This window comes from Streptomyces sp. NPDC057287 (assembly GCF_042667905.1).
Lineage (GTDB): Bacteria > Actinomycetota > Actinomycetes > Streptomycetales > Streptomycetaceae > Streptomyces.
Genome location: NZ_JBHUYV010000024.1, coordinates 57,672 through 113,711, shown reverse-complemented (window position 1 = coordinate 113,711; position 56,040 = coordinate 57,672). Strand labels below are relative to the sequence as shown.

Here is a 56,040-nt window from a genome sequence, read left to right as displayed (position 1 = left end):
GAGCCTGATGTCCTGCTCGGGGATCGGGACCGATCCGCCGGGGACTCGACGTCACCTTGTTGGCCCCAGGTCTGACGGACAGCGCGGGTGACCCCCTCATCTTCCAGCCCCACGATTTCCGCCGGATCTTCATCACGGACTCCATCCTCAACGGCCTGCCCCCTCACATCGCCCAGGTCATCGCTGGTCACGACCACATCGGAACGACGATGGGATACGCCGCGATCTACCCAACTGACGCCATCGAGGCACATCGAGCGTTCATCGCCCGACGCCGGGCACTGCGACCTGCCGATGAATACCGCTCCGTCACTCCTGAGGAATGGGACGAGTTTCTTGGACACTTCGAGCGCCGCAAGCTCGCCCTGGGCGACTGCGGCCGCGCCTACGGAACTGACTGAGCCTTTTCCAACCTGATCGCGATGGCGGGCTGTTGGGGGTCAAGGGCTGTACGCAACGACGAAGCTCCTGGTAGACGGGTTCTCGACCAAGATCACCCGTGTCTGCCAGGAGCTTCGCGTGCTTGTCTACCCGTCCTCGATCGATCTGTCCAGCAGCACTCTGCGGCATCTGACGCGACGGCTCACGGCGAGGCGGCGGGAGCTCGGTACACGGTGGCGGCGACTGTCCGCCGGCCGCCAGGCTCTGCTTGCCCTGGCCCATCTGCGGTGCGGTGGCACCTATGCCCAGCTCGCCGCGGGGTTCGGGATCGGTATCGCGACCGTCTACCGGTACATACGCGAGGCGATCGAAGTCCTTTGCGTCCTCGCACCGTCCCTGGACGAGGCGAGGGAGACGGCCCGGAAGAAGGCGTTCGTGATCCTGGACGGCACCCTGCTGCCGATCGACCGGATCGCCGTCGACACGCCGTACTACTCGGGGAAGCACAAACGCCACGGCATGAATGTGCAGGTCCTCGAAGACCCGTTCGGCCGACTGCTCTGGGCCTCGGCCGCTCTGCCAGGCTCCACCCATGACCTGACGGCCGCCCGAAGTCACGGGATCGTCGACGCGCTCGCCGCCGAGGGACTGAAGTGCTGGGCGGACAAGGCATACCAAGGCGCCGGTTGGCACATCCGAGTCCCCTTCCGGGGCCGCCGGCTGAAGCGATGGAAGCGACGTCACAACAGCAGCCACGCCAAGATCCGGTGCGCGGGCGAGCAGGCCATGGCCGTCCTGAAGGGCTGGCGCCTCCTGCGGAAAATCCGGTGCAGCACCAACCGGATCACCGACATCGTCAAGGCCGTACTCGTCATTCACCACGTCTCAACATGAGGTTGGCAAATGCTCAGTCAGCCAAGACGATGAAACTACAAAGGTGCTAACTGCTTATCTAAGGGAAATTGGATACGGTAGTCCAAATCGGTCAGGTTTCATCGGAGCAACTCACGCGGAAACTAAGATTGCCTTTAAAATGGCGCAGCAGGACGTTGAGAAGGCGACTGTTGTCATCAACAACAATGGCGGCGTATGCACGGTCCAGGATACCTGTAGCGAGCTAGTGAAGGCTATACTCCCAAAGGAAAGCGCGCCCAAGGTTTACCGCGCAGGATCGCGTGAGCCTACTGTACTTGTCGGCGAGGGACCAGAGGGGCCGTAATGATTGTCGAAGTTTGGATCGGTGGCGAGAGAAATCGCGTCTCCGGCCAGAACGAAGTGCGGAAGCTTGTGGAGCGAGTGCTGAACGAGCTCGAGTCGGACAGGCCAGTTCCTATTGGGTTTCACGCAGGTGCAATTGCGTCGTTTCACGTCTTCGACGTTCCAGTGGGGGCAGAGATTCCCAGGTTCGCCGACAATGCTTTGACTGTTGGACTCAACCGTTCCACCGGGTATGGCGGGTTCACTTGGTGGGGCGAGGAGATTGCAGAGAACCCAGATCAGGCACATTGGGTATCTCGAAACCAGGATCCGCCGATCCTCGATCCTCGCGTGACTGCCGACCCCGGCTACCCTTTGTGGTACGACAGGAGAAACGTGATTCCAATGAAGGAAGTGGCTGCAGTGATTGAAGAATTCTGCTTCAATAAAGGGAGGCGGCCACCGCATATTGAATGGGAGCCGGGCACTGTGAACGGCCAGCGCCTGGATTCGTAGACGTTCGCGGCTGAGCCTCCTTCATTCCAAGTGGGAGAATAAATTCAGCTGGACACGCAAAGTCGCGGGCTTTCCTAGCGTAGCGCAGTTGACCTCAAGGGCTCTTTTCAATCTGCGTCCGTGACCGCACGTGGACGCTCCTGTGCCATGACGAAGCTCCTGGTAGGCGAATTATCGAACAAGATAATCAATGAGCCTTTTCCAACCTCATGTTGAGGCGTGGTGAATGACGAGTACGGCCTTGACGATGTCGGTGATCCGGTTGGTGCTGCACCGGATTTTCCGCAGGAGGCGCCAGCCCTTCAGGACGGCCATGGCCTGCTCGCCCGCGCACCGGATCTTGGCGTGGCTGCTGTTGTGACGTCGCTTCCATCGCTTCAGCCGGCGGCCCCGGAAGGGGACTCGGATGTGCCAACCGGCGCCTTGGTATGCCGCCGGGGGAGACTCCACCGTCCTCGCGTACCGGACCGGCCTCGCGTACACCGAGCTCGAGACGCACGACCGCGAGGACACCATGAAGACGACCGCCCGCGTCCAGGCCGCCGTGGGCCGCCGCCCGGGCACCGTGCCGGTCGTCGACTCGATCGGCGTCGGCGGTGGCGTCGTCGACCGCCTCAGGGAGCTCGACGAGCCCGTCCTCGCCTACACCGGAGCAGCGAAGTCCCGGATGCGGTCGAGAGACGGAGAGTGGGGATTCAACAACACCCGCTCCGCCGCCTACTGGCGCACCCGGGAGCTCCTCGACCCCGCTTTCGACCCGACGCTGATGCTCCCGCCGGATGACCTCCTGCTCGCCGACCTGACCGCCCCGACATGGGCGGTCAAGACCGGCCGACCTCCGACGATCCAGATCGAGCCGAAGGACGACCTGATCAAGCGGCTCGGCCGCTCCCCTGACCGTGGGGACGCCGTCGTGATGGGCCTGTACGCCGAGCTGCTCGCCTCGACGACCGTGCAGAACCCGGCCAGGGCCGGCACGGGAGGCACGGCGGCAGCGAGCAGATACGGGCGGACTATCGGAGGGGCGTCCGCAGCACGGAGGCGGTAGCGACACAGGAGTGGGCAGCAGCCGTCAGGCGACCGGCCCGGGTGAAGTCCGGTTGGGGTTCTGGCGTCGGCCTGCGTGCGGCCTGGATCGCGTTGGCCAGATCTGACCGCTCGTCGTTGGTGTAGAGCGCACGGTAGGCGCGCTTTGCGCGCCGGGCGCTCGTTGCGGCCTCCGCGAACGACACGAAGTAGCCTTCGGCGACCAGGGCCACGATTGCAATGGCGGTGACGCGGAAGCAGTCCTTCGCGAGGCCAGGATCCGGACCGGCGTTGGCGGTTCCGATCCAGACCAGCATCTGCAGCTGGCTCTCGAGCAGCCGACCACAGATCCAGAACCAGGCGACGCTAGCCAAGGTGACCGGGGTCAGGCCCGGAACCTTAATCAGTCTTCGCCGCACTACGAGCTCGAGCAGGTCGTCGACGGCGAACTCCTCGCCGCTTCGCGTCCATCAGCGCGGCCCTCTTCGCGAAACGCCATCTCTGCAGCTTGAGCACTGCCTGGTATGCCCTCTGCATCAGCTTCGTGTACTGCACCGAGCCGATCAGCAGAACTGCGCCGTTCAGCGTCGTCAGCACTGCCACGTTGTCGTTACTCATCGCCCAAGCCATGGGCCCCCCAAGTGCACGCTATGTCGTGTGTCGGCTCCATAGGTAGCGGACGGTCGCGCTCGGTATGGCCGGATCGGGAAATCTAGGTCACCGCTTGCTGAGGTCGCCGCTGCGAGCAAGTACGGGCGCACCATCGGATGGACAGCGACGGCGAGCGGCCGGTGACGAGAAGTTGCGAACTGGTCCACCCTCGTCACGCCGCCCTGAGAACATCGATCCGTCCCGACCATTGAAACGAACCGAGGTGCCCGAGATGTGGGACTACGCAGCGCTGACCGCAGAAGCGGCGAAGCTTGGCGGCCCCGCAGCCCTCCGAGCCTTCTACCGGCAGGCGGGCCGCCAACAAGGCTTCATCATGGGTGTGGCCGTGGGTGGCGTGTGCATGGGCGGCGCCATGCTCTACAACATGAAGAGCCCTCGCGTCGTCGTCATCGCCAACGTTGAACCGACGCCCCAGAGCAGCGTAGAAACTCCGGAGCCGGGCGTGGGGATCGCCCCGGCGGGGGCGACCCCGTCGTGATGTGCCTGCACGCCGATCTGCCCGCCTCGGCGACCGTGCAGAACCCAGGCCGGCACGGGCAGCACGGCCGCAGCGAGCAGGTACGGGCGCACCATCGGCGGGGGGACGAGCTCGGCCCGCAGCAGGTAGGTGCTAACCTCGCCCTTTCATGAACTTGGTGGGTCCAGACGTGGTGGGCGTGCCGGAGTGCCCCTGACCTGGCCATTGCTCTCGCAAAAAACTCACGAGCTGATCAGATGTGTTGCACCTGGCAGGTGCAGGGTGCCCTCGTTCCGGCTGATCCGCGAGGAAAGGGGGATGACCAGGAAGGGGCTCTCCTGCAAAGCTGCAGACATGGAGAGCGAGTTGCTGGACGCAGAGGACTACGCTTCGGTTCTTCGGGCCACACAACTACTGTCCAGTCGCTACCTCCACGGCATGACACTGAACGCTCGCATGGAGGCGTGGGCGGAGTTCGTCGCGGACGTGGAAGAGGGCTTCGACACCATGTGGGCTTGGGAGTTCGACAACGACATGGCTCATCGCGACTGGCTCCACGATGCCTGGCCGATCCTGACGGAACGCGTCTGCCAGCTCCGTCAATCCGAGCTGGATGCGCTAGACGAGCGGTTCCGCGTGGCTACGGCACCGATCAAGCCGTTCGGTATGAGCCAGAGCGCGATGTCACAACAAGCGCGGTGGTGGCAGTTCCGCTACCCGCGGCTCGTGACCGGGGATCCGGCCGAGGAACTGCCTGCGACGTGGTCCCCGGTACCCACCTACATCGACTGACGCTGGTCGTGATCCACTGGGTGGTCAGCAAGGCGGAGAGTGCAGTTGACCTGCAATGATGGGACTTGTCTAGGGTCCGGTCAGACGCAAGGAAAGAAGTCCTCTCCCGGTGAAGACTATCGGCTTCTACCCTCCTGTCCGTGTCCAGGGCGACGGGGGTGGGGTGGTCTCGCAGGCCGGCGGGGTGCTGCTGGTGGAAACGGTCCGCAAGACGGGGCTGGACACGGCTATATCGGCGGCGCTGGCGCCGTGGCGCAAGTCCCGGGCGGTGCACGATCCGGGCAAGGTCCTGCTGGACCTTGCTCTGGCGGTGGCGCTGGGCGGTGACTGCCTGTCGGACATCGGCGTGCTGCGGGCCGAACCCGGCCTGTTCGGGTTGGTTGCCTCCGATCCAACGGTGTCGCGGCTGGTGGACATCCTGGCGGGGGCGGGTCCCCGCGCGCTTACCGCGATCCGCCAGGCCAGGGCCGAAGTCCGCGAGCGCGTGTGGACGTTGGCCGGTGCCGATGCCCCCGACGCGCACGGGCACGTGATCGTGGACATCGACGGGGTGCTGGTCCTGGCGCACTCCGACAAGCAGGACGCGACCGCGACGTGGAAGAAGACCTTCGGGCATCATCCGCTGGTCGCGTTCGTCGACCACGGCCCGGCCGGGTCCGGGGAGCCGGTGGCCGCCCTGCTGCGGCCGGGCAATGCGGGCAGCAATACCACAGCAGACCACATCACTGCCACGAAGCTGGCGCTGGCCCAACTGCCCAAGCAGTACCGGCGGGGTCGCTCGACCCTGATCCGAACCGACTCCGCAGGCGGCACCCACGAGTTCCTGGACTGGCTCACCGCGCGCGGCCGGTGGCTGTCCTACTCGGTCGGGATGACCATCACCGACGCCGTCCACCACGCCGTGCTGCAGGTCCCGGACTCAGCCTGGACCCCGGCGGTCGAACCCGACGGCCAGGTCCGCGGCGGCGCCTGGGTCGCCGAGCTGGCCGGCGACGTCCTCAAGGGATGGCCCGCGGGTATGCGACTGATCGTCCGCAAAGAACGCCCGCACCCCGGTGCGCAGCTACGGTTCACCGACGCCGACGGTATGCGCTTGACGTGCTTCGCCACCAACACCACCGGAACCGCGATCGCCGCCCTGGAACTGCGGCAACGCCAACGCGCCCGAGCCGAGGACCGCATCCGAGCCGCCCGCGCCACCGGACTGCGCAACCTCCCTCTTCACCACGCAGCGAGCAACCAGCTCTGGCTGGAGATCATCCAGCTCGCCCTGGACCTCCTCGCCTGGATGCCCATGCTCGCGCTGACCGGCCAAACACGCCGCTGGGAACCCAAAAAGCTCCGCCTCAGACTGTTCTCCGCCGCCGCCCGCCTAGTCACCACCGGCCGCCAACGCATCCTCCGCCTCGACCGCCACTGGCCCTGGACCAAGGCGATCACCAGTGCCTTCACCCGGCTGCAAGCCCTACCGACCCCCGACTGACCAGCAGGATCAACCCGCCTCGACAAGCACCCGAATGCCTCCGGACCCGTGGAACCCGGCGCCCACCCGACACGACAGTCGGGCCGCCGGCCTGCCCGTCCCCAGAACAACCCGAGACCGGCAAGCAAAAAAAGCCCCCGCCAACGTCCAACGAGGGCTCACGCAAGATCGAGGCTAGGTGGCGATGGCGTGCTGACGAGAACGAGTCACGGGTTGTAAGGGTTGAGCGACGCGCGAGAGGTCGCACAGTTATCGCCGAAGGTATCGCGGCAGACGGTCACCGTGAGGGCGACAGCCCCACCGTACAAACTGCCAGGGATGCTCGCCCAGGAAGCTGTGCTGTTACATCCAGCTTTGTTGTGATGGTTGGGGTACTGATGACCTGAGGCCCGGACATAAAAGAATACCGAATGGCCATCGCAAAGAGTGTCTTTGAGGTAGACATTGCGGAGCACGAACGAGTCATAGCCAGTCCAGTCGACCGTCAGTCCGATGGCAGCACCGGCGGTGCTGGTGACGAGCCTGTCGTTGTCGGCTGCATGGGCGACATTGGGTGCAAGTCCGAGTGCTGCCGCCGCTGCGCCTGCGGCGACGAGCCCGATGAAGCGCTTCCTCATAATTCCCCCGTTGGCGTGGGTATGGTCGATTCAGACTCTATGATCCCCTCCATGTAGGGAAGTTATGTTCCAGCCAGATCGAGCAGTAGGAGCAGGAATCGATTAAAAATTCGAATGATGCAAATGGAAGAGATCAGTGAGCCTCTTTCATCCTGCCTCGCGAGGGTGAAGATCCAGAACGTTAGCGCGGGCACGCGTTTCTTGGTTTACCCCGTCCAGGGTGGCCAGGGTGTGGCTCACTCTGGCCACCACGACCACGGACCCCACAGCGCGGGCCTCCTCGACGCGGCGAAAGAGAACCTGGGTCCGGATCCATACGTCCGGATCACCGTGGCCGGTCTTGACCGCCCCTGGACCGATCCCCGTCTCGTCAAGGCCGACCTCCTCAGGCGGGCCGGTCGTCTTGACGCCGCCGCCGATGAACTGCGGGCCCTGGGAACGATTAGGACACGTGAGGAACTGTGCGAGGTCCTGGTCCTGCAGGGGCGGGCGGACGAGGCGATAGCCGTCCACCCCACAGTGGCGGAACAGCGCGTTGCCGAACCGAAGCCCGAGCCCGTCCCTCTCGGCGACAACGGGTACTCCCTGGAGCCACCTTTTTAGGGATTGCCCTTCGTTTCACACCCACATCAGGAGTGAGGCGAGGGTGACTGCTGCTTCGTAGGACTGGGCGGTCTTGTCGTATCGGGTGGCGATCCCGCGCCACTGCTTCAGGCGGTTGAAGCACCGTTCCACGACGTTGCGTCTCTTGTAGACCTGCTTATCGAAAGCGGGCGGGCGGACTCCCCGCCTGCCCCGTCGGTAGCGGTTTCGGGCCTGGTCGGCGCGTTCAGGGATGGTGTGTCCGATGCCGCGCCGTCGGAGCCAGGCTCGGATGGCCTTGGAGCTGTAGCCCTTGTCGCCCAGGACGTGATCGGGCCGGACACGCGGCCGTCCGGGCCCGAGTCGTGGCACACGTATCGCCTCCATCACGGCGGTGAACTGGGTGCAGTCGTTGATATTGCCGCCAGTGACGACCAGGGCGAGCGGGCGGCCGAGACCGTCACGGGCCAGATGAATCTTGCTGGTCAACCCGCCTCGGGAACGGCCCAGCGCCGGGCTGCGATGCCCCCTTTTTTGGGCCCCGGCGGCATGCTGATGGGCCCGGACGATGCTGGAGTCGACCGACACCAGCCAGTCGATGTTCCCGGCAGCATCTGCTCGGGCCTGCGCGTTTTTCAGCATCCGGTCGAACGTGCCGTCCGCCGCCCAGCGGCGGAAGCGGGTGTGCAGGCTGGCCCAGGGTCCGTACCGCTCGGGTACATCTCGCCAGGCCACTCCCGCCCGGAACTTCCACATGATCCCGTTGAGCATCCTCCGGTCATCGAGCCGAGGCCGACCCATCGACTTCCGGGGTAGCAACGGCTGCACGAAGTCCCACTCAGCATCCGTCAGTTCATGGCGACGTGTCACCTGACCATGATCCACCAGCCATGATCACATTGACGACACGGCCTAGCACGGTCGTGTGCGAGGGCTCTTCTGCAGGAAGTGTTGCCGTGTCTTCTGCTCAGGCTCTAGGGCTTCGACCTGGAGCGGAGTGCGCGCAGGGCGGCTCCGCCGGCGAGGAGTACGAGCGCTGTGGTGAGGCCGCCGAGGAACTCGGGCACGGCGGCGTACAGGATTTCGCTCACCGGGCCACCGCCGCCGCGCGCTGGGTCTGGCGGGCGCCGAGGCGGTGGAGCTTGCGGCGTACCCGCTCGCCGTGTGCCGCGGGCAGATTGGCGCTGAGGGCGGATTCGGCCCAGGTGCCGGCGCCCTGCGCCCATCGGGCGGCAACGGCGGCCTCGTCGGGGGTAAGGCCCCGCAGTACCGTACGGACCCGCGCATCGTCGACTTGGTGCTGCAGGGCCAGGTCCTCGGTCGTGCGTTGGTCCGGGAGGACGTCATCGAGGGTGATGCCGTCGGCGATGGTGACGCCGGTCAGTATTACCCGGCCGCCGCCGGTTCTCCGTTCCCAGAAACGATCTGGCCCGGATGCAGGAGGCCGGGACGGTCGTGCGCGGCGAGCTGGGGCACGACGCGGAGGTGACCGAGCTCGACATGGACGCGCAGACGCCGACCGCGGCCCTGTCGGACTGCGTGGACCTGGCGCGCTACGAGACCTACGACAGCAAGGCGCGCAAGGTGATCCCGCTGCCGACCGAGCAGCCACTGCGCTACGTCATGACGGCGTCGGCACAGCGGTGGGACGGCCGGTGGATGGTGACCGGCCTCGACACCCGTGGCGGCCAGACGTGCTGAAGCGGGCGGCGGCGGCCGTGGCGGTCCTGGCCGGCTTCCTCGTCCCAGCCGCGCACGCCGACGGCGGCCCAAGCGGCGGCATCTGCAAGGGCGCGACCATGTTCGTCCAGGTCTGCGCCTAGGACGCGGCAGCACACCCGGGGCGGGCGGCAACGGTGCCCAGGCCGCGCCCGCTGGAGCTTCGGACGCCACCGGATCCTCGACGCCGTCGTGCACGTACACCCGCCTGGATCCGCAGCCCCCCGCCGAGAACATGTTCTGGAAAGGGCACGACCGCTCCGAGCAGGGGGCCGTCTACGGGGTGCATTGCCCGGATCAGCAGGGCGCGCGGACGGTGTGGATCGCGGACTGGAAGGCCCCGGACACCGCGCCGGTCATCGATCCGGAGGCCGTGGCACGCCGGGCGGTGGCCTCGATGCGCCTGGAGGGCCCGACGGTCGCCAGCCCCCGCGCCGCGGGGACGTATGTGGTCGGGATGCCGATGTGGATGTGGGCCACGCCGTCCCGGTCGACGTTCGGTCCGGCGACCGCTTCGGCGACGGCCGGCGGCGTCGCCGTCACCGCCACGGCGAAGGTGACGAGGGTGCGGTGGGCGATGGGTGACGGTACGACCGTCACCTGCCACGGTCCCGGCACCCCGTACAGGAAGTCCCGGGGCAAGGCCGTGTCGCCGGACTGCGGGCACCTCTACGAACGGCCCTCCTCCGAACAGCCCGGCGGCCGGTTCAAGGGCACCGCGACCGCGACCTGGACCATCACCTGGACCGCGCCCGCCCTCAACGACGGCGGCGAGTTCACCGAGACCCGCGCCACAGGGTTCACCGCCGACGTCCACGAGGTTCAGGTCGTCAACTGACGCTGGCAGGGCTCTGACCTGCCATGGGGAGTTTCATGGTGAGTCCGTGCCGCCGTGGTGAGTTTCCGGTCGGCTGCTCTGCGCATGGCGGGGGGACGTCGAACGGTCCGGGCCTGGAACCGCCGCCCGTACGGCGACCGGACCGACCAGGAACTGACCAGGCTCACCACCGGTCCCGTCGACGCGCGGCGCGAGGACAAGGCGGCAGCCGCGGCGGAAGCGACCGAGCGCCCTGCAGGAGCAGATCGCAGCCGACCGAGCCCGCGGGGAGACCCGGGGCCTGCGGGAGGTCGCACCCATCTATCCGCTGCTCGATCGCGCCGACGAGCAGCTGGCCATCGCGCGCACCGAGCAGGCCCGCGAAACGGCGATGGCCGTGCATGCGGCGAAGGCGGACGAGCACCTGCGCATCCTGGCGGCGGCCGAGGGCAAGGGCCGGATCTCGTTGCGTCTGGCGGGCACTTCCCGCAAGGAGCACAAGCATCACCCAGGAGGCCACCGAGCAGCGCGCCGCCGGGTGGCGGGAGGAGGCCGACGCCCGGGTCGCGGCCTCCCGTGCCGCCGAGGCCGCGTGGGAGATCGTGCGCAGCAGCCCGTACGCCGACGTCCTCGGTGCCACCGAGCGCCAGGCCCCGGACGTCGACACCCTCGCGGCCCGGCTCACCGAGATGCGCGAGACCCGGATCCCCACCCGTATCCAGCAGATCGACACCGGCGCCGAGAAGCGCCTCTCCCGCGCCCACGGCCAGGCAGCCAAGGCCCGGGAGAACGCCGCCATGTACCGGGGCATCGCCACCGACGCACGGACCGGGAAGGCCCTGCGCGCGCAGATCGCCGAACAACACCCCAGGCTTCATGAGGCCGAGGTCAAGGCCCGCGTGGATCTACAGAGGACAGAGGAGAGCCGGAGCACCCGGGTCGCGGCGCAGAGCGGCCTTTCGTACCAGCCACCGGCCCAGACCCATGGTCTACGCCGAAACCGCTGACAAGGCGGCCCTCCCAGCAGCAGATCGAGTAGGGAGGGTCGTCCAGCACTGCGGTACATCGGCTCACTGATGGAGAAGGTCATCGAGTCGTGCTCGATGCCGAACTGGAGTGGAGCCCCGGATGACTGACGCCCGGGGCTCCAAAGCCGTCAGAGACCGATCAGGGTGTGCAGGACCGGGATGCTGGCGCCTGCCCCCACGAGCCCGGCCAGTGCCGCCGCTGCGGAGTTACGCGCACTGAGACGGGTCAGCCCGGCAACCACGCAACCGATGACCACAGCCGCGAGAAGGATGAGAGCAGCGTGCGAGGTCAGAAGCGGTCCGGAACCGTCCGTCAACTGGTTCGAGGGAACCGCTTGACGCATATAACTTGACGACGTTGTACCGTCGTGAGGGGTCGGGGTAGTCATTTCACGCCTCGTGAATTCTGTGTTCCGGTCAGGACACGGACCACCACGACCACGAACACCGGGGAGTCCTCCTCGTGCACCAGCCCGCCAAAGCATCGGTGCACACGAGGGCTCCCCGTCGTCGTACCCGGGAGGCCACACCAAGAGCCTACGCAGAACCCGCGAGCCGACCCCAACCGGTGTTCCGTGGGTCACACATACTGTCGCAGCCAAAACCCCTCTGACCTGCGGAGGATGAATATGCGTCAGGTCGACCTGGGGTAGATCGAACCCCACCCCCAGACCTCCACCCCCCGCGCAAAGGTCAGCTCGTCAGATCCGGGCCGAGATCCGCTCCGGCAGCCAGAGCGTCCTCGTGCTCGTACTGCACGAGCGTCTTCTGCAGCCGTACAGCGAGCTCCTGCAAGTACGGTGCGAGGGACCGCTCCATCCTGTTCTCCCCACCCTCCGCGCGAATCCGCGCATCCTCTTCGTCGAGCAGCTCGTCGAGCGACTTCGGATCAGGGTCCAGTCGCACGAGCAGCCAGGCCGACGCGCGCCAGTCGCCCGGCCGCCGGCGGATGCGTCGTTCGTTCCGCGTCTCACCAGTGATGGGGTCGGTCCACGTCCGGTAGGTCTCGGAAACGACCGCGCCGCGGGCTGCCTCCTCGATGCTGCCTGTGGCGCGGACGGCCGCCGCCGCGCGTGCCCGGGTCACTCGGGCGTAGAGGGCAGCGCACGGGTCGGGTGAGTCGACGTCGAGCCTCCCGTCCTGCTTCTCCTCGACAACGTCCTCGCCCACGCGCATCCAGCGCAGGAAGGAGGATCGGCCGACCCCGGCGGCGTCGGCGGCCTGCTTCATCGGCAGGCCCATGGCCGTCGCCCTGGTGAGCAGATCCGTGACGGCCGGGGTGAGGAGCGTAGGGCGGCCCGGCTGACGGCGCGGCTTGCGGCGGGCGGGCTGAGTGCTGTTCGTATGAGTCATGGGCGCGGACCGTACGGGTCTCCGCGGCTACCGTCGCGGGCTCGCGGGACTTCTGGAACCGACCCATCGCGCGCGAGATACAGGATCACGTCGCTTGCGTCTCGGCCTCGCCACCGTCGTGGGAGAAGAAGCCACCCGCCCCGCGCGGGCTCGCTGCCGTTGTTTTCTGCCTAAACAAGGACTCCGGGGGTTACTTGGGAAAGGGATGATCGTTGGGTCAGCATGATCGGAAAGCGAACTATCACGGCTCTGGGGCTCGTCGGCGTGACCGTCGGGACCGGCTTTACCGCGGCACCTCCTGCGACTGCCGGCGGGGTCGGGGACTTCCTCTCACCCGCCTTCGGCACCAGCTGCGCCAACCAAAACACTGGAGCGCGCGCGAACGGGGTCACGCGCCAGGGGACGGGCACGGTAGGCGGGAACCTTGCTGGCCTCCCGGTTGGTTCCGCCCTCAATCAGTGCGGCGGCGCCGATCTGCCCCGGCCCTGCGACATGCCCACAGTTGACCGGGTAGCTGACAGTCTGCCCGTATCCGTCCCGGCCGAAGGCACCCTGCTCGGAAACTCCCTGGCCGACGGGGACCCGACGGCAGTTGTTGCCATCCTCGACGACTCCCGCGTCAACGTCTTTGATCCGAAATACACCTTCTGCTAGGTCATCTCGCGGCACTGCGGCCGGAACCGAGACCACGCATGCCGATAACGAGAGTCGCTCTCAGCCTCCGTCACACGAGTGGATAGCGCTTCCAATCAAGACCAGGGGGCGGAAACGGTCGAGGGCGGTCCTTATTCCGAACCGCCCTCGTGTGCTGTGCGCAGGACGTGGGCTACACCTGCCCGCGCCCGTCCACTGGTGGAGGGGATTCGGCGGCCGGTGGCCTCTTCGCCCAGGCCAGGCCGGACCTGGGTCCACCGCCCGCAGCCCTGTGACTCCGGCAGTAGAGGTGAAGGGGAAGGGTCCCTGTGGTGGCAGCGGGCAAGGGCCGGGAGCAGGGTGGAGGAATGACTGCGCCCGTCACCGAGAACGGGAGGCGCCCGCCGGCACTCGGCAACGGCGAGACGACGGCCGCCACCTGCGCCCGTAGCCAGCGCTTTTGTCCCGGGCCTCGGACGGGCAGCAGTCGGCGTCTTGCTGATCGACACCGAGCTGCTGTCCGAAGCCATTGATATCCGACGCGGGAAACGCCTCCCGAACTGCCAGAGAAGCGCTGCTCCTCGTCATCGACAGAGCCACCAGATCCTCGGCATCGCCTACAGCGACCGCGACGTGGTCGAGCTGCGGCCCCTCTTGGTCCTCGGGGCCACCGCCTGCGGCGCGGCGCGGTCGGCTGCGCAGCGCGCTGGCCGGTGAGAGGCGCGTCGGCCGCAAGGAGGCGCAGCGAGGGCCATGCGCGGCGGCGTGGTCTTGAGGAAGGCGAGCGGTGCTGCGCTTTGCTCTACTCTCCGGCCCCACGCGAGACGTCGGGCCAGTCGCGGGGCGGGCGGGGTGTAGCTGGCCGTACGCGCTGCAGTACCAGCCCAGCCACGGTTGGTTGGGCTTGCCGGTGTGGTGGTTCAGAGGAGGCCGAGGGCTTGAGCGATCTGTTGGCTCGGCCAGAAGAGGAAGGAAGGAGCCCAGAAGAACGGGACGACGACTCCCGAAACCATCGCGAGAACGCACCCAATGAGGAGCACTGCGATGGATCTCTCCGTGGGGAGCGGGGTGGGTAGGCAGTCGATGACCCCACCGAGGAACATCCCCAGGAAGCAGAGCGGCGCCGCCCAGATGAGATCGCGCAAGCGGGACCCGGGATCGGCAACCCCGGCTGCTGCGGTGACTCCAATGACGCCCGTCATGATGAAGGTCCATGCGAGGGCACGCCTATCACGACGTACCGGCCGACGATCCGGGCCGCGGTGTCCTGAGCAGGAGGGGCAGAAGGTGCTGGCGCGGATTGTTCGGCGGGGCGGTCCTTCTTGCCGGGGGTCTTGGCAGCGGTCGGGGAGGTTCGGGCGGGAGTGACGGCACCAGGGATCTTGTCGGGGCCGCTGGAGCCCCGGTCACAGCCGTCTCTTTGAGGCGGGCCGCGCCTTGGGCGAGGATGGCGTCGACGCTGGTGTCCATGAACGACACCGCCGGAGTCGTGCTGTCGAGCAGCTTCGTGTTCTGCGCACGCAGCACACTGACTTCCCGGAGCAGCATGGCTGCTTGTTCGGTCTGCTCGGTGAGTTCGGCTTCAGGCTGCCGGGTGTACTTCTGCGTCTGGCGGAGCTGGTCGCGCTGGCGGGCGGCCAACTCGGCCAGTTCACTTTCCCTGCTTTCCGAGGCCTGGGCTCGCTCACGTGCCTGGAACAACTCCTGAAAGAGGCCGGCGGCCTCTTCTTCGACCGCTGCCAGCCGTCTCCCGCTCAAGTCCTGCGCCTGCTTGAGCTCGGTGAGTTCCTCACGGAGCTGCGCGAGCTGCACCGAGGGCGATCCGCTCGCCCGGTGGGTGTCACCGCACAGTTCGATCAGCCGTTCGCACTCCGCGGCGGTCAGCGGATGGCCCTGGTCGGCGAGGCCTCATGGAGTCGTGCCACGAAGGACCGCTCGGCCAGGCGCTCACCGCTCAAGTGCCGAGACATCGCCGCACGGCACACGTAGCAGTTCGACGCGAGGGCGGCCTGGGTCCGGGCCGCCGTCCCTGCACGGCTTGGGTGCCCCACGAGTGCGGCCGCGTAGACCGTGGCCGCCGATTGTGGCCCCCCGTTCATGCCCCGCCCCGTTCCCCGAGCAAGCGGCGCCCGCGGGGCCGTGCGGAGCAACACGTGTGGCCTGCGGGCACCCCGCGACGAAAGGGCACGCGGCGCGGTCGGCGGCACCGAGAAGGCGCCGGCCGGTGCGTGCGGGGGACGGGTCCCAGCGGGTCGGTTCGTCCCGGGGGAGTCGGGGCGCCCGGCCGACGGTGCTGCCCTGACCGGTATGACCTCAGCCCCCGGGGAAAGGAGACTGACATTCCCCACCCCAGGCAAGAGGAGTCCACCGATGGCAGCCGACGACATGGAGCACCCCGAGGAGGCGTGGTGGCGGTCCGCGGTGGTCTACCAGGTCTATCCGCGCAGCTTCGCCGACTCCGACGGTGACGGCGTCGGCGACCTGGACGGCCTCACCGGACGCCTGGACCATCTGTCCGGGCTCGGCGTCGACGTGCTCTGGCTGTCACCCGTCAACCCGTCCCCGCAGGCCGACAACGGGTACGACATCAGCGACTACCAGGACATCGACCCCGTCTTCGGTGACCTGGCGGCCTTCGACCGGCTGCTGGGCGCCGTGCACGAGCGCGGGATGAAACTCGTCATGGACCTGGTCGTCAACCACACCTCCGACGAGCATCCGTGGTTCCAGGAGTCACGCGACCCGGCGAGCCCGAAGCGCGACTGGTACTGGTGGCGCCCGCCACATGAGGGACGCGAACCCAACAACTGGGGCTCCTTCTTCTCCGGTTCCGCCTGGGAGCTGGACGCGGCGAGCGACGCGTACTACCTCCATCTCTTCTCGCCGAAGCAGCCCGACCTCAACTGGGAGAACCCCCGGATGCGTCGGGCCGTGTACGCGATGATGCGCTGGTGGCTGGACCGGGGAGTGGACGGCTTCCGGATGGACGTCGTCAACCTCATCTCCAAGGACCCCGCCCTGCCCGACGGCGAGGTGCACGGACAGGGGCCGTACGGTGACGGCTCGCCCTACTTCGTCTGCGGACCCCGCATACACGACTACCTCCAGGAGATGCACCGCGAGGTGATCGCCCGCTACCCGGGCCGGCTGCTGACCGTCGGGGAGATGCCCGGGGTGACGGTCGAGCAGGCCCGCCTGTTCACCGACCCGGTGCGTGCCGAGCTCGACATGGTCTTCCAGTTCGAGCACGTGGGGCTCGACCACGGGCGGGGCAAGTTCGATCCCCGCCCGCTGCGGCTCACCGACCTCAAGGCCTCGCTCGGCCGCTGGCAGTCCGGCCTCGCCGACGTCGGGTGGAACAGCCTGTACTGGAACAACCACGACCAGCCCCGGGTGGTCTCCCGGTTCGGTGACGACCGACCGAGCCACCGGACCCGGTCCGCGACGATGCTCGCGACCGTGCTCCACCTGCACCGGGGCACGCCGTACGTCTACCAGGGCGAGGAACTCGGCATGGCCAACGCGCCCTTGCGTACAATCGAGGACTTCAGGGACATCGAGTCCCTGAACCACTACACGGAGGCACTGCGCGCGGGGGCGGAACCCGAAGACGTCCTCCCGGGACTACGGGCGATGGGCCGCGACAACGCCCGTACACCCATGCAGTGGGACGCGTCCCCGCATGCGGGGTTCACCACAGGCACCCCGTGGATCCCCGTCAACCCGGACCACACCGAGGTCAACGCCGAAGCGGCCCTCGCGGATCCCGACTCCGTCTACCACCACTACCGTCGGCTGATCGCCCTCCGGCACCAGGAACCGGCCGTCGTGCACGGCGACTTCACGATGCTGCTGCCGGACGACGAGCGGATCTACGCGTTCACCCGCCGGTACGGCCGCACGGTGCTCCTGGTCGTCGGGAACTTCACCGGCGACACGGCCTCCGCCGTGATGCCCGCCGGATGGGACGGCGCCGAACTCGTCATGGGCAACGGTCCGTCGGTCCCCCCGCGGTCCGGCCGCCTGGTGCTCGCCCCGTGGGAGGCGCGGGTGCACCGGCGCGACGACTGAACCTAGCGGGCGGGGACGGCGACCGATGATCCCTCTTGTGCCGGGTACGCGGATCCCATGACCGTCTATGGATTCCACGCCTCCCATGAACAAGTACCTCCCGCCGACCTGCTGGCAGCCGTCGTGCGCGCGGAAGGCGCGGGCTTCACCGCCGCGATGTGCTCGGACCACTTCTCACCGTGGAGCGTCAGGCAGGGTGAGTCCGGCTTCGCCTGGTCCTGGCTCGGCGCGGCGCTCCAGGCCACCGACAGGATCCCCTTCGGAGTGGTGAACGCCCCGGGCCAGCGCTACCATCCGGCGGTCGTCGCGCAGGCGATCGGCAGCCTCGCCGCGATGTACCCAGGCCGCTTCTGGGCGGCGCTGGGAAGCGGTGAGGCGTCCAACGAGCACATAACCGGCGACCGTTGGCCGCGTAAGGACGTCCGGAACGCGAGGCTGCGCGAGTGCGTCGACATCATCCGGGCGCTGCTGCGCGGCGAGGAGGTGAGCCACGACGGGCTGGTGACCGTGGACCGGGCCAGGTTGTGGACCCGTCCGGAGACGGTGCCACCGTTGGTGGGGGCCGCGTGCAGCGAGGCGACCGCGCGGTGGTGCGCGGAGTGGGCGGACGGCCTGATCACGGTGAACGCGCCGCGCGAGACACTGCGCCGGATCGTGGACGCCTACCGTTCGGCGGGCGGCGTCGGCCGGCTGCACCTCCAGGTGCACCTCAGCTGGGCCGCCGACCTGGAAACCGCCCAGGAACTCGCCCACGACCAGTGGCGTACCAACGTGCACGGGCCGCCGGCTAGCTGGGACCTCGACTCTGCCGAGCTGTTCGACAACGTCAGCGAGCACGTCTCCCCGGACAGGGTCGCGGAGTCCGTCAACATCTCCGACGATCTCGGCCGGCACGCGGCCTGGCTCCAGGACTACGCCGACCTCGGCTTCGACGCCGTCGTGCTGCATCATGTCGGCAAGGAGCAGAGTGCCTTCATCGACGCGTTCGGCGCGAAGGTGCTGCCGCAGCTGGATGTCACCCGGCCCCCGGCCGCGGTCGCGGAGGGTGTTCGATGAGGCTGACCCGCACCTCCGACCTGTGGTGGAAGAACGCGGTCGTCTACTGCCTGGACGTGGAGACGTACCAGGACTCCGACGGCGACGGCACCGGCGACTTCGCGGGCCTGACCCAGCGGATCGACCACCTGGTGCGCCTCGGCGTCACCTGCGTGTGGCTGATGCCGTTCTACCCGACGCGGGAGCGCGACGACGGCTACGACATCACCGACTTCTACGCCGTCGATCCCCGGCTCGGCACGCTGGGCGACTTCACCGAGTTCGTGCGCACCGCCCGCGACCGGGGCATCCGGGTCATCGCCGACCTGGTCGTCAACCACACCTCCGACCACCATCCGTGGTTCCAGGACGCCCGCTCCAGCCGCACGTCGAAGCACCGCGACTGGTACGTCTGGTGCGACAGCCCGCCGGAGGACGGCCCCGAGGGTGTGGTCTTCCCCGACGTCGAGAACAGCGTCTGGGAGTACGACGAGACCACCGAGCAGTACTACCTGCACCGGTTCTACAAGCAGCAGCCCGACCTCAACGTCGCCAACCCGGCGGTCCGTGACGAGATAGCGCGCATCATGGGCTTCTGGACGCAGCTCGGACTGTCGGGGTTCCGGGTCGACGCGGTGCCGTTCCTGCTGGAGACCGACGGCCAGGAGGACGCGGACCAGCTGCCCGACCCGCACGAGTACCTCGCCGACCTGCGGGCCTTCCTCGGACGTCGCAGCGGTGACGCGGTGCTGCTGGGCGAGGTGAACCTGCCCTACCCGGACACCGCGAAGTTCTTCGGCGACTCGGAGTCCTCCCGCGGTGACGAGCTGACCATGTGCTTCGACTTCATCGGTATGCAGCAGATGTACCTGTCGATGGCGCGGGGCGAGGCGGCCCCTCTGGCGGCGGCTCTCCGGGAGCGCCCCGCGGCGCCCCGCGACGCGCACTGGGCGACGTTCGTCCGCAACCACGACGAGCTCACGCTCGACAAACTCGACGACGACGAGCGCGCCGAGGTCTTCGCCGCCTTCGGCCCCGACAAGGACATGCAGCTCTACGACCGGGGCCTGCGCCGCCGCCTGCCGCCGATGGTCGACGGCGACCGGCGGCGCGTGGACCTGGCGTACAGCCTGCTCTTCTCCCTGCCCGGCACACCGGTGCTGTTCTACGGCGAGGAGATCGGCATGGGCGAGAACCTCGCCGCCGAGGGCCGGCAGGCTGTCCGCACCCCGATGCAGTGGACGCCCGACAAGAGTGGCGGTTTCACCGCGGGGGAGGGAGTGGAGCTGCCCAATCCCGTCGTGACGGGTGCGTTCGGCCCGACCAAGGTCAACGCGCACGACCAGGCGCACGACCCGGCTTCGCCGCTGGGACGGATGCGGACGCTGATCGAACGCTACCGGGAGACCCCCGAGCTGGCCTGGGGCGACTACCGGGTCATCGACGCGGACGATCCGGGCGTGCTGGTCCACCTCAGTTCGCTGGAGGGCGGCGCGGTGCTCGTGCTGCACAATTTCTCCGAGCGGTCCGTCACCGCCTCCGTCGAGGTCCCGGGACTGAGGGGCGGCCGGCTGCTCACCGATGTCTTCACCGGTGACACCCTCAAGTCGGCGGCCGCCGGCCTCGTCGATGTCGCGCTGGACCCGTACGGCTACCGGTGGCTGAGGGTCAACACCCCCCTTGACGACCCGGATCGGGCGACAGCGGTGTGATCCGACGCGCGCGAGGTGTCCGGCCGCACGAAGTGGGCCGGACACCTCACGCGCGATGGTCGTCCCGCCGGCTAAGGCGCGTCGACCAGAGTGCGGCCGTCGGCGGGAACGAGCGAGGCGAGGCCACCGGCGTAGGCGGACTCGACGCGGGATCGTTCAGTCGCGTTCGGAACCGCGTTCGTGCAACTGGTGCCCGCGGCCGATCCTGACATCAGCTGGGAGCACGGGCCGGGCTTGGTGTCGGGCAGGCCCAGGCTGTGCCCCATCTCGTGAGTGGCGATGCGGGTCTTGTCATAGCCCTGGGACACCGCCTGGCTGCCGAGTTCGACACGCACCTGGCCACCCGGGCGCACCGGTCCGAGTGTTGCCTGAGGCCAGCCACTGGTGGCGACGATCTGGATTTCTGCCCGGGTGCCGGGTGCGGCTTCGACGAGCCTGACGTTGCTGACGTTCCGGTTCCACGAGGCGACTCCGGCGGCGATCGCCGCTTCCCAGCCGCCTGCGCGGCTGTCGTCGTAGTGGAGTGTCACCACGGCAGCCACGCTTGTTACTGCGGTCAACTCCGGTGCGGGTGCGGCGTGGGCTGCTGTTGCTGTGGCCAGGGCGACCGCGAAGGCGGCGCCGGCCGCCTTCAGCCATGAGGAGTGCGGCATTGCTGTCCCTTCACTCGTGGGGGACTCGGCTCGCTCCGAACCGAGAGCGGAGAGGTGCCGCGACAGGCGGAGTGGCCGGGCGCAGGTTCTCCGGGGGCCTCAGAACTATGCCCATCGCTCCGCACTTATCATGCCCCTGTCATTAAGAGAGGGCCGGAAAGGAGCGGTGCGGACCACTCGCGCTGTGTGAGACGCCGCTCATGACCACACGTGAAGGCGGCCCGTGCGGCCACACGCCCGACGAAGTCCCGACGATGCGGCGTTACCCTGCACGGACGATTCGTTCCGCCTCGCCTGACCCACCGCCTGACCCTGGCCGTAGCCCCACGCCCCGCCCCCTCGGCATGGTCTGCCGAGGGGGCGGGGCGTGACCTGTGCAGGTCTCCTGTGTGGTGGAGGACTACGGTGCGGGCTCGTACGTGACGGTGGTGCCGTTGCAGTTCTCGGCCGGGCCTGTTGTGGTTCGACCGTGAGCGAGGCAGCTCCTGGACGGAGATCGCCCAGTACCTGGGCATCAGTCCAGCAGAAGCGGAAAAGCGCTTCACCGCGAACCTGGACGGCTGGAACGCGGCCTTCGAGGTGCCCTACCAGCTCGACGACACCGGCCGAAGGCGCATACCCCAGCTGCCCACGGCAGCGTATGACCCCGCTTGGGCGTGCGACCGGCTCGACACCTGGGCCGGGAACCGGCTCATTCTCGTCAACGACGAGCGTCCCGTCAGCTCAGGTCTGGTCATGGCTTTGTCAGAGGAGTAACACCCCACCCCCGGTCACCCCGCAGCGTCTTCCTGCCCTACGGGGAGGGCGACGGACGCGTCGAAGGCCACCCACTTCTGGAGGCAGTGCCGGAGCTGGCCGAGCATGCGGTCGAACAGGTGCCGCAGGGCTTGGGCATACCAGTCTCCGGCCTAGTCCTTACGGGGCCCCTTCCCCTCACCCGGGGGCCGTCCGCCCCCCATTCCCTGCCGGGGAGGGGCGCTGCGGCGCTCCTCGACGTCGCGGCGGGCCCATACCCGGAGGCTGTAGACGGTCGTGCCTGCCGGGTGGTAGCCCTGGGTCGCGTAGGCGCGGACGGTGCTCGGCGCGACACCGAGCAGGGCGGCGGCTTCCTCGTCGTTGAGGAGGTCGTCGGGGTGTTCTCCGGGGGGCAGGGCGGGGAGGGGGCGGCCTTCGAGGTGGGATGGGCCTGGGCCTGGGCGAGTGTCCAGCTCATCATCGATATCCTCCATCGACGGCTCCTGGACCACAGACACCAGAGCGACAGGCTCCTCAGAACCGGCGAGCAGCCCAACCCTCTGCTGCAGCTCCTCAATTTCCCGCCGCGCTTGCAGAGCATCCCGTGCCAACGCCTGCTGCGCCTGCTCAGCCGTGTACCGGCGCCGCTTAGCCTTGTCCAGCTCGGTCTCGGTCCGCTCGAGCCGGCGACGCGCCCTCTCCAACTGAACCTGCGCTTCGGCCCGGCGCAGCTCGTGGGCACGCTGCCATTCCGCGGTCAGCGCCTGGACTTTCTCCTGCATCAGTGCCGCCATCGGGATCAGCAGACTGACCAGGTTCGCCGACTTGCTCGCCTTCGCCTGCGCCCGGGCCTGGCCTTCCAGCGCGTTACTCAGTCGACGATGCAGACCAACGAGCTCCCCACCATCCGATGCCGATCGCTCCCGTCGGGCCTCCGCCTCCGCTTCCTTCCACAGCTGTAACGCGTCGACCGTGGCCCTCGCCAGTACTCGACGGTCACTGATCAGCTCCTCGAGCACCTCCCCGAGAAGCTTCCTCGGTATGAGCTTCGAACCGTTCAGGAACAAGGCCCACGTCGAGGCGCTCGCACTGCCCGGGAAACGCTCCGGCCACGTTGCGGTCTTGAGCGCGTTGCGATCACCAAGCGCACACAGGTAACCGGCCAACTCATTGGCCTTCGCCCCGCCCTTGAATTCCCGCTGTCGTCCCGGCCCGCCCATGCTGCCCCCGTTGTCCCGCCCAGACCTGCCTTTGTCCGGGCCTCACGTCCCTCCGCCTGCACCTCTGAGGTGACGCCTCACGGCCAATCAGATCAGTTACAACACTGGGGCCTTCCACCGCTTCACCACATTCACCGGGAGTAGGCCATGCCCCAGTTCGCCCTGTACGACTTCCTGCTCCACAACGTTCTCGGGAACCTCGTTGCCGCACTGGTGCTGGCCGGTGGAGGGGTTCTCGTCAAGAGGATCCGCCACCGCAGCCCGTCCGTAGACGAGGCACCTGCGGCAGAGAGCGCTCAGCCTGACATCTCGCAGGGCTAGTGCCGTCGCCGACACCGCGACGTATGGAGGCTTCGCCAGCCGAGTGGCTCTCCACGTGCGCTCCACTACTCACCACGGTCGGACAGCCGATACCGACGCGAGCCATGCCGAGCCCATCGGTGCCGTCCCTGCCGCCTGAGAGTGTGACGCTGCCCGTCGAGCAGAGGTGTGGCCCCACCCGCCGCGGTACGTATGGATGCGCGGGGACATGGCCGTGGCCGACGTGCCCGCCTTCGGCGGGGGCACCCAGCCGCACATCGGATGCCCCTCGCGGTCGCACATTGCGGGTTACCGCAGACGATGGGGGCTGGTGATCTGACAGGCCTTGATGTCGGGTTCAACCGACGTGACGTCGCAACCCGGAAGAGATGCGCAGGTCGAGGCCGAGGGTCTCGGCCAACCGCAGATCTGTTTTCAGGCAACTTCGTGGAACGGAGTGATGCTGGAGTGACTACTGAGAGTTGCTGTTCATGGCAGTGGGGGAGTGGGACATGTGGAGGATGGGAGTCCCATTTCTGTGGCTGATGGGGTGTCAGTGCCCTGAGTGGACTGCGAGGCGGAAGGCAGCTCATGCCCCTTGCGCATCGTCGAACGGTCACCTCTGTATCTGCTGGCGCGCCTCTTGCGGGCCGCTTGGCTGCTCCTAAGCGGAGCGGTCCGAGGGAGGCGGAAGCCGGTCAGGCCGGCCGCCGGCGGGGCGGGGATTCTGAGGGGGTGGGTTGATCTTTGTCGCGCTGGGATCTTGGGGTCCGGTCACGGAGCGTGTATCGGTTGAGAGCGCCGCGCTCGAACAAACTTTCTGGTGTGGGTGCAGTGCGTTGGCTTACGGTCACGATGCGATTGCGAACGACATCGATATGCACCGGGCTGACTGGCTGGGTGCGATGAGGGGGATCTATGCGTACGTCTCGGATTGCAGCTGTCGCGGTGAGCACCGCGGTCGTCGGAGTGCTGGGAATCGCGCCGGCGTTCGCGCAGGGCGGGTACACCAGCAGCATCAGCGGGTGGCTGCCGGGGAAGGAGTCGAACCACTGGACGGACGGCAACTCGGACAGTGTCTCGACCAGCGTCAAGTTCTCCGGCTGCTCCGTGGACAACGGCCGGTTCACCTACGCGGGGCTCCAGCTGAAGAAGGAGCGCTCCGGCCTGCCCGACACCGTTGTCAACAGGGACAACAACTACTGTGACACGTCGAGCTTCGGCGACAAGGCGGCCGGCAAGTACTACTTCAACTACTCGAGCCTGAACGGGCAGGACTCCGTGTCCGCCTATCTCAGCGTCTCCACGGTCACTGTGCGCTACTGACCGGTTCGCGACGTTGCGGGGTGTGTGGTTGCAACCACACACCCCGCAACGTCGTCTGGGCCTGTAGTCATCACTCACCTGGGGTTTTGCGTGCCACTGCACTACACGGACTGTTCCTTTGCCTACCGGGCCGGCACTCCTGTGCTTGACAGCCTGACGATGGACTTCCCGCAAGGTTGCACTGTCCTCCTCGGTCCGAACGGGGCGGGGAAGTCGACACTGCTCTCGCTGGGGGCGTCTTCCCTGAACCCCGTGTCGGGGCGCGTCACGCTGGGGCGCCTGGACAGCGTCCGGCGGCGGGACCGTCGGGCTTTCCGGCAGAAGGTGGGCTGGCTGCCGCAGGAAGTGAAGGCCATCCCGGCCCTGACGGTGCGTGAGCAGGCAGCGTACGTGGGCTGGCTGAAGGGCCTGTCCAAGCGGGAGGCCTGGGACCGCTCGGCCACCGCGCTGGACAGGGTCCGCCTTACGGAACTGGGCCAGCGCAAGAGCCATGAACTGTCCGGCGGGCAACTTCGCCGCCTGGGTATCGCGCAGACGCTGGTGCACCAGGCCGAGTTGGTTCTCCTGGACGAGCCCACCGCAGGACTCGACCCTGTCCAGCGCGGTGTCTTCCGGGACCTGCTCGCCGGACTGAGCAGCTCGGTGCACTTCATCGTTTCCACGCACCAGACCGAGGACCTCGCCGACATCTACGAGACCGTCATCGTCTTCGACCGGGGCCGGCCAGTGTTCCGAGGGCCGGTGAGTGACTTCTTCTCCACCGCCCCCGCCGGTACCCCGTACGAGCGGCGTGCGGAGAGCGCGTACCGCGGCCTGGTCCGAGGGGAGCTCTGAACCGTGCGTATCTCGACACTTCTGCGCTCGGGCCCCGCAGCATGGGCTGCCCTGGTCCTGGTTCCCGTACTGGTGTGGTTCAGCGCCCAGAACACCGAGTCCACCATCGCCTACTGGCCTTCCATCAGCTCCCAGACCACCATCGTCGTCGGCTTCATCAGCGCCGCGTGCGGGGCGGGAGCGGCATGGGAAGCAGCCCGGCTCAAACAGGGCGGGATCACGGTGCTGGCCCCGGCCCGCGGGTTGCTCAGCGTGGCGGTCCTGCACCTCGGCCCCGTCGCCGTACTCGGCCTGATCGCGATGATCGCCCCCTTCGCCGTCATCGTGACATCGGTGGCCTCCACCCCCGGTTTCCCGAACCCGACGATCCTTGCCGTCTCCTACAGCGTGATCCTGGCCCACATCGCTCTGGGCTGGTTCGCCGGCGCCCGCATGCCGAAACTCCTCGGCGCCGCCACCATGCTGATCCTCGGATACCTCTGGGGATTCTGGCCGGCTGCTCTGGGGGGTCTGCCCTGGCTGCGCCACCTCAACGGACAAGGCGTCACCGAGTGCTGCGGGCTGGACCAGGAACCCTCCATCCGCAGCCTGGCAGCCACCGCCACCTTCTCCCTCGCGATCGTGGCGGCCGTCGTCCTCAGCTCAGCGCTCCGCCACCGCCTCTGGCGCCCCCTGCTGTCCCTGACCGGGTTCACCGTGGCCACCGCTGTGGCGCTCACCCTGGCCGTTCCTCTGGACTTCCAGGGCACCCAGGCCCGCGACACCGCCCTGCGCACCTGTACAGGACAGACACCGCAGATCTGCCTGTGGCCTGAGCAGAACACCCGACGAGCAGACATCAGCCACTGGGCCGAGGAAACCACCGCCCAACTGGCAGCCGTCGGCGTCACCCCAGCCCGGCAGGTCGAGTTCGGAGACCCCCAGCCCGGCAAGACCAATGTCGCCTCGAACATCGCCACAAGCCCACTGCCCAACGAAGCACCCCCGTGCGCCCTTCGCCAAGGCGCCGCCTACCCCGGCGACGAAGCCATGATCGCCATATACGCCTGGCTCTCCCTCACCGGCGGCGTCCCCAAGAGCGACCTTGCCCAGCGCTGGCCCCACGAAGCCATCACCCTCGCCGAACAGATCCGTTCCCTACCCACACAAGCCCAGCACGCCTGGTACGAACGCAACATGCGCTCCGTCCACGACTGCAAAGTCCTGCCCGACCTGGCACCCGCCTCCTACACCAAGGCAGCCACATCGTGAACTGGTGGCACCGCGCACACGCCACACCCCTCACCACAGCAGTGCTCATCGTCACCATGCTGCTGGTACCACTCCTGGGCGGCTCCGCCCTGCCGATCCCCTCCCTGCTTGCCGGGATGAGCGCGGGAATCCCCATCGCCCTCGTACTACCCGCCATCCCCGCAGCCTTCACTCTCTACGCGCTCAACCGGGTTCCACGCCTCTACGACACCACCGCAGTCCGCCCCGTAGCCCGATATCAGGCCGGCGTGCTGACAGCAGCTGCCCTGCTGGCCACCATCCTCGGCCTTGGCGCCGCCTACGCGGCGGACTCACCCATGTCCCTCGCCGCGGCCAGGAATCTCCTCGGATACCTGGGCACCGGGCTCATCGTCCAATATCTCGCCGGCCAAGTGTACGGCCCCCTGACCGTCGCCCTTGTGCCCGTTGTCTGTGCACTCATCGGCCTCGGTCCAGGAGGACGCCCCTTCCCCTGGACCTGGCCACTGCACGAAGCGAGCTCCCCTATCGCCGCCACAGCCTCCCTGCTCCTGCTCACCGCAGGAACCGCGGCAACGACACTTCTTGCGCCTCGACGCGCTGCGTCGCGACCGGCAGCAGCCTGACCGGCCATGCCGCAACAGAGGCGCGAAGAGCCAGCAAGGACGACGCCCGCGGGCTCCATGAAGGAAGCCTGAATACTCAGCGGATAGAACGTCGCGGAGCGCCTGGAGCATCAGACGCTCCACGCCTGATTTCCGCTGCCAGAGCGTCGATGCGCGTCGCGACGGGCGGCCCGGCGCGCTTGAGGCGTTCTTCCTGTGACCTGGATCCGGTATGCGGCCGGCTGCGCGATCCGCGCAATGTCCCCACGGTGCCCTTCAAAGCGCACCGAGTGGGTGCGCACTTTGCGCAGTGCAAGCGGGGAGGTCGGGTGCGCGGCCGGTGATCGTTGGAGTCAGTCGTCGGGGGTGCTGTTGCTGGCGCCGCATGACCAGCAGTCCCATTCGCTGGGTACTTCGTAGTGCGTGGTGGTCCAGAATCCTTTGGGCCGGCCCTGGATGACGTTGGTCTCCCAGCATCTCCAGCAGTTGAACTCGAAGTCCTCCATGAGCCCAGGATGGCTTCCGCAGCAGTGCACCTGGACTCGATTGCCGAACCTGGCGAGAAGACAGCGGCGCGCTCTCAACGGATGCGGGTGGCGGTGCTCCCCCCGGCCCACGGAGGCGCCCTCCTCTCTTCGTGGTGTGAGTCGGTTGCCGGGTTCGGCCTTGGCGGGGGAGCACGGGGTGCTGGCCCGCCAAGGCTGGGGTGTGGTCAGGGGCCGCGGTGGCGGCGGATGAGGTCGATGACTTCGTTCAGGAGGCTGGTCGCGGCGTCTCGGCGGGCCTGGTGGCGGGACCAGACGGCGGGGAGCATGACTCCCAGGTAGATGAGCAGGAAGCGCAGGACATACAGCGCGAGGGCGACGATGCTCGTGATTCCTGCTGTCTCCACTGCGGTTGTGAGTAGCTCGAGCATCGTTTCTCCCGTTTTCGGCTCGGACGGTCTTGTTGGGGAACAGACTGGGCGTTTCCGGGGCCGTGCCGGGAACTGGGTCACCTCAGGTTTTTGCAGGTCAGAGGTGTTCCACGGGGTGGTGCGGGAGATGTTTCAGGGGCTGGGTCACAGGGCCTGGTGCTCGGCGACCGACGGGCAGGTGGGGCGTGGACGAGATTTCTTCGGGGCGGGTGCCGGCGAGACGGATGACGACGGATCTCGTAGGGCAGGGCACTGCTTCGTCAGAGACGGCGGGGGCCGACAGCCTGCCTGGCGGGCTGAAACCGGAGGTGCGGGCCTGGGTCGTGCGTCTGCGGGAACTGGTGGAGAACACGGGGCTGTCCGCCCGTGCCTACTGCAAGCGCCATGACCTGGCGACCTCGACGATGTCCCGCTGGCGCAACGGCCGCACGATGCCCGGCGAACCGGTGGTGAGCACTCTCCTGGAGAACCAGCTCTCACAGCTGGCCCCGGAGCTGACCGCCCACACCTGGGCGCTGTGGGAAGCGGCCCTGCAGGTCTCCAGCCGGCACGAGTACGAGAAGCATCAGCTGCGCAGCTCGGTGAAGGCCGCTAGGCAGAAGATCTCTACTCTCTCCAGCTTCGTGGAGTCGCTCGAGCGTGATGTCCAGGAGCGGGAGCGCGACATCACGGACCTGAACCGGCGGGTCACCGAGTTGGCCGATGCGCTGAGCCATGAGGCGATACAGAACCACAACGAACGCGAGCACCTGCAGGCCGAGATCGCACAGCTGATCAGGGAGCGTGAGGAACTCAAGGCGTCCAACGACACGACGCTGCACAGCCTCAGTGATGCCGAGCGCGCCCGCGACCAAGCTCTCGGCCAGGCCCGCGAAGCCGGGGAGAGACTGCGGATCCTCGAGGAGGAAGCCGTCCTGCAGCTTGAGGCTTCCGACGCGGACGACCAGAACGCGGCCGCGGCAGCGGCTGAGGCCGCGGAGACGATCGAAGAGCTCGAATCCCGCATCACGCTGCTTCTCGCGGAGCGCACCGACAACGGGGTCCTGCGGGATGAGATCGGTAACCTGCAGTGGCGCGTCCGGAGCGCGGACATGCTCACCCAGGAGAGAGCCGAAGCCCTGTCCCGGTTGCAGGACCTCAGCACCGAGCACGTGACGCTCACCTCGCAGCTGTCCGCCCTCAAGCAGAAGCACAGCGTGCTGACCGGCGAGCACTACCTCCTGACGGGGCTCTATGAACAGCGCGCAGCCGAGATGGAGGCTCTGCGCAGTCAGTTGCAGGACCTGGAACACGCCCGTGACCAGACCGATGCGGCGAGTACCGAGCAGCTGGCCGCACATGAGAAGGAACGCACCGAACAAGCTGACAAGCTTGGCGAGCAGGAAAGGCAGATCCAGGAACTCAGCAACCGCAGGCCTCCTCCCCGGACCGCGCTGACCACCCTCCCGATTGTCGTGCTGCCGGCCCTGACGCTCCTCGCGCTTTTTTACAGTCTTGGCGTGGGAGGGGCCTACCTGGAGGCGGCGGTCACGGGACGGTCGTGGCAGGCGCCCGTGTACGTGCTCGGCACGTTCCTGGTGGGCGCAACAGCTCTGTGGGGATACACCCTTCTGTTGCGCCGGCACCGGCGCGTTTATGGTCTGGTCCGCAAGACCGACCGCTACACCGTCTTTCTGGCGCTGGCCATGCTCGGCGCATACGCCAGCGGTGATCTGCTTTTCGACCCGCTGCCTTACCTCCAAGACCTGGGCGATCTCATTCAGTCATCACTGCACACACGCTGATGGATCGCCAGGATTGTCTTGTCGCGAGCCTCGGCTCCGGCTCAGCCCGGTGGCAAGACGCTCAGTCCTGCCGCGCCAACGCTGCTGCCATCGAGTTCCTCCTGCATGTTCGGTGGTCAGGCCTTGAGAAGCCGTTTCTCACAGGAGGACGAAGCCCGCGTGACCAGACATCTGGCGCTCAAGATCGTCTGCCGAGGACGCGCCGTCCGAGGGCGCCGTGGCCGATGTTGGGGTGCCCGCCCGCACGGCGGACCCCCTACTGCGCACTGTGAAACAAAGGCGCGCTGTCGGACCCGCTCCGTACCCTGGCCTGAGGTACCTGAGACAGGAGGGCACGTGGCCCGCAGCGGAATCGACAAGCGTGAGATCGACAAGTGGGCGAGGAACATCGTCAAGGAGACCAACAAGAGCCTGGAGCGCGCTCAACGTCGGAACCCTCCTCGTGTCTCCGCCCAGATCGGTGCCACCGCTAACGGGGTCTCTGGCGGCGAGGTGACCGAGGGCCACGGCTATCTGGCCCGGCTGCTGCTGTGGCTGGACGGCTGCCAGAAGCAGAAGCCGTCGGGGTACATCGACGTCGCAGCCTTCCCTGAGGAGCTCCGGCTGGAGGACGAGGACCCGGTCATCCTGGCTCTCCAGCTCGACCAGCACGGCCTGGTGGAGATCCTCCGCTCCATGGGGCCCAGGTCTCATGTCCGTCTCACTGACGCTGGCCGCGTCGCCGCACTCCAACTGAGGGACCTGCAGAAGGACCGCGCCGCTCGCATCCGCCACACGAGGGATGCCTTGCTGCGATGGCTCTTCGACGCCGCCAGCGACCAGACGCCCGTCAACCCGGCTCTTTTCCTTGCGAGCTCCAGCTCCTACTTCGCTGGAACGGAGATCAGCGAAACCGATCTGCACCAAGCGCTCGCCTACCTGGCAGAGCACAACCTCATCGACTACAGCGCCACCGACCCGACCACGGTCGCCATCACACCTCAGGGCACGAGCTGCGCCCTGGCAGGAGGAAGCGTGCAGGACCACGTCAACCAGCCCCGCACCGGCACCACGTACTACAACTATCTGCCGAACGCCAAGGGCATCATCATCGGCGAGCAGCAGCACTTCACCCAGAACAACACCGACGGCATCGACCCGACGCTGTTCGTTCAGCTCGCCGGGTACATCGGCCAGGTCAGTCCCATCTTGGGCCTGCCCGATGAGGACCGCGCGGAGCTGGAGGGCGTCGCCCAGGACCTCCACGAAGAGGCGACCTCCGAGAACCCGGAGCCGGGCCGCCTCCGCCAGTTCGCCACCCAGCTCAAGGACAAGCTCCTGGAGGGCGCCACCACCATGGCGGCAACCCAGGGCATTCAGATGGCCGAGCAGGCCCTAGCCGCACTGGTCCAGTAGCTCGTCCAGCAACACCACGGGCCCCGGGGGATCAACCATGACATCCCCGGGGCCCGGTACGGTTCGCGCTGTCCAACGACTACGCGGCTCCGGCGTTACGTCGCGGCCAGCTCCGGAACTTCGAGAGCTTTGGGCACCTTGCGGGCCATCGCGGCGACCTGCCGCGGTAGGTAGCTTTCCATCGAGGCGACGTCGTCACACAGCTGTGCCTTCAGCCCGTGCAGGCACAGCTCGGTGAACAGCTTCTGCGGGTCGTCCTCGGGCCGCTGCGCCTGCTCGAGGGCAGCAGGCTCACGTCCGCTGTGGGAGCTCCTGCGAGCGGTACCGCCTCCGCATAGGCCGTCTCCGCTCTCGTGATGGGCGCGGGACTTTAGTCTCCGGCTTGGCGGCTCCAGTGGAGCTGCGCTTTGCGGCTACGGAGGGTGCTGGAGTGTTCGGAGCCGAGGATGCGGGCACGGTCTGCCGCTACCTCGGCCGACAGGTTTCTTGCCGTGACGGGGTATCCGGTCTTGCCGGTCCACTGGGCGTGGTTGTGGCGTGTAGCGAGAGTTTCGGGGTGGTCGGGCCCAAGGATGCGGGTGCGGTCCTCGATGAGCTGGGAGCAGAGGCTGCATGCCGTGGTCGGGTCGTCGGCGTTTCCGGTGCTCTGGGCGTGGTGGTGGCGTGTGATGAGGGTTCTGGGGTGGTCCTTTCCGAGGATGCGGGTGCGGTCCTCGATGAGCTGGGCGTAGAGGTCGCGGGCCTTGGCGGGGTCACCCGCCTCGTCGGTGCACCGGGCGTGGTGGTCGCGTGTGTTGAGGGTGTCGGGGTGGTCGGGCCCCAGGACGCAGGTGCGGTCCTCGATGAGCTGAGCGGTGAGGGCGCGCGCGGTAGCGGGATCACCGGCCTCCCTCATCCAGTTCGCGGTCAGCGATTGAGTCAGGAGGGTGAGGGGTGCGTCGGGGCCGAGCGTCGCCGCGCGGGTGTCCGTGATCAGGGCGTAGGAGGCCCAGGCAGCGGCGGGGTCCCCGGCCTGGCCGGCGCAGTGGGCGTGGTTATGACGGGTGGCGAGGGTGCTGGCGTGGTTGGGTCCAAGGACGCGGGCGCGTGCATGGCTGATCGGGACATAGAGGTCGCGGGCGCCGGCCGGGTCGCCGGCCTTGCCGACGCAGTGGGCGTGGTTGTGGCGTGTAGTGAGGGTGTCGGGGTGCTCTGGCCCCAGGACGCTGGTGCGGTCCTCGATGATCTGGGCGTAGAGGTCGCGCGCAGTGGCAGGATTGCCGGCCAGGGATACCCATTGGGCGTGGTGGTGGCGTGCCGTGAGAGTTGCCGCGTGGACGGGCCCCAGGATGCGAGAGAAATCGCCGATGAGCTGGGCGTACAGATCGCGTGCGGCCACAGGTCCGTTGGCTTGACCGGTGCGGTGGGCGTGACTAGCGCGACTGGCGAGGGTGTCGCGGTGATCAGGTCCGAGAATGCGGGTGTGGTCCTCGACGAGGCTGGCGTAGAGGTCACGCGCGTCTGCTTCGCTCCCCGCCTTCCCTGTCCACTGCGCGTGGTGGTGACGTGAGATGAGGGTGTCAGGGTGACCGGGCCCCTGAACGCGGGCACGGTCCTTGGCCAGCTGCGCGTAGAGGTCACGGGCGCGGCCCGGGTCCCCTGCCTGGCCGGTGTACTCGGCACACCATCCCCGGGCGTTGAGCGTGTTCTTGTGCTCGGCCCCGAGGACACGGGTGAGGGAGTTCAGGACGGGCACGTAGAGCTGACATGCGGTGGCGGGGTCTCCGGCCTGCCCGGTGCACCAGGCGTGGTCGTCGTGATCGTCCAGTGTTTCGGGGTGGTCGGGTCCCAGAACACGGGTGCGGTCCTGGACGAGGGTGGCGTAGAGGTCCCGGGCGGCGGCGGGATCACCATCCCTTGCGATCCACCAGGCCTGCGTATCGCGTGTGGTCAGAGCCTCGACATGGTCGGGACCTAGCTCACGACCGGCCCTCCTGACCGCGAGATTCGCCAGGGATACCGCTTCATGGGTCATTCCGGCCTTGCCGCAGCGCTGCGCTGCGGTGTGGAACACCTCCCAGAGCGTGTTCGCCACGTTCGGGCTGGTAGAGGCATTGTCCGGGACAATCACCGAGGGCGGATCCGGTTCCTGCTCCCGGGTGAGTTCGGTGGCGATCCGGTCGACGACGCTGGCATCGGTGTCGTTGACGACTTCCGCGCGCACGAGCGCCGCCTCGATGTCGTCACCCTCCGGATCCTCTGGATCCGCCGACGCCGCGGCAGGCGTGGACACCACGTCGGGCAGGGGATCGTCGGCCGAGGCCCCTTGCGCCCGCAGGTCCTTGAGCTCTCCGGTGAGCCGGTCGATCTTCTCTTGCAGGCGAGCGGAAAGACTCTCTGCCTCACGCTGCTTCTGCTTCGCCCGGTCCAACTCACCGTTGGCCCGCGTCTTCTGCTCGAGAGCGCGAGCGAGCTTGCGCTCCGTCTCTTCCGCCCGCGCACCCGCGGCGAGCTGCTCGCCGGCCGACTGCGCCAGACGGTCGCGGTCCTCGGTCAGCTGCGTTACCCGGTCCTGCAGCGTGCCGATCATCCCGTACAGGATCATGGCCAGCTGCTGCGACTTCGCCGCGGTCTCCCGCAGCTCATCGCGCTGGGACAGCGCCTTGGTCAACGACTCGTACGTCTCGATGTGCTTCGCCTGCAGCGCGGCGATGTCGAGCAGACCCGCTGACGCCGTGTGCCCCATGCCCGGCCGCTCACCGTGCCCCCGCCGCCCGGAACCCGCGTCCCCCCTCGGAGGGTTCAGAGCCGCACGCCGCAACTGCTCGGCCTCGGCTTGCCGCCGCTCCCTCAAGTCGGCACGGACCGTGGCCTCCACCAAGGAGGTGATGAACTTCTGCGGGGGGATCCTGCCGCCGAGGTTCTCGCTGACGGTCGACTTCGAGTACTGGATCCGCTTGCCCACGGCCTCCAACGACAGGCCGGACTCATCCACCCGGGCCCGTAAGAACGTTGCAAGCCGGACTGCTTCAGCGCTCGTCGCCGGACTCAGGTCCTTCCACCGACGACCCGGCTTTCCGTCCTGCGGCACCCCGCACCCCCTCGCCAAACCGTCCGGGACATCCCGGACACAACCCATGTGGTCCGGAATCTACCTGCGATGTTCGGCCGAACGAGTGAGGACAACCCAACTCCCGACCACTGTCTGCCCCAGCCGCACTCAGCGGCACCGACAGCACAGCGAAGGGCAGCACCGTGACCGACACCCTCTCCATCGCCGCCGACCTCCTCACCCTGATCGGCACCACCCTCACCATCACCCTGGAACTGCGCCGCGCCCGTGACGCCGACCAGCCGGACGAGCAGGAAGACGACCAGCACAAGTGATGGCCTCGGCTGGCGGACGGATCCCGACCATAAGCCTGTCCGCCAGCCTGGCGACGCCTGCAAACAAGCGGCCCACTAGGGGCGGTGAGCGCGGCCTAGAAAGGGATCGCGCCGCCCACGAGCCGACCGCCGACGCCACACGGGCCAGAACGAAATGAGCGCTGCGCCATCCAGCAGCTGCTGCGCGCCGTGCCCGCGACGTCGACCGTCGTCCGGCGGCTGTCCAGAAAAGATCTTGCTGGCTCCACCCCACATCGTCCTCGCTCCGCCCCATAACTAAGGCGTAAGGGAGTCCGGCTTGCCGGGCTCCCTGCTGTAGATCCTCTTCAACGTTCTTGCGGCGGCCGGCCGCGCCGCAGGCGGGTGGGCGAGCTCACGGGTATCTGACTCCCTTCTCTGGCCGTGGGGAGATGTTCGGCTCGCTCGACGGCTGTCCGCCGCGCAGCTGGAAGTGGCAGTGGAATGGCAGTCGTATGGCGTACCGACGCCATGCGCGGCGCGGAAAGCTAGGGGTTGCGCTCCTTGGTAGCGCCCTTTGCAAGCTGCCACCACCCCGCATCACCGGTTCGTCAAGCGTTCGCGAATCCGCTCCACGCCCCGTCAGGACCCGCCTGGCATGGGGCCGGAACGGATTTTCGCGAGAACTCGATTCGACGGCCCGGTTCGCGGACTGTGGCCCCGCGCTTAACCCGGAGCGCACCAACGATCCCCAGGGGGAACCTCATGAACACCGCGTCGCATCTGATCCAGCCCGCCGCACCTGCCCCGGCTGCCCCGGTCCCGGTCCCGGCTGCCCCGGTCCCGGTCCCGGCCGCGCCTGTCCCGGCCGTTGCTCCGGCCCCGGCCGCAGGTGCGGGTGCGGGTGCGGTTACCGCTCCGTGGGTGGTGGCGCTGCTGGGTGTTCTGTCGGGTGTGGTGGGTATGGCGCTGTGCGCGGGGGCCGGCGTTCTCGTCTGGATCCGGCCCGGCGTCATGAATCCGCTGACGGCCGCTCTGACCATGGGCGGCTTCCTGGTCGGCGTGGCGGCCCTGTTCGTCTCTGTCATTGCGGTCCGCCGCCGGTGACGTCGCCGGGCACCGGTCGTTGGCCCGGTGATCGATACCGACACCATGTGATGGGGGACCTGATGACGGGACGACAGACCCGGCTCCGGCCGGGTGTGATGGCGCTGTGCGCCGCTGTGGGCCTTCTGCTCGGCCTGACAAGCTGTGGTGGTGGCAGCGACGACGCGAGGCCGCAGACGCTCCCGCCCAAGGCAACCTTGGCCCCGTCCGCGTCGACGTCGGCGGATCCGGACGCGGCGGAGAAGACGGCGGTGCTCGCGTCGTATTCCTCGATGTGGGTGGAGCAGATGAAGGCCTACCGCAGGGCCAGTGCCGAGGGCACCAGGCTGGAGCGGTACGTCACGGCGGAGGCGCTCGGCCAGTTCCGCAACGACCTGGACCGGATGAAGGCGGCCGGGACGGTTGTGCGCGGCGACCTGGCCCACGACGACACCACGGTGACCGCTGTGGACATGGATGCGCAGACGCCCACCGCGACGGTCCAGGACTGCATGGACATCTCGAAGTGGCAGACGTACAGCACCAAGAAGAACCAGGTCCTCCCTATGCCCAGTGCTCAGCCGCGCCGGTACACGGCCACGGCCACGGCGGAGAAATGGGAAGACGGCTGGATCATCACCGAGTTCGCCCCGGACGGGTCGCAGTCGTGCTGAGGCGTGCGACCGCAGCCGCGGTGGCCCTCCTGGCCGGCGCCCTCGCCCCGGCCGCGCACGCGGACGGCGGCCAGGACGGCGGGATCTGCGAGGGCACGGCGCTGACCATCACCGTCTGCGCCTCGGACGGCGGCAGCACGTCCGGTGCGGGCGGCAATGGTGCCCCGGCCGCGCCCGCTGGAGCTTCGGGCGGGTCCTCCGGATCCTCGACGCCGTCGTGCACCTACACCCGCCTGGATCCGCAGCCCCCCGCCGAGAACATGTTCTGGAAAGGCCACGACCGCTCCGAGCAGGGGGCCGTCTACGGGGTGCATTGCCCGGATCAGCAAGGCGCCCGGACGGTGTGGATCGCGGACGGCCAGGCCCCGGACGCCGCGCCCGTCATCGACCCTGAGGCCGTCGCGCGGCGGGCGGCGGCCTCGATGCGCCTGGAGGGCCCGACGGTCGCCAGCCCCCGTGCCGCGGGGACGTACGTCGTCGGGATGCCGATGTGGATGTGGGCCACCCCGTCCCGGTCGACGTTCGGCCCGGCGACCGCTTCGGCCACGGCCGGCGGCGTCACCGTCACCGCCACCACGAAGGTGACGAGGGTGCGGTGGGCGATGGGCGACGGCACGACAGTCACCTGCCACGGCCCCGGCACCCCGTACAGGAAGTCGCACGAGGTGACCTCGTCGCCGGACTGCGGGCACCTCTACGAACGGCCCTCCTCCGAACAGCCCGGCGGCCGGTTCAAGGGAACCGCGACCGCGACCTGGACCGTCACCTGGACCGCGCCCGCCCTCAACGACGGCGGGACGTTCACTGAAACCCGGCAGACGCCGTTCACCGCCGACGTCCACGAGGTCCAAGTCGTCAACTGACCCGGGCAGGGCTCTGACCTGCCATGGGGAGTTTCCATGATGAGTGGGCCCCGCCATGGTGAGTAGAGCCGAGAGCGTGGTGAGTTTCCCGGCCGACTGCTCCCCGCATGGCAGGGGGGACGTCGAACGCCCCACGGCGAGAGGCTGCGAGGCGTTCGGAGGGCGAGCAGGCCACGGGGGTAGCTGCGTCGCCTCGGTTTTTGTAACGAGGGGCGCGGAGGGCCGGTTACGGGCGCCGCTGGGCGGGACGGAGGCTGGACCGGCGAGGAGTGATCGCCGGTCCAACCGTTGCGATGATCTCAGTGGTCTTCTGCCCGCAACTGGTGAGCGCCCCCATACGATGTACTCGAAGTTCATCTCGACGATGGGAAATTCGATCCACAACCGCGAGATGGTGCGCCCGGACTGGATGCACATCATCCACTCCCAGGCGTACGCGAACCTGTGGGGCAAGGCGTACAAGGCGTCCACGGCCGGTCTGGATGTCGTTGCGATGATGGGCACGGATGAACTCCATGACGCCGGTGACTGGCGGCAGGGGTTCCCGGAGGGCCGGGGCGTTTCCCAGATGAAGGTCGAGCACGGCGAGGGCAAGACCACGGGTGAGTGCACCGTGGGCGCGGTGGGTGGCTGATGGCCGGCCGGTGGATGGACCTGGGGGCGTTCAACGCCCGGGGCCTGCCCGGTGCGGACGCCCTCGGTGTGGCGATCGAGCGCATGGTGACCGGCATCGCCTCATCCGTGGAGAGTGAGCGCGGGCTTGCCGCGCGCCTGAACTACCTGACCAAGACGGATGCGGGATACGAGGCGATGGACCGCGCCGGTATCCACGTCTCCCCGCGCACGCTCATGGCCTGGCTCGCTGAGGAGCGGATCCCGAACAAGGCGAACCGGTCGCGGCTGGATGCCGCGTACTGGGACCTGCGGCGCCGCAACGTGGCCGCCGACCTGAAGAAGCGGCTCAACAACCACGGCCGCGGAACCCGCATCGAGATCAACCCCATCGACCAGACCCGCGTCGACGGCCGGCACCAGCGGGACCTGTCCAGCCGCAGCATCAACGTCCGCGGCGTCTGGGACCGCGCCGTCGACGCGTGGATGAACGACGACGTCGATGAACTCGACGCCATCTGGGACGACATCATCCAAGACCTCGGATCCGAGTACGACGCCTACAGCAACGTCTCCTCCATCGGCTGGGCCGCCTGAAATACCCCGTCCCCGGCATTGGAGCATTGGAGTGCTGGGGGCGGCTGCAACCGTTGAGGTACGGGCTTTGTCTTCATCGTCATGACAGTCACTCGAAGATCGCGGTCTGTGCCGAACGATCGGGAGCTGCGGTTGTGGAGGGTCGGCCGAGCACTGACCCTCTCCTTCTTTGTTGCGGTCCTGGTAGCGGGCTGCGTCTTCATGGGCTTGGTGTACCTGCTGGACTTCCAGGAGATCGACAACACTAAGAAGCTCGACGCCAAGACGTTGTTCGACCTGGTGAAGCTCTCCTTCGGAGTGGTCGCCGGGGCCGGTGCGCTCGTCGCCCTGGTCGTCGCCTACCGCCGCCAGCGCGTCGACGAGGCCGGCGCCCACCGTGACGCCACCCGCCTCCACACCGAACGCTTCTCCCAAGCCGTCGACAAACTCGGATCCGACTCACCCGCAGTCAGGCTCGGCGGCGTCCACGCCCTGGCCGGCCTCGCCGACGACGCCCCCGACGACGACCTGCGCCAGACCTGCATCGACGTCCTCTGCGCCTACCTCCACCTGCCCTTCTCTCCCGACCCCGGCGACGAGCCCGCCTGGCCCGACGGGTCTCCACTCCCCGAAGAACACCGCGATGCCCACCAGGAGAAGAGGAACCGGTACCGCGCACTGCGCGAGGTCCGGCACACGATCCTGCGCCTTATCGGAGACCACTACCGCATTCCCACGGGCACCCATCGTTCATGGCAGGGCTGCAACCTTGACCTCACCGGCGTCACCATCGACGGTCGCATGCGCTTCAAGGGTGCGAGCTTCTCAAGCGGCACCGTGAACTTCGACGGCGCGGAATTCTGCGGTGGCTCCGTGGACTTTGCCGGGGCGGCGTTCTCCGCTGGCACCGTGAGCTTCGTCGGTGCGGTGTTCTCTGGGGGTGGGGTGTACTTCGGCGGCGCTAGGTTCTCTGATGGCGCCGTGAGCTTCGACCACGCGGAGTTCTCCGGCGGCGCCGTGTTCTTCGTCGGTGCGGAGTTCTCCGGTGGCGCCGTGAACTTCGACAGCGCGCAGTTCTCCGGCGGCGATGTGAACTTCGACGACGCGGAGTTCTCCGGCGGCGATGTGAACTTCGACGACGCGGAGTTCTCCGGCGGCGACGTGCGCTTCACCAGGACGGCGTTTTCCGGTGGCACCGTGGACTTTGCCGGGGCGGCGTTCTCCGGTGGCGACGTGAGCTTCGACAGTGCGGAGTTTCATGGCAGCCACCTGCGCATCGACGCAACCACTGGTCCTGCGCCAGGCGGGCTCCTTGAGGCCGTTGGCACTCCAGTGCCAGCCGAGATCCGCCTACGCCCTGACTGGCTTCCTCCTACTCCGCAGGAATGAGACGGACGAATCTCTTTCCCCGCCGCGAACGTCACGCTGCGTCGTGCGCTGCCGGTCACAGTGCGTGTGTGGGAACGCTGACAGGTGGACGTGCCGCTGCGTTCGGGTAGTCGTCGTCACCGGGCCGGTGCGGCAGTCGCGCCCGGAAATCGAACAGGCTTAGCATTACGTCGTGCCTAAGAAATCCCCTGCCTTCGACTTCCCCCAGGACCTCCTCGACGCCCAGGCCGCCCTTGAGGAGGTGCAGGCCGAGCATGACCAGTTCGCCCGGCTCCTGCCGTGGTCGGCGGAGCCGATGGTCGGGTGGAAGTCGGACAAGCAGCTGCACAGCGACTACCTGTCGGAGAAGGAAGACAGCCGCGGTTACACGACCGAGGAGGCCGAGCGCCTGGCCGGGTACCGGGCGCGGATCCTGGAGCTGACCACCCAGATCATCACGCACCCCTACTGGGCCACGCTCTCCGGCCCGGACCGAGTACAGGCCCGCACCGCCCTCAAGCACGCCCACGACCCCGCCGGCCCCGCGGCCTAGCCATGCCCGACGCAACTCCGCACCCGGGCGCCTTCAGCGACCTGGACAAGAACCGGGCCCTGCTGGACTGGCTGCGCTGGCAGGTCGGACAGACCGAGCGCCGCGTCCGCGAACTTGAGATCCAGGAAGCGCAGGAACGCGAGCGCCGGGAGCGGGCGCGGGCGGAGATGTCGTGGAAGATCCAGCCGCAGCGCTCCTCGCCGACGGCCCTGCTGCACCGTGGGGGGTGTGCCACCTACCCGGACCAGGCCGGGTTGATCTCCCGGGAGGACGCGATGGTGGCCTTGGCGCGGCCGGACATTGAACCGTGCGGGGTCTGCCGGCCGGAGACCGGGCTGACGCGCGGGTAGGGCCCCGCACGGGCCTACGGGGCCCTCCGCGCGGGGGCTACGCGGCGAGGGCGTCCTTGAGGGTGGGGTAGATCCGCAGGACGGTGTCGGCGCCGACGAGGCGGAACAGGCGGGTGACGGCCGGGGAGGGTGCGGCGATACGCAGGTCGCCCTGGTGGTGTGTGCTCAGGACCAGCCTGAGGAACATGGAGTCGCCGAACGTGATGCCGCTGGCGTCCAGGACAAGGCTGTTGTGCCGGGCGAGGGTGGTCTCGATCTCGGTCGTCAGAGGGCCGATGGAGTCCATGTCGAGCTCGCCGGCAGGGGCGAGGACACGCGGCACGGGCCGCGACGTGTCGAGTTCTTCATCAGCTGTCATGCGGCAATTGTTGCCGCAGCGGTATGCGGGACTTCCAGGCGGCCCCCGGTGGCAGGCCAGAGAGGTGGACCCTTGCGCGGTTTCCGCTCTGACCTGCCGTACTCGTTGTCCCGCACCACCACCAGGCCGACACCCCGCGACACCCGGAACGCCAGCAGCCTCACCCTCTCGGCCGTTGCGCAGGATGCGGGATCGGGCTCACCAGCGGCCGGGGCCCTCGCATGTAGAGCCGAGACCGTGGTGAGTTTTCCGGCCGACTGCTCCCCGCATGGCAGGGGGACGTCGAACGCCCCGCGGCGAGAGGCTGCGAGGCGTTCGGAGGACGAGCAGGACCACGGGGGTAGATCTGCGTCGCCTTTGCCTGGGTAACGAGGAGCCTGAGGCCGCAGTTACGGGCGCCGTGAGGCGCGACGGAGGCTGGACCGGCGAGGAGTGATCGCCGGTCCAACCACTGCGATGATCTCAATCTTCCGCCCGCAGACGGTGAGCGCCCCCATCTCGACGACTGCGACGCTGAGTCGGCGCTGCCAGCTCACCCCAGCCGGGCCAGGCAGTCGGCCCCGACTGCGCAATCTGCGCAATCAGCCGCTGACCTGCGGTGGTGAGTTCTTGTGGTGAGCACCGTGAGCCGTGGTGAGTTTCACGGTGAGTTGACCCCGCCATGGTGAGTAGGCCCGGGGACCGTGGTGAGTTTCCCGGTCGGAAACTCACCACCGCAGGTCAGAGGCATGCGCGGCCACTTACCACGGCACCCCGCCCACTGGAAACTTTTGTTGTCGAATCTGCTGCATGACGCTCAGGTGGTCGACTGGGGCGGAGATCGCCAGGTGCCCGGGGCGGGAGTTCCGTCGCCGGTGCCAGAGACCAGCCACCCGCTCCGGGCCCCGACACCCTGCCACACGAAAGCCGCGGCGTCTGCCGCGCTGCGCCCCCTCGCTCCTCGAGGCCGCGGCGCGGCGTCCTGGCCGGGGTCCTGAGCCCCCTCCGGGGGGCTGCTCGGGCCTGTCCCGGGGTGCTGGCCGAGCCTGCGGCGAGGGGGCACCCTGGAGGTGTGGTGACCAGGAAGACGCCGCGCTGTGGTCAGTGCGCAACGCCTCTTCCCGACGGGTCCAGGAAGAGCCGCCGGTACTGCTCCGCGACATGCAGGACGAGGGCCTAGCGCACGACGAGGGCCCGGCGTGAGGCGATCGAGGCCGGCGGCGCTGCTCTCCAGGCGATTCTCGAAGGGCGCCGCCACCCTTGGCCCCAGTTCAGGTGCCCGGAATGCGGCAGCACCTGGTACTCCGCGGACACCCCGTTCGGGAAGACGAAGCGATCCGACAGCCGGTACTGCTCACCACGCTGCCGGACGCGGGCGTGGCGCCGACGGTCGCGTTCAGGAGGCGTCACCGCGTGACGCCTCCTGGTGACGCAAACGCGACGCTCGGGCCGGGCACTGAAGGTCCGTCGGCGGTCGGCCGCAGGGGGTGCAGCGAGGCCATGCGGCCGGCCCGGCGTCCGACAACAATCCCGACACTATGACCGACGATATGGCCGAAGGTATGACCGAGAGCATGGCCGACACTATGACCGATACCTCCCGGGAGCGGGCCTCTGCATAACGGCAGGTCAGGCCCCGGTTTTCGCGTGGTGAGTGCGCAGACTTCCCCTCTTCTACCTGGTCTGTCCTGCTGTGGGGGGTGGGGTGGGGTGGTGGTGGCTGGTGGGCGTGCGTGGTCTCGGGGAAGCCGGGGCGGCGCTGCGCTGGCTCCAGAGGGCTGCGGCGGCCCGATGGGCACCGCAGCGAACAGACACCGAACGGAGGCCCGCACCATCCCCCCCAACATGCCCCCCAACAACCCCCCCAGCATTCCCCCCAACATCCCCCCCAACATCCCGTGCGCACGATGACGCCAGCCGCCCGCACAACCCCAGGTCAACCCCTGGTTTTCCTGTGGTGAGTGCTCAGACTTCCCCTCTTCTACCTGGCCTGTCCTGCTGTGTGGGCTGGTGGGCGGGCGTGGTCTCGGGGAAGGCGGGGCGGCGCTGCGCTGGCCCCTCTCAGCGGCCCGTCGCGCTGCTCTGGGCCGGGCCGGGCTTCGGGGCGTGCACCGCCTGGTGCTGCTCGCCTCTGCCGGGCTGGCTGTGTTCATCAGAACCACAGCGTGTTCACGACTTCGGGAGTCACCAGGGTCAGCGGCCGTTCGATCCTCCAGGGCTCCGGCTAGCGATACAGTGCGCGCCGTGGATATACCCGACTGGTTCAAGTGGATCTTTCTCGGCTTGGCCTTCTTGCAGGTCCTCGGCCTCGTCTCCGTCATCCGCCGACTCCGCGAACTCGACTCTGTAGTGCGGACCAAGGCACGTTTCGATCTGGTGGACTCGATCGGCACCATCTTGTTCTTGGGCGGTGCGTACCTGAGTCTCGAGGTCTCAGAATCCTGGTTCTGGCTCGGCCTTCCTGGCTTCGCCCTCGTGGGCGCCGGCTACGCCGTGAAGGGAGTCCATCTCCTCCGTGCCCGCCGTCGCCCCACAGCCTGATCCAGCTAGGCACTGACCGGCGGATCATGCTTCGGGGTCGAGGACCCTGAGGTCGTAGAGGTAGGAGCGATCGCCTTTGAAACTGCGCCAGACGGTGGCCGGGGGTTCGGGTTCGTCAGCGTGGCTATTGAGGGGATGGGCGGTGACGAGGCCGTCAGCGATCTCGCAGTGCCAGCCGTCGGTCGGCGACCAGACACACCGCACGTTCCCGTCCGTTCGGCGGTAGGCAGGGCGGCCATTGTGCTCGCCGTCGCGTGCGAAGTGGTACCGAAGCCCGTCTATGTGGCGTGCGAAGGTGAAGGATGAGAGTGCCGTCATACCTTCGGCACTGTATGAGACAACGCTGCTGACGTCTAAGCAGTTCTGGGCGTACCCGAAGCAAGGCACTCGCTCAAGTGAACTCCCGAGTCTCTGGTGAACAAAGCCACCGCCAAGCCCTCGGCACGGTGTGACAACAGCTGTGACGACATGTGCGACAAGACCTGTGACGCTATCTGTGACAGCCACCGCGCGCCGTGCCTCGCTCAACCGCAGGTCAGGCCCAGGTTTTTGGGTGGTGAGTGCTCAGACTTCCCCTCTTCTACCTGGCTGCCCGGCTGTTGGGTGGTGGGTGTGGTGGCGGTGGGCGGGCGTGGTCTCGGGGAGGACGGGGCGGCGCTGCGCTGGCCTTCTTCTCCGGCCCGTCGCGCTGCTCCGGGCCGGGCCGGAGCCGGGCTGGGCTTCGCGGGACGGCACCGCCTGGTGCTGCTCGCCCCTCGGGGCCTGGGCGCTGCGTGCACAACAGCTGTCACGCGATGTGTGACGACAGATGTCACGGTATGTGCGACAGGATCTGTGACGCTATCTAGTACAGCCACCGCGCGCCGTGCTTCGCACAACCGCAGGTCAGGCACCGGTTTTCACGTGGTGAGTGCTCGGACTTCCCCTCTTCTACCTGGCCTGTCCCGCTGTGTGGGGTGGGTGGTGGTGGCTGGTGGCGGGCGTCGTCTCGGGAAACCGGCGGCGCTGCGCTGGCCCGTTCTCCCGGCCCGTCGCAGGGCTCCGGACCGGCGACCAGAACGACGACCAGGCGGAGGTGCTGGTGGTCCTACTCCGGCTGCGGGGCCGGCCGCTGCGCTTCGCTGTCCGCGCCGAGCTCGGCTGCGTGGATCGCCCGGGCGTCGGTGACGGCCCGTGCCCAGGTCCGCTCGTTCCCGCCGTGCGTCCAAGCCGGCCGCCCGGCCAGGTCCGCTGGTGCCCGCGACCCGTATGGATCGTTGCTTCTGCTGGGCTGTGTGCTGGGGGGCTAGCATGACTCTCGGCTCGTCTGTGGTGACGGGTGGTGCGCCGGGAAGTCTGGTCGGCAGTGTCTTTGTCGTGCCCGGGAAGGCGTGCCATGCCCCTGCCGTTCGTACGCCCGCGTGTCCGTGAGGTTGTCCAGCTGCGGGGCGAGCTGGACCGGCACAGGGCAGAGCGTGTGCAGAAGAAGCTTTCGAGAGCGCTTGCCCGTGGTCCTGCCGTACTCGAGGTCGACCTGAGCAAGGTCACCTTCCTCGCCCCGGAATGCGGCGCTGTCTTCCTCAGGGTGGCGAGCGACACCCACCGGTCAGGGGTGCGGTTCGTCATCAGCCGGGGCTCACCCCGCATCCTCGCCACGCTCCGCACGCTCGGCCTGGAGCGCTACCTCGACGCACCTCTCCCCTTTGACCAGTAACACCGACCAGACAAGAGACCCAGGCCATGACCGGGCACAACCCCACCCCCATACCTTCAGTGCTGGTTGAGCAGGTGCTGTCCTGCTTCGACGCATACAACCGCGCCCGCGGAACACGAAGCGGCCTGCTCTTCGGCCCCCGGGCCTCCCCCCGGGAGGAACAACGGGCATTCGACGACCTCCAACGAGCGATCGAAAAACTCCGCGACGCCCACACGCAACAGCCACCAACGAACTGAACCGGCAGCACCAGCTGCCCCACCACTCCACCCTCTACGCAGCCACTGCGGGCGTGGTCTCGAGGAAGCGGAGCGACGCTGCGCTGGCCTCTTCTCCGGCCCGTCGCGGAGCTCCGGACCGACGACCAGGCGGCGGCGGTGGTCCTACTCCGGCTGCGGGGCCGGCCGCTGCGCCGGCCTGCTGAGTGCTCGCCGGGACTGCCGCAATCTGCCGACTTGGCATCGCCAGCGGTGGGTCCAGGGACAGAGCGCGGTACTTCACGTCCGCGTGGCGACGGTGCACCGCGCCCTGCATCCGCGCGAGCCTGTGATGGTCAACCACCGTCCCAGAGAGTTGACTTCGCGAGCCGGCTTCGACCGGGACACTGTGCGTCAGCCTTCCCCCTTCCCTGGACAGGCTGGATACGCTGCCGAGTATGGATGAATGCACCACGCACCCGTTCCTCGCGAAGCCGGTCACCGGGGCCAATGGCGCTGTCGCCACCCTGCGTGCCCTGAAGAGCACAGATTCCGATAGTTTCGGGGAATTCCTTGAGACACTCTCGACGGAGACCAGGGAGACCTATAACCCCCATCCCCTCGACCGCACCGAAGCGCAACGAATCTGTGCTGCTCTCGACGACCCGACCGCCCTACGTTTCGTGCTTGCGGACGCCCGTGACGATCGCGTAGTGGCCTACCTGCTGGCCCAGTCCGCAATCCCGCAGAGCGAGAAGGAGCGTTACCGGAAGCTCGGGTGGACCATCGAGGACGGGACGGACTGTGATGGTCTGCATGAGGGTGCCAGTGGAGATTCGTCATCTGGATGTCAGAGAGATGGGCCTAGTGACCTGCTATTTGTCACTGTCAGGGTGTGACGAATAGGCGCTGAAGTGAGTGACGAAGGGCCTGGTCATTTTCATGCCGACTCCTATGGCAGTCGGCCATTTGCCCAATTTTAAGTGGACTCTTAAGGGAGGTCAGGCGGGAATGTTGATCTTGAGTTGGTGAGGCCTGCTGGCCCACCGATGCCGAGCAGAAGCGAACCATCTGCGTCGCGCAGGGTCGTGACGGCTTCCACGGGGCCGACGGTCGCGAGCGTGTGGAGCTTCTCTGCGGTGAGCGGATCCCACAGGGTCAATGCGTGACTGCTGCCGCTGGCCAGGAGGTGATCCCGCGTGCTTGAACACCGTCCGTACGCGAGAGGATGTCGCCATGAGCGAATGGGGGATAGCAATGATCGCGGCAGGGTCAGCGATTGCAGGCAGCGTTGTAACCGGTTGGTTCACGCGTAGTACCGGACTTCGTCAAGCGGCTGCAGCACAGCTGGCCGGCGAGCAACAAGCTGCTGCAGCACGGCACGCGGGAGAGCAGCAAGCCGAGGCCGTGCTGAAGACGGTGCAGCAGACACTGGAAGCACAGGTCAGAGCGCAGCAACTCGAGGCCAAGCGGGGGGTATATGTGGCCTTCCTGCAAGCCGCCCAGGCACTCGTCGAAGATCGCAAGCGTGATCGAGGTGCTCTGGATGAGGCGCTCGTCGCTGAGGCGCAACGGACGTACCAGGTTCTGCGGCTGGACGGCCCCGACAATGTTACGGCGCAGGCACACTTCCTCATGCAGGCGATCCTCGACTCCCTGGAGGATCCCTCGGTAGGCGCTGCCGAGATCGACCGATGCCTACGTCACTACACCACCGTGGCACAGCACCACCTGCAGGAGCCCTGGAGCTGGATGAGGCGAAGTCGAAATTCCTGGATCGCAGGCGGGACGACCGAACCTCCTGCCACAGCTCACTGAGGCATTCCACCCACCAGGACGATGTGCAATGGCGCCCGTGGCCAAGGGCTACACCACCCGGTGGGAGACAATCGGGTGGCAGGCTGGCAGGCATGTCGTTGCGTAAGGAAGCGGGCTTTGCTCTATCCGCTCGATGCGGCGATTACGGCAGTGCAGCAGGGACCGTTGTCACCGGCTACTCGGTTGTCGCATCCGACGTCACCGGCGACGAGTCTGGCTATGGGATCCACAGTGGGCCTGGACAAGTGCCGACCTCACAAGACGTGCACTGCCTGTGCGCACCGAGCAGATCGTCACCCGGCCGGTTTGCAGTGCGTCAGGCTTTCGATCTCGGCTGCACGTGTTGATTAGCGGTGGACTTCCTCCTCGCGGTACGAGCTCAGCGCGCCGTAGTTCTCGCACATGCCAGCGATGCCGTCGCGGCCCGCCAGTATCGTCGAGGCCTTCATCTGACGGGACAGCAGGCATAACTTCGGGGGCAGGGCTGTGGCAGTTCGGGGGCGGTGCCCGTCGCCGTATGGGTGGTCGCCGCAGTGGCTGGTGTGGTGTCGGCAGGGCTGATCGTCGCGTTCGTGGTGGGCCCGGACATGGCCGACCGGGCCGTCAGCGTCACCGGCGCGATCGTCGGGATTGCCGTGTTCATCCTCTTTGGCATGACTCTCGTCCGCAGCTCCGGAGTGAGATCTGTATGGCCGGCCCTCGGCGGCTTCAGCCATCTGTGGTGCTGTTGAGCTGGCCCTCTGGCGTGTGTGAAACGTTCAGGCCGACGTGACAGCGGGTAGCGCCGATCGTGTCATGGAGACGACTGAACAGGTCGGGGCGGATCAGTAGGTCTGCGCCCTCGACTGCAGGCAGCAGAGGCAAGTAGTTGCCGTCGTGGACGAGGTGGCCCCGCCATTGACGACCTATCAACGCCTCTCCTTGCCCATCGCTGAGACTGAAGCCGCAGATCCCTTCCGTGGGCTCGAGGCCGAGAAAGGCTATGACACTGACAGCTGGTGCGAGGACATAGTGAGGTAGGCCTGGTCCTGAGCGCAGGGGTGAATCGACGAGCGTGGTGGCGCTGGCGTCTGTCAGCGCCACGAGGGGCTGGTCTGCGGTGCCGAGGTGGCCCGCTGCCGTATCGGCGTCTGCGAGATGAGCTGCCAGGTACCGCAGCGGGTGCGTCCACAGCTGCCAGGAGGCCTGGGCAACAGGCAATGAGCCAGCCGGCGCATCATGGCCTCCGGCTTCCAGCCCGACGAAGATCTGTACCTGGCGGGCTGGTTCTTCCGGATACCGGCGTGCGGGGGTCAGCTGCCTTTCGGCAAACCCGATCTGCACCCATTCGTCGTGAGGGCCGCTGGTCACACGGGGGAGTGCCACGATGCCGCCCCGCAGCCGTCGTTGGCCTGCAACTGCATTGAATCCCGCAGGCGGCCAGACACCGGGTTCGCTACGGCTCTCTTTGAACCAGGGCGCAGGGTCGAGCGACCACTCCAGCACCTGCGGGCGGGTGAGGGGGCGCGGCACGCGGGCCAGCTCAGCGCGTAGCGCTGCCCGTGGATCGTCGCCCAGCCGTGCGGCAGCGTTGCGTTCGAAGACCTGCGCCTTGCGAGCCATGTGTCCGGCTTGAGCGAACGCGGCGCGCAGACCTGCCGCGGCTTGCTGAAGCGCGTCTTCGGCGGCGCTTTCGTCAGCAAGGTAGGCGTCGGGCACCTGGGTTCTGCTCGGATGAGTCAGCGAGTCCAATTGCTGGCCCATCAGTGCTTCCACGTACTGGGGGATCGCCTCGCTCACCAGATCGATGACAGCCTCACGCAGCCCTGCGGGGCCCCGTGCGGCAGCGAGCCGGGTTCTCAGATAATGGTCGACGATTTCTGTCGCGAATGCACGCCAGTCGTTCATGGTCTGCCCTTGGCGCGGGAGGCGGCGGCGATGGCTTGCGTGAGTGTCGGATGTGCTGGTGTCGCAGGGGGCGGGGGAGGCTGATGCCCGGCGCGCGTAAGGATCTCGGCAGCGCCCGCCCGAACGGACAGCATGTCACTGCTGCACAGCACCACGAGCTGCTTGTGGAGTGCCATATCCATGGGGGGCAGGTGGTCATGTAGGACAGCCAGGAGCCAGGTCAGCGGCCCACCACCAAGGGGAAAGGACAACACGTACGCGAGGGCGATCTGGGCCTGGCTGGGGCGGCTCGCCAGCAGCACGGTCGCTGCGACCAGAGCGCGGCGTTTGTCGCCGAGCCCGGGCAGCGCAAGGGTGGCCAGGGCAAGGGTGCACAGCGCGGTGTCGATGTCGTGCTGTGTGGCCGAGGCCGGGCTCGGTTGGTAGGCGCCGTCGCCGAGGCGGGCGTCGCCGGGCAGGCGGTGGGTAATGACTTCACAGGCGGCGTCCCAGCACGCGAGCGCATCGGCGCCCGGTATCCGGCCTGGCGGGGGCTGCACGGCGAAGGCAGAGACCAGGGCCTGGCTGACGCCGATCGTTCGGCTGTACGACGCGTCGGCAACGGCGCGTGCTACCTGGTCGGCGAGAAGGCCGGCCGCGACGGTGGCGTCCGCCGTGTGCGCGTGTTGCCACAGATCGAGCCGCTCCTTACCGGCGAAGGAACGCCAGCCGCCTCCTCCTCGCATGGTGGTAAATGCGAGCATGCCGGCGGTCGCAGCGAGCGGGCCGAGAGTGTCGGGGGCTGCATCTTGGCGCAGGCGGAGCCCGGTGGCGATGTCGGCGAGATAACCGAGCGGCTTCGTAAAGCTCGTCTCCTCGGCGAGCCGGTGCAGTAGTCGGGTGGCCGCGTCGATGCCCTGTCGGTCGGCCACCTCCAAGAGCCGCCACCCGATTGCGTTGGCCAGGCTGTCGGCCGACCACCGGGAGCCCGGGGGAGCGTTGTATGGCTTGTCGTTGTGGTCGCGGACCGCAGTCAGGGCGCCGGCAGCACCCTCTGGAAGCACGGGGTGCTGCTGCGCGTGCAGGTAGGCGTCTGTGGCGTAGCGCCCTTTGGGCCCGTACCAATTACGGGATGTCTTTACGGTGGCGTGTTTCGGCGACCACAGCGGACCGCTTTCGCCACCGCATTGCCGTGCCGCCGCTGACAGCGCGGCGCTCGGTGCGGACCCGGCATCGCTGGAATCATGGATCAGAGTCTGGTCGTCATAGGTGGAAGTGATCGCGTTGGCCAATACAGGCAGCAGACCCCGTGTCCGTGCCGCCTCGTCGTGGGGCAGGCTCGCGAGCCTGCCGAGCAGAGCGATGTCGGCGTCGAGACGTCGGCCCTCGGGACCGGAAGCGATCCGCAGCACGGCCAACACGATGGGGTCGGCTGTATCGCCCTGCGTGGCGAGCAGTTGATGATGGGCTGCTTCCACCCGGGCGTCGGGCAGCCCTGGCTCGGACAGCAGCACGCGTGCTCCCAGCTGTGCGGCAGCCGGAGGATCCAGGCGGGCCATCAACCGCCACCACTGGTGGGGAATTGAGCTGGTACCCCGACCGTCGGTGCATTGAGCGACGAGATACACCAGAGGCTGCGTGCGCGCCAGCCTCTCACGGGCCTGGGCAGGGTCGGCCTGAAGGAGTTCAGGAAGCGGATCCAGGAGTTCCTCGACCGTGGCGTCCTTGTGGCCGCCATAGGCGCCCATGAACCGGGCGGCGCGCTCCCAGCACTCCTGCGCAGCCAGCCCGTCGTCGCAGGCGAGACTCACGCGGGCCATCTCGAGCTCGAAGTCCGCGTCCTCCGCGTACAACGCCAGGCGGTCCGCTTGAGCTGCGCGCACGGAGTCCATGAGCTCGTACACGACACCGGCTCCAGCCTGACCGACGCTTTCAGCGAGCAGAGACACCAGCTCCGTCGTGATGAGAGGCCCACTCCCAGCCATGCCCATAAGGGACGTAGTGGTGCCGTGGCTGATGGCCTGCAGGTACCTGATACCCAGCGCCAAGTCCTGGCCCTGGAGCATTACCACGGCATCGTGCAGAACCTGCCGCACGAACTGGTGGATGCTGCCTAGGTCGCTGGCCTTCGGCCGGCCTGTGAACGGCTGATTGTGACGGGCCAGCTGCTCGAGAGCCACACGGCCGGTCAGGGAAGCCGCCTCGGCCGGGACCTTTCCCGCATCGACATCGTGGCGCAGTCCCAGGGTCGCCACGGTGAAGCGTAGCCACGCGCGGTAGAAGCCGACGCCTTCCAGGAGCGGGAGCAGGCGGGCGGCAGCCTGCGGATCGACAGAATGGGCCACGGCAAGCAACGACAGCCACCTGTTCACCGGTGCTGCCAGCTCGCCGACCCGGTCGGCCAGCACCTCCCGCGTGGCTTCTTCAAGGACCCCGGTGATGCCGCCGGAGAAGAAGTCCTGCGCCAGGTCCGCCCCCCTCACGCCATGACGCAACAGCTGCCGCGGATCGCACGGCCCGCTCGCCCAGGCCGCTGCGGCCAGAGTGCGCGCTGATGGCAGCTCTCCAGAAATGCTGGCATGGGCGTCGGCCAGACACAGCAGAACCGCCACACGCCGGTCGGAACGTTCGATCAGCTCCACGCTCGCCATCAGCGCCTCATACCCCAGGCAATCCAGCAGCACGCCCACGGCACGCCCGATTGCCCCCAGGTTCTCCTGGTCAAGGAACTGCGCTACCCGCTGCGCGACCGGGCGCGGAGGCGCATCGCTGTCAGTCTTCCTGCGTGGCTGTCGGATCCTCCCCCGCAGCTCCGCGAGAAACACTGCGTCGTCGCTGTCGGAGCCGTAGCGGGCGTTATCGTCACGTTCGTTGTCCCAGGCTGCCAGGTAGGCCTCCCACGGTGCAGCCAAGCCGGCTCGGTCGACAGCCGCACACAACTGAAGTCCCCAACGCGCCATCATGGTGGGCTCGCCCTCGTACATCAGGCTCGCTGCCACCCTGTCAGCGCCGCACAGCGCCACCAGAACATCGGCGTACGGCACGAGAGAACTCGGCAGGCCCTCTTCCTCATAAGTCGCCCGGGCCCGGCTGAGTTCCACGCAGCGCACCAAGGTGGACCAGTCGCTCCGGGCTGCCGCCCGCTGCGCGGCGACGGTCAGGGTGTGGGTGATGGCCCGCGGAGGCTGCAGGCCGGCGATCGCGCAGGAGAGGAAATCGGGCCCTATGAGCGAGGCCAGCTCTTCGTCCCGGCCCAAGGCGGACAGGAGTTCAGGCAAGTGCCGGAACGCCCGTGGGTCCGTGAAGAACCCCCGCCCGGTGAGCCACGCGGCAGCCTGCTTCCTTACAAGGTCGACCCAGCCCTGGTTGCTGTCCATCTTGCGGATGAAGCGGCTGAAACTCTCATGGTGGATCTTCAACCCACCGATGCCCGGCTGCTGCGCGACAATCGGTGCCACGCTCGTCAGCGCTGCGCCGAGCATCACCCCGGGCAGCGGGAAAATCTCTCCCAGCTCCTGTGCGGTCACGGCGAAGTCGCAGATGGCGAGCATGCTGACGGCCCGCCACTGCTCGGTAGTGAGACCTTCGAGGAGGTAGCCGTAATAGTCGTCGAGATCGTGGGCCGAGGACGGGACCGCGCGCAACCGCTCCAGAGGGTCCCCAGCCACGACCCGCGCCGACGGCGATGCCACAACGGGCGCCGGCCCCACCGCCTGCCGGCACAGGTACGTGGCATAGAGCGCATTTCCCCGTGAGCGCTCTTCGATCAGGCAGACAGCGGCCTGTGCAAGTTCCGCAGATGCCTGCTCGCAGGCGGAGGGTGTCAGGGCTGACAAGACGCCCAGCCGATCTGCCAGCGCTTTCAGTTCCTCAAGATTGAGAGGCGGGACGACCAAGTGTTCCGCACGGTTGCCAAGAGCCTGGAGATGCGGCCCGGGCTGACTGGCCAGGACAAGGACAACACCAGGAGGCAGGCTGAGAGCGGCGAGTTCCTCCACCAAGGACACGGCAGGGTCCGACTGCTGCTGAAACGCGCGGCCGGTGATGTTCCCGAGGACCCGGCTGACATGGTCGAGTCCGTCCACGATCAACGCGATCGGCTGATCCGGAACCAGACTGCGCATGGCTGCGACCGCCGCCGTGAGCGTCTCGGACGTGGCCGCATAGCGTGGCCTGATCTGAGCCACCGCCTCAGGAACGGCCGTCTCCAACTGCTTCAGGAGGCTTCCGATCACCACATCGGTCAGCACACGCTGCTCCCGACGCTCGTCATCGATTCCGAGCCAGCAGTGATGCCGCGCAGCGACCCACGTGTCCCGAAGCGCATCGCCGAGCTGCTCGCACAACCACGACTTGCCGATGCCAGGCCCACCGGTGATCACGAGTACACCGCCCGAGTGGGCCGCGTTCTCCAGGGCGGCCACCATGCCCGAAAGAACCGCCGGGCGGGTCACCTCCGCGGCACGGTCCACGGGGCGCCCTTCCCCAGCAGCCCCGAAGTCGACCTCCAACCCCAGCCGAGGGAGCAGCTTCTTGACGGCCACTGTGCCCTCTCTGGAACGCGCTTCTTTGGCCGCGTCGATGAGAGCCAGGGCTACGTCCGCAGGGACACGGTGCCGGTTCGGTGGCCGCCCAGCGCCGAGTTCCTCGCTGACACGGTGCAGCAACGCAGCCTCTGCCGGTCCTGGCTCACGGACGTTGAGCGAGCACCCCGGTACCCGCGTGTCGACGATCAGCGAGGAACACACATCCCTGAGCAGGTCATCATCCACATCGGCGAGCATCGATTGCCACGGCTCGTGTGCCCGCAGCGCAGTGGCATCGAACCGGTATCGCCTGCTGCTGAGCCCCAGCAGAGCCGGCCCCGGGTCGTTACTGGTGCGTAGAGGTTGCAGCACCTGGGACAGATCAGGGTCATCCGGTTCCGTGTCCCGCACCACGAGGCGGTGGGAGGTACCGGGGTGTGCTTTCAGGTCTTGGTCGACGGAGGAGAACAGAAGATTCAGTTGCAGGCCGCGCTTGTCCGAGGTGAAACTCTTCAACGACAACGCGCGATCGTGAGTCGTGTGCTTGATCTGTATCCGCTCGCGGCTGCCGTCGGCCCACTCGCAGGTGATGTCGTCGAACCGGTCCCCAGCGAACATCTTCGTATCGACGAGCACCGACTTCGCCCGTCCCATCGCCAGATCCACCAAGCGCAGCGCGGTGAGCAGATCCTGGTAGGCATAGCCGAGATGTGTCGGGCGCAGGTCCATGATTACCTCCCGCATGCCCTGGCTTCACCGGAATGTCTGCCCCGAGCATGAGTCTGAACGAACCCTAACCTCAGCAGCCTTGTCACTGCCCCGGCACACTGCCCTTTTCACACCCACCGTCACCGCGGTTGGGCCACAACGTGAGGCCCTCGCCGACGAGTGGGCCTGCCTGCGGCCCTACACCTCCAACGACGAGCAAACAGCCGCCCTGTCAGCCTTCTTCCACACCTACAACCACCACCGCTGCGACACCGCCCTCGGACGCCAGCCTCGATCAGTCGCGTCAACAACACTGCGGGTGCATACACCTAGTGAGCACATGGGGGTGTCCTACGTTGCCGCGTAAGCCAGCTCCGCGAGTTGCAGGGCGTCGGACAGACTGACTTCGTCGACGAGGTCGACGCTGACACGGTAGGCCCGATGGCCGGTCGTGAGGGTGCGAGCGCGGGTGACGCCCATCTTCGCGAGCTGCTCGTGGCTGTGGTCGAGTCGAAGATTCACGATGCCCGACTCTGCCCAGAGGTAGGCGAATCCGCCGAACTGCGAACCCCGCTTGCGCATTCTGAGATAGCGGCTGTAGTCGAGCGGGGTACCCGCGGGTGCACCCTTGCGCTTGATGCCGTGCACCCCCACGTTGTCCCACTGCGCAGCCTGCCTCAGGAACTGGAGCAGCACGTGCGAGGTCGAGTTGCGCGCCAACTGGGCCCTCACGGCGGCCTGTCCCTCCTCGGCCACCCCAGGGATGCGTGCCGACGTCCAGGTCTCATTCGGCGCTGGGGCCGTGAGCGGGCCCGAAGGTAAGCATTTACGATGTTCGGTCAACTTGCGTACGAGTTCCGAGGCATCCAGCTCGGCAGCTGTTCCCTCGAACTGGTAGACAGTCAGCTTCATTTGATCACCCGATACCTGCGCATCATGCTCCATGGCTACTTTGAGTACTCTAACAACTACATGAAGTGTGCGAAGATGTTCGGGTGCATCCCGTTCTCGCTGCTACGGGGTGCATTCAAGGTGCTTGCTACCGAATGCTGTTGGTCGGAGCGTTTCTGGGCGCATCCTGAGAGGGGATGGGCCATCGCGGCCCGCCAGTTGGGGGAGTGCGGCAGCTTGCGGCCGATGGGGGACGGAGAAACGCGATGAGTCGCTGGTACGAACCCAGTGAGCAGTGGCCCAGGCATCCAGAGGGCTGGTGGCGCGCAGTCCTCGCCTATGCCCGGTCGGCTGGGTGGAGCCTGAAAATGATCGACGGGCATGCCTGGGGGATGATCTTCTGCGACCGTGATGGTGAAGAGCCCTGCAGGATCCTCCTCTGCAGTTCCGGCAGGGGGGCTGAATCCGTCGCGCGAGACGCGTCCAAGACGATCGATAGATGCAGTCACCTTGCTGTGCAGGCGCATGGTCAGATGCTCCAGCGGGCCGGCCTGCTCCTGGATGGTGCCGAAAGGAACCTTCACGCTGCGGAGCTGTGCCTGCTGGCCGCAGACAAGAAGGCCGAGGTCGAGGAACTGCTTGATGAGGCCGAAACTGCCGCCGGTGAAGCGGCGAAGCTTCTGGACCAGGCCGTGCATCTCGACAAGGTGGCCGATGCTCTCATCGTGGAAGTCTTCGCCGACCTTCCGCAGGACAGCCTCCTGGGCTGTCCTCCCACTCCCCAGGAGATAGAGGTCCTGGTGATCGGCGCCGGTGGGCAGACCGACAAGGCCGAGGAGCTGATCGAGGACCTGCCCCAGAGCCAGTCGGTCGACCTCCTGCGGTCCAGGATCGAGCAGATCAGGACACGCGGTGAAGGTCTTTTCGGGCGAATGCGCGCGAGTGGGAATGCGGCCATCTCTGATCCC

General features: G+C 67.6%; 53 protein-coding genes and 4 pseudogenes (1 of these 57 cut by a window edge). 41 read left to right on the top strand and 16 right to left on the bottom strand.

Annotated elements, in window-relative coordinates; translation table 11 throughout:
- The first annotated feature begins 56 nt into the window (after positions 1-56).
- The 4 genes and pseudogenes from ACFUNE_RS33770 (at position 57) to ACFUNE_RS33755 (ending at position 2,094) form a co-directional block, all read left to right on the top strand.
- Positions 57-401 carry a hypothetical protein gene (locus ACFUNE_RS33770; protein WP_383575988.1) on the top strand — a complete coding sequence of 115 codons (345 nt, stop codon included), beginning with the start codon at positions 57-59 and terminating at the stop codon, positions 399-401.
- A gap of 118 nt (positions 402-519) precedes the next feature.
- Positions 520-1,275, top strand: a complete 756-nt coding sequence (locus ACFUNE_RS33765) for a transposase family protein (protein ID WP_383575986.1) — start codon at positions 520-522, stop codon at positions 1,273-1,275.
- A gap of 40 nt (positions 1,276-1,315) precedes the next feature.
- Positions 1,316-1,600 (top strand): annotated as a pseudogene (locus tag ACFUNE_RS33760) (DddA-like double-stranded DNA deaminase toxin); the annotation flags it as partial.
- A complete protein-coding gene (locus tag ACFUNE_RS33755; RefSeq protein ID WP_383575983.1) occupies positions 1,600-2,094 on the top strand; it encodes an Imm1 family immunity protein in 495 nt (164 codons plus the stop codon). The pseudogene ACFUNE_RS33760 and the gene ACFUNE_RS33755, both read left to right, overlap by 1 nt.
- A 207-nt stretch (positions 2,095-2,301) precedes the next feature.
- On the opposite strand, the pseudogene ACFUNE_RS33750 reads toward ACFUNE_RS33755, so the two are convergent.
- Positions 2,302-2,523 (bottom strand): annotated as a pseudogene (locus tag ACFUNE_RS33750) (transposase family protein); the annotation flags it as partial.
- On the opposite strand from ACFUNE_RS33750, the gene ACFUNE_RS33745 reads away from it, so the two are divergent.
- A complete protein-coding gene (locus ACFUNE_RS33745) occupies positions 2,501-3,142 on the top strand; it encodes a hypothetical protein (RefSeq protein WP_383576031.1) in 642 nt (213 codons plus the stop codon). The pseudogene ACFUNE_RS33750 and the gene ACFUNE_RS33745 sit on opposite strands and share 23 nt — an antisense overlap.
- On the opposite strand, the gene ACFUNE_RS33740 is transcribed toward ACFUNE_RS33745, so the two are convergent.
- Positions 3,108-3,494 carry a hypothetical protein gene (locus ACFUNE_RS33740; RefSeq protein ID WP_383575981.1) on the bottom strand — a complete coding sequence of 129 codons (387 nt, stop codon included), beginning with the start codon at positions 3,492-3,494 and terminating at the stop codon, positions 3,108-3,110. The two genes, ACFUNE_RS33745 and ACFUNE_RS33740, sit on opposite strands and share 35 nt — an antisense overlap.
- Before the next feature lie 509 nt (positions 3,495-4,003).
- On the opposite strand from ACFUNE_RS33740, the gene ACFUNE_RS33735 reads away from it, so the two are divergent.
- The 3 genes from ACFUNE_RS33735 (at position 4,004) to ACFUNE_RS33725 (ending at position 6,524) form a co-directional block, all read left to right on the top strand.
- Positions 4,004-4,270 (top strand): hypothetical protein, encoded by a 267-nt coding sequence (locus ACFUNE_RS33735; protein WP_383575979.1) that lies wholly within the window; start codon positions 4,004-4,006, stop codon positions 4,268-4,270.
- Positions 4,271-4,603: 333 nt separating this feature from the next.
- Entirely contained in the window at positions 4,604-5,041 is a 438-nt protein-coding gene (locus ACFUNE_RS33730; protein WP_383575976.1) for a hypothetical protein, read from the top strand.
- 109 nt (positions 5,042-5,150) lie between these two features.
- The gene (locus ACFUNE_RS33725) at positions 5,151-6,524 is read left to right on the top strand and encodes an IS1380 family transposase (RefSeq protein WP_383575973.1); all 1,374 of its coding nucleotides are present in this window, start codon (positions 5,151-5,153) and stop codon (positions 6,522-6,524) included.
- Positions 6,525-6,730: 206 nt separating this feature from the next.
- Here ACFUNE_RS33725 and ACFUNE_RS33720 read toward each other — a convergent pair whose 3' ends face one another.
- On the bottom strand, positions 6,731-7,141 hold the full coding sequence (locus ACFUNE_RS33720) for a hypothetical protein (RefSeq protein WP_383575971.1): 411 nt from the start codon (positions 7,139-7,141) through the stop codon (positions 6,731-6,733).
- Positions 7,142-7,264: 123 nt separating this feature from the next.
- On the opposite strand from ACFUNE_RS33720, the gene ACFUNE_RS33715 reads away from it, so the two are divergent.
- Entirely contained in the window at positions 7,265-7,744 is a 480-nt protein-coding gene (locus ACFUNE_RS33715; RefSeq protein WP_383575968.1) for a hypothetical protein, read from the top strand.
- Positions 7,745-7,759: 15 nt separating this feature from the next.
- Here ACFUNE_RS33715 and ACFUNE_RS33710 read toward each other — a convergent pair whose 3' ends face one another.
- Positions 7,760-8,593, bottom strand: coding sequence for an IS5 family transposase (locus ACFUNE_RS33710; RefSeq protein WP_383576023.1), 834 nt, complete (start codon positions 8,591-8,593; stop codon positions 7,760-7,762).
- A 564-nt stretch (positions 8,594-9,157) separates the two neighbouring features.
- Here ACFUNE_RS33710 and ACFUNE_RS33705 point away from each other — a divergent pair.
- Together ACFUNE_RS33705 and ACFUNE_RS33700 are read left to right on the top strand one after the other, a co-directional pair.
- The gene (locus tag ACFUNE_RS33705) at positions 9,158-9,424 is read left to right on the top strand and encodes a hypothetical protein (RefSeq protein ID WP_383575965.1); all 267 of its coding nucleotides are present in this window, start codon (positions 9,158-9,160) and stop codon (positions 9,422-9,424) included.
- A complete protein-coding gene (locus ACFUNE_RS33700; protein WP_383575962.1) occupies positions 9,418-9,546 on the top strand; it encodes a hypothetical protein in 129 nt (42 codons plus the stop codon). The genes ACFUNE_RS33705 and ACFUNE_RS33700 overlap by 7 nt, the downstream gene beginning before the upstream one ends.
- Positions 9,547-9,739: 193 nt before the next feature.
- On the opposite strand, the gene ACFUNE_RS33695 is transcribed toward ACFUNE_RS33700, so the two are convergent.
- Positions 9,740-10,042 (bottom strand): hypothetical protein, encoded by a 303-nt coding sequence (locus ACFUNE_RS33695; RefSeq protein WP_383575960.1) that lies wholly within the window; start codon positions 10,040-10,042, stop codon positions 9,740-9,742.
- Between ACFUNE_RS33695 and ACFUNE_RS33690 the strand changes: the two genes are divergently transcribed.
- Complete coding sequence (locus tag ACFUNE_RS33690; RefSeq protein ID WP_383575957.1) at positions 10,020-10,280, top strand: hypothetical protein; 261 nt, start codon at positions 10,020-10,022, stop codon at positions 10,278-10,280. The genes ACFUNE_RS33695 and ACFUNE_RS33690 overlap by 23 nt on opposite strands.
- A gap of 581 nt (positions 10,281-10,861) precedes the next feature.
- Positions 10,862-11,266, top strand: a complete 405-nt coding sequence (locus ACFUNE_RS33685) for a hypothetical protein (RefSeq protein ID WP_383575954.1) — start codon at positions 10,862-10,864, stop codon at positions 11,264-11,266.
- A 714-nt stretch (positions 11,267-11,980) separates the two neighbouring features.
- Here ACFUNE_RS33685 and ACFUNE_RS33680 read toward each other — a convergent pair.
- A complete protein-coding gene (locus tag ACFUNE_RS33680) occupies positions 11,981-12,640 on the bottom strand; it encodes a hypothetical protein (RefSeq protein ID WP_383575951.1) in 660 nt (219 codons plus the stop codon).
- Positions 12,641-13,768: 1,128 nt separating this feature from the next.
- Here ACFUNE_RS33680 and ACFUNE_RS33675 point away from each other — a divergent pair.
- Positions 13,769-13,990 carry a hypothetical protein gene (locus ACFUNE_RS33675; protein ID WP_383575949.1) on the top strand — a complete coding sequence of 74 codons (222 nt, stop codon included), beginning with the start codon at positions 13,769-13,771 and terminating at the stop codon, positions 13,988-13,990.
- 513 nt (positions 13,991-14,503) lie between these two features.
- Here ACFUNE_RS33675 and ACFUNE_RS33670 read toward each other — a convergent pair.
- Complete coding sequence (locus tag ACFUNE_RS33670) at positions 14,504-15,085, bottom strand: hypothetical protein (RefSeq protein WP_383575946.1); 582 nt, start codon at positions 15,083-15,085, stop codon at positions 14,504-14,506.
- A gap of 558 nt (positions 15,086-15,643) precedes the next feature.
- On the opposite strand from ACFUNE_RS33670, the gene ACFUNE_RS33665 reads away from it, so the two are divergent.
- From ACFUNE_RS33665 to ACFUNE_RS33655, 3 genes are read left to right on the top strand one after another with little or no spacing between them, the layout of a single operon-like run.
- Entirely contained in the window at positions 15,644-17,344 is a 1,701-nt protein-coding gene (locus ACFUNE_RS33665; RefSeq protein WP_383575944.1) for an alpha-glucosidase, read from the top strand.
- A 57-nt stretch (positions 17,345-17,401) separates the two neighbouring features.
- Positions 17,402-18,400 (top strand): TIGR03885 family FMN-dependent LLM class oxidoreductase, encoded by a 999-nt coding sequence (locus ACFUNE_RS33660; protein ID WP_383575941.1) that lies wholly within the window; start codon positions 17,402-17,404, stop codon positions 18,398-18,400.
- Positions 18,397-20,091 (top strand): alpha-amylase family protein, encoded by a 1,695-nt coding sequence (locus tag ACFUNE_RS33655; RefSeq protein ID WP_383575939.1) that lies wholly within the window; start codon positions 18,397-18,399, stop codon positions 20,089-20,091. The genes ACFUNE_RS33660 and ACFUNE_RS33655 overlap by 4 nt, the downstream gene beginning before the upstream one ends.
- A gap of 71 nt (positions 20,092-20,162) precedes the next feature.
- On the opposite strand, the gene ACFUNE_RS33650 is transcribed toward ACFUNE_RS33655, so the two are convergent.
- Positions 20,163-20,744 carry a snapalysin family zinc-dependent metalloprotease gene (locus tag ACFUNE_RS33650; protein WP_383575936.1) on the bottom strand — a complete coding sequence of 194 codons (582 nt, stop codon included), beginning with the start codon at positions 20,742-20,744 and terminating at the stop codon, positions 20,163-20,165.
- A gap of 456 nt (positions 20,745-21,200) precedes the next feature.
- On the opposite strand from ACFUNE_RS33650, the gene ACFUNE_RS33645 reads away from it, so the two are divergent.
- The gene (locus ACFUNE_RS33645; RefSeq protein ID WP_383575933.1) at positions 21,201-21,500 is read left to right on the top strand and encodes a hypothetical protein; all 300 of its coding nucleotides are present in this window, start codon (positions 21,201-21,203) and stop codon (positions 21,498-21,500) included.
- Between the two features lie 152 nt (positions 21,501-21,652).
- On the opposite strand, the gene ACFUNE_RS33640 is transcribed toward ACFUNE_RS33645, so the two are convergent.
- On the bottom strand, positions 21,653-22,699 hold the full coding sequence (locus ACFUNE_RS33640; RefSeq protein WP_383575931.1) for a hypothetical protein: 1,047 nt from the start codon (positions 22,697-22,699) through the stop codon (positions 21,653-21,655).
- 147 nt (positions 22,700-22,846) lie between these two features.
- On the opposite strand from ACFUNE_RS33640, the gene ACFUNE_RS33635 reads away from it, so the two are divergent.
- The 5 genes from ACFUNE_RS33635 (at position 22,847) to ACFUNE_RS33615 (ending at position 27,015) form a co-directional block, all read left to right on the top strand.
- A complete protein-coding gene (locus ACFUNE_RS33635; protein ID WP_383575928.1) occupies positions 22,847-23,020 on the top strand; it encodes a hypothetical protein in 174 nt (57 codons plus the stop codon).
- A gap of 897 nt (positions 23,021-23,917) precedes the next feature.
- Positions 23,918-24,325 (top strand): hypothetical protein, encoded by a 408-nt coding sequence (locus tag ACFUNE_RS33630; protein ID WP_383575926.1) that lies wholly within the window; start codon positions 23,918-23,920, stop codon positions 24,323-24,325.
- A gap of 159 nt (positions 24,326-24,484) precedes the next feature.
- Positions 24,485-25,159: an ATP-binding cassette domain-containing protein gene (locus ACFUNE_RS33625; RefSeq protein ID WP_383575923.1), complete on the top strand. Its 675-nt coding sequence runs from the start codon at positions 24,485-24,487 to the stop codon at positions 25,157-25,159.
- Positions 25,160-25,162: 3 nt separating this feature from the next.
- Positions 25,163-26,410, top strand: a complete 1,248-nt coding sequence (locus ACFUNE_RS33620) for a hypothetical protein (RefSeq protein ID WP_383575920.1) — start codon at positions 25,163-25,165, stop codon at positions 26,408-26,410.
- The gene (locus ACFUNE_RS33615; RefSeq protein WP_383575918.1) at positions 26,407-27,015 is read left to right on the top strand and encodes a hypothetical protein; all 609 of its coding nucleotides are present in this window, start codon (positions 26,407-26,409) and stop codon (positions 27,013-27,015) included. The genes ACFUNE_RS33620 and ACFUNE_RS33615 overlap by 4 nt, the downstream gene beginning before the upstream one ends.
- Before the next feature lie 691 nt (positions 27,016-27,706).
- Here the strand turns inward: ACFUNE_RS33615 and ACFUNE_RS33610 are convergent.
- Entirely contained in the window at positions 27,707-27,886 is a 180-nt protein-coding gene (locus ACFUNE_RS33610) for a hypothetical protein (protein ID WP_383575915.1), read from the bottom strand.
- Positions 27,887-28,095: 209 nt separating this feature from the next.
- Between ACFUNE_RS33610 and ACFUNE_RS33605 the strand changes: the two genes are divergently transcribed.
- Positions 28,096-29,694 carry a hypothetical protein gene (locus ACFUNE_RS33605; RefSeq protein WP_383575912.1) on the top strand — a complete coding sequence of 533 codons (1,599 nt, stop codon included), beginning with the start codon at positions 28,096-28,098 and terminating at the stop codon, positions 29,692-29,694.
- A gap of 336 nt (positions 29,695-30,030) precedes the next feature.
- Entirely contained in the window at positions 30,031-31,089 is a 1,059-nt protein-coding gene (locus ACFUNE_RS33600) for a hypothetical protein (protein WP_383575909.1), read from the top strand.
- Between the two features lie 370 nt (positions 31,090-31,459).
- On the opposite strand, the gene ACFUNE_RS33595 is transcribed toward ACFUNE_RS33600, so the two are convergent.
- Complete coding sequence (locus ACFUNE_RS33595) at positions 31,460-34,207, bottom strand: tetratricopeptide repeat protein (protein ID WP_383575906.1); 2,748 nt, start codon at positions 34,205-34,207, stop codon at positions 31,460-31,462.
- 116 nt (positions 34,208-34,323) lie between these two features.
- Between ACFUNE_RS33595 and ACFUNE_RS33590 the strand changes: the two genes are divergently transcribed.
- From ACFUNE_RS33590 to ACFUNE_RS33550, 9 genes and pseudogenes are all read left to right on the top strand, one after another.
- Positions 34,324-34,455, top strand: coding sequence for a hypothetical protein (locus ACFUNE_RS33590; protein WP_383575904.1), 132 nt, complete (start codon positions 34,324-34,326; stop codon positions 34,453-34,455).
- An 882-nt stretch (positions 34,456-35,337) separates the two neighbouring features.
- Positions 35,338-35,520 (top strand): hypothetical protein, encoded by a 183-nt coding sequence (locus ACFUNE_RS33585; protein WP_383575902.1) that lies wholly within the window; start codon positions 35,338-35,340, stop codon positions 35,518-35,520.
- A 62-nt stretch (positions 35,521-35,582) separates the two neighbouring features.
- Positions 35,583-36,173 (top strand): hypothetical protein, encoded by a 591-nt coding sequence (locus tag ACFUNE_RS33580; protein ID WP_383575899.1) that lies wholly within the window; start codon positions 35,583-35,585, stop codon positions 36,171-36,173.
- Complete coding sequence (locus tag ACFUNE_RS33575; protein WP_383575896.1) at positions 36,167-37,036, top strand: ATP/GTP-binding protein; 870 nt, start codon at positions 36,167-36,169, stop codon at positions 37,034-37,036. Before ACFUNE_RS33580 ends, ACFUNE_RS33575 begins: the two co-directional genes overlap by 7 nt.
- Before the next feature lie 334 nt (positions 37,037-37,370).
- Positions 37,371-37,670: pseudogene (locus ACFUNE_RS33570) on the top strand (DNA-binding protein); the annotation flags it as partial.
- Positions 37,670-38,245: a transcriptional regulator gene (locus ACFUNE_RS33565; protein ID WP_383575893.1), complete on the top strand. Its 576-nt coding sequence runs from the start codon at positions 37,670-37,672 to the stop codon at positions 38,243-38,245. The pseudogene ACFUNE_RS33570 and the gene ACFUNE_RS33565, both read left to right, overlap by 1 nt.
- Positions 38,246-38,326: 81 nt before the next feature.
- On the top strand, positions 38,327-39,613 hold the full coding sequence (locus ACFUNE_RS33560) for a pentapeptide repeat-containing protein (protein WP_383575891.1): 1,287 nt from the start codon (positions 38,327-38,329) through the stop codon (positions 39,611-39,613).
- A 172-nt stretch (positions 39,614-39,785) separates the two neighbouring features.
- On the top strand, positions 39,786-40,145 hold the full coding sequence (locus ACFUNE_RS33555) for a hypothetical protein (RefSeq protein ID WP_383575888.1): 360 nt from the start codon (positions 39,786-39,788) through the stop codon (positions 40,143-40,145).
- Between the two features lie 2 nt (positions 40,146-40,147).
- Entirely contained in the window at positions 40,148-40,495 is a 348-nt protein-coding gene (locus tag ACFUNE_RS33550) for a DUF6233 domain-containing protein (RefSeq protein ID WP_383575885.1), read from the top strand.
- 37 nt (positions 40,496-40,532) lie between these two features.
- Here ACFUNE_RS33550 and ACFUNE_RS33545 read toward each other — a convergent pair whose 3' ends face one another.
- Positions 40,533-40,853 carry an STAS domain-containing protein gene (locus tag ACFUNE_RS33545; protein WP_383575883.1) on the bottom strand — a complete coding sequence of 107 codons (321 nt, stop codon included), beginning with the start codon at positions 40,851-40,853 and terminating at the stop codon, positions 40,533-40,535.
- A 2,223-nt stretch (positions 40,854-43,076) separates the two neighbouring features.
- Between ACFUNE_RS33545 and ACFUNE_RS33540 the strand changes: the two genes are divergently transcribed.
- Positions 43,077-43,373, top strand: coding sequence for a hypothetical protein (locus ACFUNE_RS33540; RefSeq protein ID WP_383575881.1), 297 nt, complete (start codon positions 43,077-43,079; stop codon positions 43,371-43,373).
- Between the two features lie 24 nt (positions 43,374-43,397).
- Here the strand turns inward: ACFUNE_RS33540 and ACFUNE_RS33535 are convergent, their stop codons facing one another.
- Positions 43,398-43,691 (bottom strand): hypothetical protein, encoded by a 294-nt coding sequence (locus ACFUNE_RS33535; protein ID WP_383575879.1) that lies wholly within the window; start codon positions 43,689-43,691, stop codon positions 43,398-43,400.
- A 1,057-nt stretch (positions 43,692-44,748) separates the two neighbouring features.
- On the opposite strand from ACFUNE_RS33535, the gene ACFUNE_RS33530 reads away from it, so the two are divergent.
- The 4 genes from ACFUNE_RS33530 (at position 44,749) to ACFUNE_RS33515 (ending at position 47,812) form a co-directional block, all read left to right on the top strand.
- The gene (locus tag ACFUNE_RS33530; RefSeq protein WP_383575877.1) at positions 44,749-45,066 is read left to right on the top strand and encodes an STAS domain-containing protein; all 318 of its coding nucleotides are present in this window, start codon (positions 44,749-44,751) and stop codon (positions 45,064-45,066) included.
- Positions 45,067-45,721: 655 nt separating this feature from the next.
- A complete protein-coding gene (locus ACFUNE_RS33525; RefSeq protein ID WP_383575875.1) occupies positions 45,722-46,162 on the top strand; it encodes a hypothetical protein in 441 nt (146 codons plus the stop codon).
- Positions 46,163-46,499: 337 nt separating this feature from the next.
- Positions 46,500-47,081, top strand: a complete 582-nt coding sequence (locus ACFUNE_RS33520) for a hypothetical protein (RefSeq protein ID WP_383575872.1) — start codon at positions 46,500-46,502, stop codon at positions 47,079-47,081.
- Positions 47,082-47,584: 503 nt separating this feature from the next.
- Complete coding sequence (locus ACFUNE_RS33515) at positions 47,585-47,812, top strand: hypothetical protein (protein WP_383575870.1); 228 nt, start codon at positions 47,585-47,587, stop codon at positions 47,810-47,812.
- Here the strand turns inward: ACFUNE_RS33515 and ACFUNE_RS33510 are convergent.
- Complete coding sequence (locus ACFUNE_RS33510) at positions 47,790-48,968, bottom strand: hypothetical protein (RefSeq protein WP_383575867.1); 1,179 nt, start codon at positions 48,966-48,968, stop codon at positions 47,790-47,792. The two genes, ACFUNE_RS33515 and ACFUNE_RS33510, sit on opposite strands and share 23 nt — an antisense overlap.
- The gene (locus ACFUNE_RS33505; RefSeq protein WP_383575865.1) at positions 48,965-54,202 is read right to left on the bottom strand and encodes an NACHT domain-containing protein; all 5,238 of its coding nucleotides are present in this window, start codon (positions 54,200-54,202) and stop codon (positions 48,965-48,967) included. The genes ACFUNE_RS33510 and ACFUNE_RS33505 overlap by 4 nt, the downstream gene beginning before the upstream one ends.
- 148 nt (positions 54,203-54,350) lie before the next feature.
- Here ACFUNE_RS33505 and ACFUNE_RS33500 point away from each other — a divergent pair.
- Positions 54,351-54,514: pseudogene (locus ACFUNE_RS33500) on the top strand (IS481 family transposase); the annotation flags it as partial.
- An 18-nt stretch (positions 54,515-54,532) separates the two neighbouring features.
- On the opposite strand, the gene ACFUNE_RS33495 reads toward ACFUNE_RS33500, so the two are convergent.
- Complete coding sequence (locus ACFUNE_RS33495) at positions 54,533-55,126, bottom strand: hypothetical protein (RefSeq protein WP_383575862.1); 594 nt, start codon at positions 55,124-55,126, stop codon at positions 54,533-54,535.
- A 314-nt stretch (positions 55,127-55,440) separates the two neighbouring features.
- Between ACFUNE_RS33495 and ACFUNE_RS33490 the strand changes: the two genes are divergently transcribed.
- On the top strand, positions 55,441-56,040 hold the 5' portion of the coding sequence (locus ACFUNE_RS33490) for a hypothetical protein (protein WP_383575860.1). 6 nt of this gene lie beyond the right edge of the window; the window shows 600 of its 606 coding nt (coding positions 1-600); its start codon is at positions 55,441-55,443; its stop codon lies off the right edge, out of view.

Coding starts and splice junctions, on each gene's coding strand:
- ACFUNE_RS33510 (WP_383575867.1), bottom strand. CDS start 48,968: ATGAACGACTGGCGTGCATTCGCGACAGAAATCGTCGACCATTATCTG.
- ACFUNE_RS33560 (WP_383575891.1), top strand. CDS start 38,327: ATGACAGTCACTCGAAGATCGCGGTCTGTGCCGAACGATCGGGAGCTG.
- ACFUNE_RS33720 (WP_383575971.1), bottom strand. CDS start 7,141: ATGAGGAAGCGCTTCATCGGGCTCGTCGCCGCAGGCGCAGCGGCGGCA.
- ACFUNE_RS33745 (WP_383576031.1), top strand. CDS start 2,501: ATGTGCCAACCGGCGCCTTGGTATGCCGCCGGGGGAGACTCCACCGTC.
- ACFUNE_RS33565 (WP_383575893.1), top strand. CDS start 37,670: ATGGCCGGCCGGTGGATGGACCTGGGGGCGTTCAACGCCCGGGGCCTG.
- ACFUNE_RS33755 (WP_383575983.1), top strand. CDS start 1,600: ATGATTGTCGAAGTTTGGATCGGTGGCGAGAGAAATCGCGTCTCCGGC.
- ACFUNE_RS33530 (WP_383575877.1), top strand. CDS start 44,749: ATGCCCCTGCCGTTCGTACGCCCGCGTGTCCGTGAGGTTGTCCAGCTG.
- ACFUNE_RS33660 (WP_383575941.1), top strand. CDS start 17,402: ATGACCGTCTATGGATTCCACGCCTCCCATGAACAAGTACCTCCCGCC.
- ACFUNE_RS33680 (WP_383575951.1), bottom strand. CDS start 12,640: ATGACTCATACGAACAGCACTCAGCCCGCCCGCCGCAAGCCGCGCCGT.
- ACFUNE_RS33520 (WP_383575872.1), top strand. CDS start 46,500: ATGAGCGAATGGGGGATAGCAATGATCGCGGCAGGGTCAGCGATTGCA.
- ACFUNE_RS33655 (WP_383575939.1), top strand. CDS start 18,397: ATGAGGCTGACCCGCACCTCCGACCTGTGGTGGAAGAACGCGGTCGTC.
- ACFUNE_RS33630 (WP_383575926.1), top strand. CDS start 23,918: ATGCGTACGTCTCGGATTGCAGCTGTCGCGGTGAGCACCGCGGTCGTC.
- ACFUNE_RS33635 (WP_383575928.1), top strand. CDS start 22,847: ATGCCCCAGTTCGCCCTGTACGACTTCCTGCTCCACAACGTTCTCGGG.
- ACFUNE_RS33580 (WP_383575899.1), top strand. CDS start 35,583: ATGACGGGACGACAGACCCGGCTCCGGCCGGGTGTGATGGCGCTGTGC.
- ACFUNE_RS33550 (WP_383575885.1), top strand. CDS start 40,148: ATGCCCGACGCAACTCCGCACCCGGGCGCCTTCAGCGACCTGGACAAG.
- ACFUNE_RS33505 (WP_383575865.1), bottom strand. CDS start 54,202: ATGGACCTGCGCCCGACACATCTCGGCTATGCCTACCAGGATCTGCTC.
- ACFUNE_RS33525 (WP_383575875.1), top strand. CDS start 45,722: ATGGATGAATGCACCACGCACCCGTTCCTCGCGAAGCCGGTCACCGGG.
- ACFUNE_RS33715 (WP_383575968.1), top strand. CDS start 7,265: ATGGAAGAGATCAGTGAGCCTCTTTCATCCTGCCTCGCGAGGGTGAAG.
- ACFUNE_RS33735 (WP_383575979.1), top strand. CDS start 4,004: ATGTGGGACTACGCAGCGCTGACCGCAGAAGCGGCGAAGCTTGGCGGC.
- ACFUNE_RS33650 (WP_383575936.1), bottom strand. CDS start 20,744: ATGCCGCACTCCTCATGGCTGAAGGCGGCCGGCGCCGCCTTCGCGGTC.
- ACFUNE_RS33495 (WP_383575862.1), bottom strand. CDS start 55,126: ATGGAGCATGATGCGCAGGTATCGGGTGATCAAATGAAGCTGACTGTC.
- ACFUNE_RS33535 (WP_383575879.1), bottom strand. CDS start 43,691: ATGACGGCACTCTCATCCTTCACCTTCGCACGCCACATAGACGGGCTT.
- ACFUNE_RS33545 (WP_383575883.1), bottom strand. CDS start 40,853: ATGACAGCTGATGAAGAACTCGACACGTCGCGGCCCGTGCCGCGTGTC.
- ACFUNE_RS33625 (WP_383575923.1), top strand. CDS start 24,485: ATGGACTTCCCGCAAGGTTGCACTGTCCTCCTCGGTCCGAACGGGGCG.
- ACFUNE_RS33665 (WP_383575944.1), top strand. CDS start 15,644: ATGGCAGCCGACGACATGGAGCACCCCGAGGAGGCGTGGTGGCGGTCC.
- ACFUNE_RS33595 (WP_383575906.1), bottom strand. CDS start 34,207: ATGGGTTGTGTCCGGGATGTCCCGGACGGTTTGGCGAGGGGGTGCGGG.
- ACFUNE_RS33640 (WP_383575931.1), bottom strand. CDS start 22,699: ATGGGCGGGCCGGGACGACAGCGGGAATTCAAGGGCGGGGCGAAGGCC.
- ACFUNE_RS33705 (WP_383575965.1), top strand. CDS start 9,158: ATGCAGGAGGCCGGGACGGTCGTGCGCGGCGAGCTGGGGCACGACGCG.
- ACFUNE_RS33690 (WP_383575957.1), top strand. CDS start 10,020: ATGGGTGACGGTACGACCGTCACCTGCCACGGTCCCGGCACCCCGTAC.
- ACFUNE_RS33730 (WP_383575976.1), top strand. CDS start 4,604: ATGGAGAGCGAGTTGCTGGACGCAGAGGACTACGCTTCGGTTCTTCGG.